This is a genomic window from Luteibacter sp. PvP120 (assembly GCF_054055715.1).
This window is the reverse complement of record NZ_JBSRXP010000006.1, coordinates 1-56,366: the sequence shown is the minus strand read 5'-3', so window position 1 is coordinate 56,366 and position 56,366 is coordinate 1. Positions and strand designations below refer to the sequence as shown.

The 56,366-nt window shown below is 67.1% G+C and carries 48 protein-coding genes and 4 tRNA genes; 35 read left to right on the top strand and 17 right to left on the bottom strand.

The window, feature by feature from the left end:
* Positions 1-12 precede the first annotated feature (12 nt).
* Positions 13-1,137 carry an inorganic phosphate transporter gene (locus ACVKN3_RS13120; RefSeq protein WP_036140050.1) on the top strand — a complete coding sequence of 375 codons (1,125 nt, stop codon included), beginning with the start codon at positions 13-15 and terminating at the stop codon, positions 1,135-1,137.
* A gap of 907 nt (positions 1,138-2,044) precedes the next feature.
* Here the strand turns inward: ACVKN3_RS13120 and ACVKN3_RS13115 are convergent.
* The gene (locus ACVKN3_RS13115) at positions 2,045-2,449 is read right to left on the bottom strand and encodes a hypothetical protein (RefSeq protein WP_354514575.1); all 405 of its coding nucleotides are present in this window, start codon (positions 2,447-2,449) and stop codon (positions 2,045-2,047) included.
* 75 nt (positions 2,450-2,524) lie between these two features.
* Here ACVKN3_RS13115 and ACVKN3_RS13110 point away from each other — a divergent pair, with 75 nt between their 5' ends.
* The gene (locus ACVKN3_RS13110) at positions 2,525-2,887 is read left to right on the top strand and encodes an MGMT family protein (protein WP_354514573.1); all 363 of its coding nucleotides are present in this window, start codon (positions 2,525-2,527) and stop codon (positions 2,885-2,887) included.
* Positions 2,888-2,893: 6 nt separating this feature from the next.
* On the opposite strand, the gene ACVKN3_RS13105 is transcribed toward ACVKN3_RS13110, so the two are convergent.
* On the bottom strand, positions 2,894-3,193 hold the full coding sequence (locus ACVKN3_RS13105; RefSeq protein WP_354514571.1) for a hypothetical protein: 300 nt from the start codon (positions 3,191-3,193) through the stop codon (positions 2,894-2,896).
* A gap of 178 nt (positions 3,194-3,371) precedes the next feature.
* Between ACVKN3_RS13105 and recQ the strand changes: the two genes are divergently transcribed.
* The 4 genes from recQ to zwf all read left to right on the top strand — a co-directional run bounded on the left by recQ (position 3,372) and on the right by zwf (position 10,854).
* Positions 3,372-5,189: a DNA helicase RecQ gene (gene recQ / locus ACVKN3_RS13100; protein WP_285406268.1), complete on the top strand. Its 1,818-nt coding sequence runs from the start codon at positions 3,372-3,374 to the stop codon at positions 5,187-5,189.
* 224 nt (positions 5,190-5,413) lie between these two features.
* Complete coding sequence (ybaL, locus tag ACVKN3_RS13095; RefSeq protein ID WP_285406266.1) at positions 5,414-7,075, top strand: YbaL family putative K(+) efflux transporter; 1,662 nt, start codon at positions 5,414-5,416, stop codon at positions 7,073-7,075.
* A gap of 87 nt (positions 7,076-7,162) precedes the next feature.
* Positions 7,163-8,989, top strand: coding sequence for a glycoside hydrolase family 15 protein (locus tag ACVKN3_RS13090; RefSeq protein WP_285406264.1), 1,827 nt, complete (start codon positions 7,163-7,165; stop codon positions 8,987-8,989).
* Positions 8,986-10,854 carry a glucose-6-phosphate dehydrogenase gene (zwf, locus tag ACVKN3_RS13085; protein ID WP_354514568.1) on the top strand — a complete coding sequence of 623 codons (1,869 nt, stop codon included), beginning with the start codon at positions 8,986-8,988 and terminating at the stop codon, positions 10,852-10,854. The genes ACVKN3_RS13090 and zwf overlap by 4 nt, the downstream gene beginning before the upstream one ends.
* 96 nt (positions 10,855-10,950) lie before the next feature.
* Here the strand turns inward: zwf and ACVKN3_RS13080 are convergent, their stop codons facing one another.
* Positions 10,951-12,798 carry a DUF3300 domain-containing protein gene (locus tag ACVKN3_RS13080; protein ID WP_354514566.1) on the bottom strand — a complete coding sequence of 616 codons (1,848 nt, stop codon included), beginning with the start codon at positions 12,796-12,798 and terminating at the stop codon, positions 10,951-10,953.
* 768 nt (positions 12,799-13,566) lie between these two features.
* On the opposite strand from ACVKN3_RS13080, the gene ACVKN3_RS13075 reads away from it, so the two are divergent.
* The 5 genes from ACVKN3_RS13075 to ACVKN3_RS13055 all read left to right on the top strand — a co-directional run bounded on the left by ACVKN3_RS13075 (position 13,567) and on the right by ACVKN3_RS13055 (position 23,298).
* Entirely contained in the window at positions 13,567-16,182 is a 2,616-nt protein-coding gene (locus tag ACVKN3_RS13075) for a TonB-dependent receptor (RefSeq protein ID WP_456991982.1), read from the top strand.
* Positions 16,182-18,878: a beta-mannosidase gene (locus ACVKN3_RS13070; protein ID WP_354514562.1), complete on the top strand. Its 2,697-nt coding sequence runs from the start codon at positions 16,182-16,184 to the stop codon at positions 18,876-18,878. The genes ACVKN3_RS13075 and ACVKN3_RS13070 overlap by 1 nt, the downstream gene beginning before the upstream one ends.
* A 20-nt stretch (positions 18,879-18,898) precedes the next feature.
* Positions 18,899-20,311 (top strand): glycoside hydrolase family 125 protein, encoded by a 1,413-nt coding sequence (locus tag ACVKN3_RS13065; RefSeq protein WP_354514923.1) that lies wholly within the window; start codon positions 18,899-18,901, stop codon positions 20,309-20,311.
* A gap of 24 nt (positions 20,312-20,335) precedes the next feature.
* The gene (locus tag ACVKN3_RS13060; RefSeq protein WP_354514560.1) at positions 20,336-22,771 is read left to right on the top strand and encodes a GH92 family glycosyl hydrolase; all 2,436 of its coding nucleotides are present in this window, start codon (positions 20,336-20,338) and stop codon (positions 22,769-22,771) included.
* A 92-nt stretch (positions 22,772-22,863) separates the two neighbouring features.
* Positions 22,864-23,298 carry a hypothetical protein gene (locus tag ACVKN3_RS13055; protein ID WP_354514558.1) on the top strand — a complete coding sequence of 145 codons (435 nt, stop codon included), beginning with the start codon at positions 22,864-22,866 and terminating at the stop codon, positions 23,296-23,298.
* On the opposite strand, the gene ACVKN3_RS13050 is transcribed toward ACVKN3_RS13055, so the two are convergent.
* Positions 23,273-23,482 (bottom strand): hypothetical protein, encoded by a 210-nt coding sequence (locus ACVKN3_RS13050; RefSeq protein WP_285406248.1) that lies wholly within the window; start codon positions 23,480-23,482, stop codon positions 23,273-23,275. The two genes, ACVKN3_RS13055 and ACVKN3_RS13050, sit on opposite strands and share 26 nt — an antisense overlap.
* Positions 23,483-23,642: 160 nt before the next feature.
* On the opposite strand from ACVKN3_RS13050, the gene ACVKN3_RS13045 reads away from it, so the two are divergent.
* On the top strand, positions 23,643-23,933 hold the full coding sequence (locus ACVKN3_RS13045; protein ID WP_285406246.1) for a hypothetical protein: 291 nt from the start codon (positions 23,643-23,645) through the stop codon (positions 23,931-23,933).
* Between the two features lie 115 nt (positions 23,934-24,048).
* Complete coding sequence (locus ACVKN3_RS13040) at positions 24,049-25,290, top strand: carboxylate--amine ligase (protein ID WP_354514555.1); 1,242 nt, start codon at positions 24,049-24,051, stop codon at positions 25,288-25,290.
* Here ACVKN3_RS13040 and ACVKN3_RS13035 read toward each other — a convergent pair.
* Together ACVKN3_RS13035 and crcB are read right to left on the bottom strand one after the other, a co-directional pair.
* Positions 25,222-26,664, bottom strand: coding sequence for an MFS transporter (locus tag ACVKN3_RS13035; RefSeq protein ID WP_354514553.1), 1,443 nt, complete (start codon positions 26,662-26,664; stop codon positions 25,222-25,224). The genes ACVKN3_RS13040 and ACVKN3_RS13035 overlap by 69 nt on opposite strands.
* Before the next feature lies 1 nt (position 26,665).
* The gene (gene crcB, locus ACVKN3_RS13030) at positions 26,666-27,055 is read right to left on the bottom strand and encodes a fluoride efflux transporter CrcB (protein WP_354514551.1); all 390 of its coding nucleotides are present in this window, start codon (positions 27,053-27,055) and stop codon (positions 26,666-26,668) included.
* Positions 27,056-27,169: 114 nt separating this feature from the next.
* Between crcB and ACVKN3_RS13025 the strand changes: the two genes are divergently transcribed.
* Positions 27,170-28,438, top strand: coding sequence for a multidrug effflux MFS transporter (locus ACVKN3_RS13025; RefSeq protein ID WP_354514549.1), 1,269 nt, complete (start codon positions 27,170-27,172; stop codon positions 28,436-28,438).
* Between the two features lie 28 nt (positions 28,439-28,466).
* On the opposite strand, the gene ACVKN3_RS13020 is transcribed toward ACVKN3_RS13025, so the two are convergent.
* Genes ACVKN3_RS13020 through ACVKN3_RS13000 form a run of 5 tightly spaced genes read right to left on the bottom strand, consistent with a single transcriptional unit; the run spans position 28,467 to position 31,422 of the window.
* Positions 28,467-28,946 (bottom strand): hypothetical protein, encoded by a 480-nt coding sequence (locus ACVKN3_RS13020; protein ID WP_285406234.1) that lies wholly within the window; start codon positions 28,944-28,946, stop codon positions 28,467-28,469.
* Positions 28,943-29,206 carry a cell division topological specificity factor MinE gene (gene minE / locus ACVKN3_RS13015; RefSeq protein WP_285406232.1) on the bottom strand — a complete coding sequence of 88 codons (264 nt, stop codon included), beginning with the start codon at positions 29,204-29,206 and terminating at the stop codon, positions 28,943-28,945. Before minE ends, ACVKN3_RS13020 begins: the two co-directional genes overlap by 4 nt.
* A 2-nt stretch (positions 29,207-29,208) precedes the next feature.
* The gene (gene minD / locus ACVKN3_RS13010; RefSeq protein ID WP_036140080.1) at positions 29,209-30,021 is read right to left on the bottom strand and encodes a septum site-determining protein MinD; all 813 of its coding nucleotides are present in this window, start codon (positions 30,019-30,021) and stop codon (positions 29,209-29,211) included.
* Between the two features lie 34 nt (positions 30,022-30,055).
* On the bottom strand, positions 30,056-30,832 hold the full coding sequence (minC, locus tag ACVKN3_RS13005) for a septum site-determining protein MinC (protein ID WP_285406228.1): 777 nt from the start codon (positions 30,830-30,832) through the stop codon (positions 30,056-30,058).
* Positions 30,829-31,422, bottom strand: coding sequence for a GNAT family N-acetyltransferase (locus ACVKN3_RS13000; RefSeq protein ID WP_285406226.1), 594 nt, complete (start codon positions 31,420-31,422; stop codon positions 30,829-30,831). The genes minC and ACVKN3_RS13000 overlap by 4 nt, the downstream gene beginning before the upstream one ends.
* 222 nt (positions 31,423-31,644) lie before the next feature.
* On the opposite strand from ACVKN3_RS13000, the gene ACVKN3_RS12995 reads away from it, so the two are divergent.
* From ACVKN3_RS12995 to ACVKN3_RS12965, 7 genes are all read left to right on the top strand, one after another.
* Positions 31,645-32,904 carry a sensor histidine kinase gene (locus ACVKN3_RS12995; protein WP_051938641.1) on the top strand — a complete coding sequence of 420 codons (1,260 nt, stop codon included), beginning with the start codon at positions 31,645-31,647 and terminating at the stop codon, positions 32,902-32,904.
* Positions 32,901-33,542 (top strand): response regulator, encoded by a 642-nt coding sequence (locus ACVKN3_RS12990; RefSeq protein WP_036140086.1) that lies wholly within the window; start codon positions 32,901-32,903, stop codon positions 33,540-33,542. The genes ACVKN3_RS12995 and ACVKN3_RS12990 overlap by 4 nt, the downstream gene beginning before the upstream one ends.
* 228 nt (positions 33,543-33,770) lie before the next feature.
* A complete protein-coding gene (locus ACVKN3_RS12985) occupies positions 33,771-35,150 on the top strand; it encodes an SRPBCC family protein (RefSeq protein ID WP_285406220.1) in 1,380 nt (459 codons plus the stop codon).
* Between the two features lie 963 nt (positions 35,151-36,113).
* Positions 36,114-37,049: an ABC transporter ATP-binding protein gene (locus ACVKN3_RS12980; RefSeq protein ID WP_285403152.1), complete on the top strand. Its 936-nt coding sequence runs from the start codon at positions 36,114-36,116 to the stop codon at positions 37,047-37,049.
* Positions 37,046-37,780, top strand: coding sequence for an ABC transporter permease subunit (locus tag ACVKN3_RS12975; protein ID WP_354514544.1), 735 nt, complete (start codon positions 37,046-37,048; stop codon positions 37,778-37,780). The genes ACVKN3_RS12980 and ACVKN3_RS12975 overlap by 4 nt, the downstream gene beginning before the upstream one ends.
* 1 nt (position 37,781) lies before the next feature.
* Entirely contained in the window at positions 37,782-39,635 is a 1,854-nt protein-coding gene (locus ACVKN3_RS12970; RefSeq protein WP_285403153.1) for a GldG family protein, read from the top strand.
* A 2-nt stretch (positions 39,636-39,637) separates the two neighbouring features.
* Entirely contained in the window at positions 39,638-40,489 is an 852-nt protein-coding gene (locus tag ACVKN3_RS12965) for a cytochrome c oxidase assembly protein (protein ID WP_354514542.1), read from the top strand.
* On the opposite strand, the gene ppk2 is transcribed toward ACVKN3_RS12965, so the two are convergent.
* The 3 genes from ppk2 to hemA all read right to left on the bottom strand — a co-directional run bounded on the left by ppk2 (position 40,483) and on the right by hemA (position 43,720).
* Positions 40,483-41,256 carry a polyphosphate kinase 2 gene (gene ppk2, locus ACVKN3_RS12960; RefSeq protein WP_354514540.1) on the bottom strand — a complete coding sequence of 258 codons (774 nt, stop codon included), beginning with the start codon at positions 41,254-41,256 and terminating at the stop codon, positions 40,483-40,485. The genes ACVKN3_RS12965 and ppk2 overlap by 7 nt on opposite strands.
* Positions 41,257-41,334: 78 nt before the next feature.
* Positions 41,335-42,414: a peptide chain release factor 1 gene (gene prfA / locus ACVKN3_RS12955; protein WP_354514538.1), complete on the bottom strand. Its 1,080-nt coding sequence runs from the start codon at positions 42,412-42,414 to the stop codon at positions 41,335-41,337.
* Positions 42,415-42,448: 34 nt separating this feature from the next.
* The gene (gene hemA / locus ACVKN3_RS12950) at positions 42,449-43,720 is read right to left on the bottom strand and encodes a glutamyl-tRNA reductase (protein WP_285403157.1); all 1,272 of its coding nucleotides are present in this window, start codon (positions 43,718-43,720) and stop codon (positions 42,449-42,451) included.
* 150 nt (positions 43,721-43,870) lie between these two features.
* Here hemA and ACVKN3_RS12945 point away from each other — a divergent pair, with 150 nt between their 5' ends.
* The 9 genes from ACVKN3_RS12945 (at position 43,871) to ACVKN3_RS12905 (ending at position 52,338) form a co-directional block, all read left to right on the top strand.
* The gene (locus ACVKN3_RS12945; RefSeq protein WP_354514536.1) at positions 43,871-45,580 is read left to right on the top strand and encodes a tetratricopeptide repeat protein; all 1,710 of its coding nucleotides are present in this window, start codon (positions 43,871-43,873) and stop codon (positions 45,578-45,580) included.
* Between the two features lie 65 nt (positions 45,581-45,645).
* The gene (gene lolB, locus ACVKN3_RS12940; RefSeq protein WP_354514534.1) at positions 45,646-46,260 is read left to right on the top strand and encodes a lipoprotein insertase outer membrane protein LolB; all 615 of its coding nucleotides are present in this window, start codon (positions 45,646-45,648) and stop codon (positions 46,258-46,260) included.
* 41 nt (positions 46,261-46,301) lie between these two features.
* Positions 46,302-47,690, top strand: coding sequence for a 4-(cytidine 5'-diphospho)-2-C-methyl-D-erythritol kinase (ispE, locus tag ACVKN3_RS12935; protein WP_354514532.1), 1,389 nt, complete (start codon positions 46,302-46,304; stop codon positions 47,688-47,690).
* Positions 47,691-47,755: 65 nt separating this feature from the next.
* A tRNA-Gln gene (locus ACVKN3_RS12930) sits at positions 47,756-47,832 on the top strand.
* 68 nt (positions 47,833-47,900) lie between these two features.
* Positions 47,901-48,839 (top strand): ribose-phosphate diphosphokinase, encoded by a 939-nt coding sequence (locus ACVKN3_RS12925; RefSeq protein WP_285403167.1) that lies wholly within the window; start codon positions 47,901-47,903, stop codon positions 48,837-48,839.
* 77 nt (positions 48,840-48,916) lie between these two features.
* Positions 48,917-49,558, top strand: coding sequence for a 50S ribosomal protein L25/general stress protein Ctc (locus ACVKN3_RS12920; protein ID WP_285403160.1), 642 nt, complete (start codon positions 48,917-48,919; stop codon positions 49,556-49,558).
* A gap of 54 nt (positions 49,559-49,612) precedes the next feature.
* Positions 49,613-50,191 (top strand): aminoacyl-tRNA hydrolase, encoded by a 579-nt coding sequence (gene pth / locus ACVKN3_RS12915; protein WP_285403161.1) that lies wholly within the window; start codon positions 49,613-49,615, stop codon positions 50,189-50,191.
* A 33-nt stretch (positions 50,192-50,224) separates the two neighbouring features.
* A complete protein-coding gene (gene ychF / locus ACVKN3_RS12910) occupies positions 50,225-51,316 on the top strand; it encodes a redox-regulated ATPase YchF (RefSeq protein ID WP_354514530.1) in 1,092 nt (363 codons plus the stop codon).
* 554 nt (positions 51,317-51,870) lie between these two features.
* Positions 51,871-52,338, top strand: a complete 468-nt coding sequence (locus ACVKN3_RS12905; protein WP_285405879.1) for a MarR family winged helix-turn-helix transcriptional regulator — start codon at positions 51,871-51,873, stop codon at positions 52,336-52,338.
* Positions 52,339-52,383: 45 nt separating this feature from the next.
* Here the strand turns inward: ACVKN3_RS12905 and ACVKN3_RS12900 are convergent, their stop codons facing one another.
* Genes ACVKN3_RS12900 through ACVKN3_RS12890 form a run of 3 tightly spaced genes read right to left on the bottom strand, consistent with a single transcriptional unit; the run spans position 52,384 to position 55,077 of the window.
* The gene (locus ACVKN3_RS12900) at positions 52,384-52,758 is read right to left on the bottom strand and encodes an STAS domain-containing protein (RefSeq protein WP_285405880.1); all 375 of its coding nucleotides are present in this window, start codon (positions 52,756-52,758) and stop codon (positions 52,384-52,386) included.
* A complete protein-coding gene (locus ACVKN3_RS12895; RefSeq protein WP_354514527.1) occupies positions 52,755-53,180 on the bottom strand; it encodes an ATP-binding protein in 426 nt (141 codons plus the stop codon). Before ACVKN3_RS12895 ends, ACVKN3_RS12900 begins: the two co-directional genes overlap by 4 nt.
* Positions 53,161-55,077: a SpoIIE family protein phosphatase gene (locus ACVKN3_RS12890; RefSeq protein WP_354514525.1), complete on the bottom strand. Its 1,917-nt coding sequence runs from the start codon at positions 55,075-55,077 to the stop codon at positions 53,161-53,163. The genes ACVKN3_RS12895 and ACVKN3_RS12890 overlap by 20 nt, the downstream gene beginning before the upstream one ends.
* A gap of 102 nt (positions 55,078-55,179) precedes the next feature.
* On the opposite strand from ACVKN3_RS12890, the gene ACVKN3_RS12885 reads away from it, so the two are divergent.
* The 5 genes from ACVKN3_RS12885 to ACVKN3_RS12865 form a co-directional block, all read left to right on the top strand.
* On the top strand, positions 55,180-55,665 hold the full coding sequence (locus ACVKN3_RS12885; protein ID WP_285405886.1) for an acyl-CoA thioesterase: 486 nt from the start codon (positions 55,180-55,182) through the stop codon (positions 55,663-55,665).
* A 172-nt stretch (positions 55,666-55,837) separates the two neighbouring features.
* Positions 55,838-55,923: transfer RNA gene (locus tag ACVKN3_RS12880), tRNA-Tyr, on the top strand.
* Between the two features lie 17 nt (positions 55,924-55,940).
* A tRNA-Gly gene (locus ACVKN3_RS12875) sits at positions 55,941-56,014 on the top strand.
* A gap of 25 nt (positions 56,015-56,039) precedes the next feature.
* A tRNA-Thr gene (locus ACVKN3_RS12870) sits at positions 56,040-56,115 on the top strand.
* A gap of 63 nt (positions 56,116-56,178) precedes the next feature.
* On the top strand, positions 56,179-56,366 hold a 188-nt coding region (locus tag ACVKN3_RS12865; protein WP_231873829.1), incomplete at its 3' end, for a GTP-binding protein.

The window sequence follows — 56,366 nt, the reverse complement described above, 5'->3', positions numbered from 1 at the left end:
GGCGGCCGCCCCATGAGCATGGTTATCGCGGTCGTCCTGATCGCCCTGGCGTTCACGTATATCAACGGTTTCCACGATACGGCGAACTCCATCGCCACCGTGGTGGCCACCAAGGTGCTGACCCCGGGCCAGGCGGTGCTGCTGGCCGCCGTCACCAACCTCGCGGGCGCGCTGTGGGGCACCGCCGTGGCTGCGACCATCGCGTCCGGACTGGTCGACACGGGGGTGGTCGACGTCGGCTCGCACCTGCTGATCAGCGCGCTGCTGGGCGCCACCATCTGGAACCTCATCACCTGGTGGCTGGGCCTGCCGTCCAGCTCCAGCCATGCGCTGGTGGGTGGCCTGTGCGGCGCTGCGCTGGCCGCGTCCGACGGCAACCTTCACGCGATCATCTGGTGGCAGGGTGGCGCGCACTGGTGGCTGGGCAAGGGCGTGGTGCCCAAGGTGATCGTGCCGATGATCGTCTCGCCGTTCCTGGGTTTCGTCATCGGCTTCCTGCTGATGGGCGCGCTGTACGCCTTGCTGGGCTTCTTCTCCCGGCAAAAGGGTCGCCTGCACCGCTTCGGTCGCACGCCGTTCGTCAACAGCTTCTTCGGCAAGGCGCAGATCCTCTCCGCCAGCGCCATGGGTCTGTCGCACGGCATGAACGACGCGCAGAAGAGCATGGGCATCATCGCCCTGGCGCTGGCGGGTGCCACCGCCGCCGGCCAGTTCGACCACCTGCCTACCGTGTTGCATTTCCTGCGCATCCCGCATGACCCCGCGGCAGCGGGTGGCTTTCCGATCCCGGTCTGGGTGAAGGTGGTCTGCGCGCTGACCATGGCCGGCGGTACCGCGGGCGGCGGCTGGCGGATCATCAAGACGCTGGGCCACAAGATGGTGAAGCTGCACCCGATCAACGGGTTTGCGGCGGAAGGCAGCTCGGCGGCCGTGATCCTCACCGCTTCGATGCTAGGCGTGCCGGTGTCCACGACCCACAACGTTTCCGCGTCGATCATGGGCGTCGGTGCCGCCAAGCGGTTCAACGCCATCCGCTGGTCGGTGGTGGAGCGCATGGTCTGGGCATGGATTCTGACCCTGCCGATTACTGCGGTGCTGGGGTATGTGCTGGTGAAGTTGGGGCGGCTGTTTTACTGATTTTTCCGAATAGGCTTTTTCGCTGTTAGGGCTCGCCTTCGGCATCGCGATTAGCCTTGGAGCCTTGGGCGTTGGAGCAAGAGCCGGCGGGTAGCCCCCTCGGTGCCACGCCTGCGGCGACCCGCTAGGGAAGGGCCGCTCCGCGGCCGTTTGTCTATTCCCCTACGGGGCGGGTCGGGCTTCGCCCGGGGATTTTTGATTCGCCATCCATGGCTCAGCAAAAATGGCCGGCCGTCCTGGCCGGCCCCGCTACGCGGCCTTGTCCGTTCGAAGCCCTCGCCTGCGGCTACCGGCACCGAGGGGGCTACCCGCCGGCTCTTCCCGAAACTGAGGTGGCGTGTTGGGCGAGCAGCGAGTGGCGGTGATCGATGTAGTGGTCAGGGTATGGCGTCACCGCGTTGTTGGCGTTTCGCCCACATCGTGGGCTCCTACGCTAGGGGTAGGGCAGGTTGTGGAACGCGTGATCCGCGGGCTGGGTAGGAGCGCACGCGTGTGCGCGAACCCTCAACACCACCCAAGGCGGCTGATGCCGTGCGCATCAGGCAAGCGAGCGTTCCCAACAACGAAGCGAAACCTGGCTCTTAGCTTTTCCCACACGCAACCTCAGTCCGTGAAAGAGCCGGCGGGTGCCACCCTCGTGGCCGGTAGCCGCAGGCGAGGGCTTCGAACGGACAAGGCCGCGCAGCGGGGCCGGCCAGGACGGCCGGCCATTTTTGCTGAGCCATGGATGGCGAATCAAAAATCCCCGTTCGAAGCCCGACCCGCCCCGTAGGGGAATAGACATACGGCCGCGGAGCGGCCTTTCCTTGACGGGTCGCCGCAGGCGTGGCCGCGAGGGTGGCACCCGCCGGCTCTTGCTCCACGGCCTAAAGCTCCCGCTCCACCGCCTTAGGCTCTCGCTCCACGCTTAAAGCGCGTCAGCTTCCCCATTGACCAACTGCTCCAACTGGTCCCCCGTCGTGCCCAGTTCTTCAACGATGCGCGCCAGTTCCCGTTCGTCCAGGTAGTCGTAGGGCCGGTTCTCGCACAGGTGCAGGTAGGGCGAACCGTCGAGGTCGGCCTCGGCGAGGTAGCCGGTGCGCTGCTCCCAGTTGAAGCGCAGGCAGCGGCGCGCATCCACACCGGACAGCGGGCCGACGGGGGTGGACAGGCGCAGGAAGCGCTGGCCGTCGGCGTCTTCCAGTTCGGCCAGGTAGATGCCCTGGTGCCGGCCGTCCGGCAGTTCCAGGTCGAAGCTGATGAGGTAAGGCTCGTTGTGGCGCAGCTTGTGGATGCCGCCGACGTGAGAGCGAAGTGCTTCGAAGTGCCGCATGGTGGCCTTGTCGATCTGTCCTTGGGGATACCGATGGTACGCTCAACCTCCCCGGGGAACATGCACGAAACGACCATGACCGATGAACGGGACGACCACGCGGCACGCACCCTTCGGGCGGCACGGATCATCGCGGCGGTCGCGGCCATTCCACGCGGGCGGGTGGCCAGTTACGGCGCGATCGCGGCCCGTGCCGGCTACCCGGGCAGGGCGCGGATGATCGGCCGCGTGCTGGGCGAGGCGCCCGACCGGGCCACGCTGCCCTGGCACCGGGTGCTGCGCGCCGACGGCCGCATCGGCATTCCGTCGGGCACGCGCGGCTTCCGTGAGCAATGTCGCCTGCTGAAGGCCGAGGGCGTCACCGTGAAGGACGGGCGGGTGCCGATGAGTGCCTTCGGCCTGGACCATGACCTGGACCGGGCCCTCTGGGGTGGCTGAATCGTTTCAGCGGTAGGTGGTGTCGACCACCTTCCAGTGCGCGGCGGGATCGCGCCGCAGGGCGTGGTCGAGCAAGGCGGCGTGGATATCGGCAAGCGCCTGCGGGTCGTCGAGTACATGGACCGTCGCCGCCAGCGAGTGACCCGGCGGACAATCGGAACGGTGGTCCCGCATCAGGCAGGTGGCCTCGGTGACCGCACCGGTGAAGGCGATGCGCCCGCCGTCGGCACGGGCGCCAGGCGTGAAGGCCAGCAGGCAAACGGCCAGGGCGGCCGGCAAGGCACGGGCGGCAATCGGATGGTTCATGGGGCGCTCCTCGTGGAGACACAGGGCCGGGGTGTGTCGCGGGGCGACCGGCCTGGTGTCATTAGCTGCCCGTCCGCGTGCCGGGACTATCACCTTCCTCCTGTAACGGCGTGGGCCTACCTCAGCTTTAGCTGCCACCAACGGCCGATCGGGCGCGTCCGTTTGTTAGCATGTGCGGATGCAGTCCCAGGCCCTCGATCTCCTCAGTACCGTTTTCGGTTATCCCGGATTCCGCGGCCAGCAACAGGCCATCGTCGAGGAGGTCGCCGGCGGCGGCGACGCCCTCGTGCTCATGCCCACGGGTGGCGGCAAGTCGCTGTGCTTCCAGATTCCCGCCCTCATGCGCCCGGGCACGGGCATCGTGGTGTCCCCCCTGATCGCGCTGATGCAGGATCAGGTCGACGCGCTCACCGAGGCGGGTGTCCGCGCCCGCTACCTCAATTCCAGCCTCGACGCTGCCACCCAGCGCGAGGTGGAAGACCTGCTGCTCGCCGGCGAGCTGGACATGCTCTACGTCGCGCCGGAGCGCCTGATCACGGGGCGCTTCCTCGGCCTGCTCGATCGCATCCCCATTGCCCTGTTCGCCATCGACGAGGCGCACTGTGTATCGCAGTGGGGGCACGACTTCCGTCCCGAATACCGCGAACTGGCCATCCTGCACGAGCGTTTCCCCGAGGTGCCGCGCATCGCGCTCACCGCAACGGCGGATGAGCGCACCCGCGAGGAAATCGTCGACCGCCTGGGCCTGCACGAAGCCCGCCGCTTCGTGTCCAGCTTCGACCGCCCCAACATCCGCTACCGCGTGGCACCGCGCCAGAACGCGCGCCGCCAGCTGCTCGACTTCCTCGACGCGCATCGGGGCGAGGCCGGTGTCATCTATTGCCTCAGCCGACGCAAGGTGGACGAGACCGCGGCGTGGCTGGCCGAAGCCGGCGTGGACGCGCTGCCCTACCACGCGGGCCTGGATGGCGATGTCCGCATGCGCCACCAGCAACGCTTCCTGCGGGAGGACGGCATCGTCATGGTCGCCACGGTGGCTTTCGGCATGGGCATCGACAAGCCCGACGTGCGCTTCGTCGCCCATCTCGACCTGCCGCGCAGCATGGAGGGCTACTACCAGGAAACCGGGCGCGCGGGCCGCGACGGCCTGCCGGCGGAAGCCTGGATGATCTACGGCCTGGGCGACGTCGTCACCATGAGCCAGATGATCTCCCAGTCCGACTCCGGCGACGACCGCAAGCGCATCGAGCGACTCAAGCTCGATTCGCTGCTGGGCTACGCCGAAGCCACGCGCTGTCGTCGCCAGTTGTTGCTCGAGGCCTTCGCCGAGGTCTACCCGGAGCCCTGCGGCAACTGCGACAACTGCCTGGTGCCGCCGAAGACCTGGGACGCCACCACGGCGGCGCAGAAGGCGATGTCCTGCATCTATCGCAGTGGCCAGCGTTACGGGGCGGGGCACCTCATCGAGATCCTGCGCGGTGAGGCCGGCGAGCGCGTGCGCGACCTGGGCCATGACAAGCTCAGCGTCTTCGGCATCGGCGCCGACATGGACGCCACGCAATGGCGGTCGGTTTTCCGCCAGTTGCTGGCGGCCGGCCTGGTCGAGGCCGACCCGGAAGGCTTCGGTACCCTGCGCCTGTCCAAGGAGAGCGGCCCGGTGCTGCGCAGCGAGCGCCGGGTATGGCTTCGCGAGGATGCCCGGCCGGCGAAGGGCCGGCGCTCCGGTTCGCGGCCGTCGCCTGCCGTGGCCGGGGGCTCGCTGGGTATCGAGGAGATCGAGATGCCCTTGTGGAACGAGCTGCGCCGCGTCCGCGCGGAACTGGCCAAGGCGCACGGCGTGCCGGCCTACGTCATCTTCCACGACGCCACGCTGCTGGCCATGCTGCGCGCGCTTCCGGAAAACGAAGACGAACTGGGCTCGATCAGTGGCGTGGGCGAGAACAAGCTCAAGCGTTACGGCAAGGATTTCCTGGCCGTGCTGAACGCACCCGCCTGACCTTCCCGCCCGGTACATCCGACATCGTCATGCACTTGAGGTTATGCTCAAGTGTGCGCCACGCCTGAAAAAAATCCTGTGCGATCGCTTGCGTGCCACCCTCGGCATCCCCAACTCTAGGGGGATTGCCCGACATCGCTACGTTCGCCAGTTCGACGTGACCAGACGAGGGTGCATGCCGTGATCCACGAGATCACGGCCAACGACGACTCAGGGAGCCGCCCATGCACGACGCCACGCCACTCATCGCCACCATCGTCGGTGGCCTTGTCCTCGCCTTCCTCTTCGGCGCCGTTGCGCACCGGTTGCGCCTGCCCGTGCTGGCGGGCTACCTGCTGGCCGGCGTCGTCGCCGGGCCATTCACGCCGGGGTATGTCGCCGATGCGGGTATTGCGCAGGAGCTGGCCGACCTGGGCGTGATCCTGCTGATGTTCGGCGTGGGCCTGCACTTTTCCCTGAAGGACCTGCTGGCGGTCAAGGCGATCTCCATTCCCGGCGCCGCGGTGCAGATGGGCGTGGCCACCGGCCTGGGCATGTTGCTGGGCTGGGGTCTGGGCTGGCCGGTGGCGCAAGGCTTCGTCTTCGGCCTCGCGTTGTCCGTGGCCAGCACGGTGGTGCTGTTGCGGGCCATGGAGGAGCGCCGCCTGCTGGATACCGACCGGGGCCGCATCGCCGTGGGCTGGCTGATCGTCGAAGACCTGGCCATGGTGCTGGCCCTGGTGCTGCTGCCGGCCATCGGCGGCTTCCTGGGCTCGGAGCAGGGCGACAACCCGCCCAGCATGGCCGCCCTGGCCGAGACGGTGGCCTGGACCATCGGCAAGGTGGTGGTGTTCGTGGCGATCATGCTGATCGTCGGCAAGCGTGTGATCCCCTGGACGCTGCAGGCCGTGTCCAGCACGGGCTCGCGCGAACTGTTCCGCCTGGCGGTGCTGGCCATCGCGCTGGGTGTGGCGTTCGGCGCGGCGCACCTGTTCGACGTGTCGTTCGAACTGGGGGCTTTCTTCGCCGGCATGATGATGGGCGAATCCAAGCTGTCGCAGCAGGCCGCAGAAGAAACCCTGCCCTTGCGCGACGCCTTCGCGGTGCTGTTCTTCGTCTCCATCGGCATGCTGTTCAATCCGCACATCCTGGTCGAGCATCCGTGGATCGTGCTGGCGGCCTGCCTGATCATCATCGTCGGCAAGTCCGTGGCGGCGTTCGGTATCGTGCTGGCGTTCGGCCGTCCGCCGAAAACCGCCCTGACCATCGCCACCAGCCTGGCCCAGATCGGCGAGTTCTCGTTCATCCTCGCCGGCCTGGGCGTGTCGCTCAAGCTGCTCAGCGAAGAGGCTCGCGATATCCTGCTGGCCGCGGCCATCGTGTCGATCCTGATCAACCCGTTGCTGTTCGGCGCGCTGGATCGCTGGATCGCCCGCCAGGACAACGATGCCCCGGACGAGCACGCCGATCCCGCCCTTGCCGGGCACACCGTCCTGGTCGGCTTCGGTCGGGTGGGGCGTCGTGTGTTCTCCGAATTGCAGGCCACCGGGGCACGCACGCTGGTCATCGAGACCGACGAAGACGCGGTGCGCGAGTTGCGCGAGCAGCACGGTGCGGAAATCCTCATCGGCAACGCGGCCGCGGCGCCCGTGCTGGCCGAGGCTAACCTCGCCGGCGCGCGCGCCCTCATCGTCGCCGTGTCCGATCCGTTCGAAGGCGGCCAGATCGTGCGCGCCGCACGTGCGCTGCGCGCCGATCTGCCGATCGTGGCCCGCGCGCATTCGCAAGAATGTGTGGCCCACCTCGACGGACTGGGCGCGACGCAGGTGATCTACGGCGAACAGGAAGTCGCGCGCAGCATGTTTACCGCGGCGGCACCGCCGCCGCCGGCCTCGTCGGGGCACTGATACGGCGCAGCGTCGTCGCTCGGATACGTCGTTCTAACGCGTCGCTGGCTAACGTTGAAGGGACTACTTGCCTGCAACGAGGACACGATGGCATCCCGGATCGAAGATTACGCGATGCTCGGCAACTGCCGAAGCGCCGCGCTGGTGGCCATGGATGGATCGATCGACTGGCTATGCCTGCCACGGTTCGATTCCGCCGCCTGTTTCGCCGCCCTGCTGGGCAACGAGGGCAACGGCCGCTGGCGTATCGCGCCGGCCGACCCCGACGCCACGGCGAGGCGGGGTTACGTCGACGGCTCACTCGTCCTCGAAACCGAATGGCGTACCGCCACGGGCGTGGCGCGCGTCATCGACTTCATGCCCTTCGCGGGCGAGCAGGTCGGGGTCACGCGCATCGTGGAAGGCGTGGAAGGCCGGGTCGATTTCGAGGCAGCGCTGACCATCCGCTTCGACTATGGCAGCGCCGTGCCCTGGGTCACGCGCGTGGACGGCCAGACGCTGACCGCCGTAGCCGGCCCCGACATGCTGGTCGTGCGCAGCCCCGTCGCCGTGGAGGGCGAGGGCATGCACAGCGTGGCGCGTTTCGCCGTGACCAAGGGCGATTCCGTGCCGTTCGTGATGGCATGGGGTCCGTCCCATCTCGCACCGCCGGAAGCGATCGACCCCTACGATGCCCTGGTCAAGTCGCTGGCGTTCTGGGAAGACTGGTCCGGCCGTTGCAACGAGAGCGGCGAATGGACCGATATCGTCCGGCGCTCGCTGGTGGTCCTCAAGGGCCTCAGCTACCTGCCCACCGGCGGCATCATCGCCGCGCCGACCACCTCGTTGCCCGAGCAACTGGGGGGCGAGCGCAACTGGGATTACCGCTACTGCTGGGCACGCGACGCCACGTTCGTCCTGTCCGCTTTCGTCAATGCGGGTTACCACGACGAGGCGACCGCCTGGCGTGACTGGGTACGCCGCGCCGTGGCCGGCTCGCCCGACCAGCTACAGGTGCTTTACGGCATCGCTGGCGAGCGCCGGCTCGAAGAATACGAACTGGACTGGCTGGATGGCTACGAAGGCGCCAAGCCCGTCCGCGTGGGCAACGCCGCTTCGCGTCAGTTCCAGCTCGACATCTACGGCGAGCTGGTGGGTGCGTTTTCCCACGCGGTGAAGAACGGCGTGGCCCTGGAGCCGGAAGCCGACGATGTGCAGAGCGTCTTCCTCGAGCACCTGGCCAGCATCTGGCGCAAGCCGGACGAGGGCATCTGGGAGATCCGCGGCGAGTCGCGGCACTTCGTGCATTCCAAGGTCATGGCGTGGCTGGCCTTCCAGCGTGCCTCCGAGCAGGGCGGCGAGAGGCGCGACCCGGCGTTCGCCGCGCGCTGGCGCACCATCGCCGATGAGGTCAAGACCGATATTCTCGCCAAGGGCGTGGACCCGGAGCGCGGCTGTTTCGTGCAGTCGTACGGCTCCAAGGAACTGGACGCCAGCCTCCTGATCGTCACCCTCACCGACTTCCTGCCGCCGGACGACCCGCGCATCGTCGCCACCGTCAAGGCGGTGGAGGAGGACCTGCTGGTCGACGGCTTCGTGCTGCGCTACGACACGCACAGTGGCGTGGACGGCCTGCCGCCGGGTGAGGGCCAGTTTCTTCCCTGCAGTTTCTGGTTGGTCGAGAACTATGTGCTGCAGGGGCGGCTGGACGAAGCGCGTGAACTGTTCGTTCGCCTGATCGGCCTGGCCAACGACCTCGGATTGCTTGCGGAGGAGTACGATCCACGGTCGAAACGGCTGCTGGGCAACTTCCCCCAGGCGTTTTCGCACGTCGCCCTGGTCAATGCCGCCTACAGCCTGGCGCATGGGTCCAGTGCGACGGCAGACATCCACGCCACCCCAGACGCCCACCATCCCCAAGGAGTCCGTGCATGAGCCCCGCCCCCACGAAGCGCGTCACCTCCCGCGCTCACCCGGCCGACCCGTGTACCGTCGTGATCTTCGGCGCCGCCGGCGATCTCACCAGCCGCCTCGTCGTACCCGCGCTCTACAACATGCGCCGTACCGGGTTGCTGTCCGATAACTTCTCGATCATCGGTTTCAACCACGGCAAGATGACCGACAACGCCTGGCGCAAGGGCCTGCGTACCTCCCTGGAGAAGTACGTCGCCAACGGCGGGGGCAAGCTGGATGAAGAGGCCTGGGACTGGCTCAGTTCGCAGATGACCTATCACGCCGGTGATTTCGACGACCTCACCGCGTTCCAGAGCCTGGCGGTAAAGCTTCGCGAAACCGAGCGTCGCCGCGGCACGCTGGGCAACGTCCTGTTCTACCTGGCCACGCCCGAGCGTTTCTTCGGCGACGTGATCGAGCAGCTGCATGAGGCCGGTCTGGTCGAGGAGGGCGGCACCGAGGGCGCCGCCTGGCGTCGCGTCATCATCGAAAAACCCTTCGGCCACGACCTTGCCTCGGCCCATGCGCTGAACGAGCGGATCCTCAAGGTGCTGCGCGAAGACCAGATCTACCGCATCGATCATTTCCTCGGCAAGGAAACCGTGCAGAACATCATGGCGTTCCGTTTCGCCAACGGCCTGTTCGAGCCGATCTGGAATCGCGATCGCATCGACCACGTGCAGATCACCGTGGCCGAGACCGTGGGCGTGGAGCGGCGCGGCTCGTTCTACGAGCAGACCGGCGCGCTGCGCGACATGGTGCCGAACCACCTGTTCCAGTTGCTGGCGATGGTCGCCATGGAGCCGCCCACCTCCTTCGACGCCGAGGCCGTGCGCACGCGCAAGGCCGAGACGATCGAAGCGATCCGGCCGATCCAGCCCGAGGACGCCGTGCGCGGCCAGTATGGGCCGGGCGCGGTAAACAACGAGCTGGCGACGTCCTACCGCGACGAGCCCGATGTGGCGCCGGACTCGGTCACCGAGACCTTCGTTGCGATGAAGCTGTCCATCGATACCTGGCGCTGGTCCGGCGTGCCGTTCTACCTGCGCACCGGCAAGCACATGGGCCGACGCACCACCGAGATCGCGATTCGCTTCAAGTCCGCGCCGTTCGCCCCGTTCCGTGGCACCGGCATGGACGCCTTCGGCCCCGACTGGCTGGTCTTGCAGATCCAGCCGGACGAAGGCATCTCGCTGCAGTTCGACGTGAAGCGTCCGGGCCCGCGGGTGGAGCTCGCCCCGGTGCGCATGGATTTCAAATACGCCGACTGGTTCCGTGCCGAGCCCAACGTGGGTTACGAAACGCTGCTCTACGACTGCATGACTGGCGACGCCACGCTGTTCCAGCGCGCGGACATGGTCGAAGCCTGCTGGCGCGCGGTGCAGCCCATCCTCGACGACTGGGCCCAGCGCACGCCGGCGGACTTCCCGAACTACGCTTCGGGCAGCGCGGGCCCGGCCTCGTCGGACACGTTGCTGGCGATGGGCGGCCGTTCCTGGCGACCGCTCAATTCCGCCGCGGAACTGAATGCGCGGCGCACGGCCAAGCCGCGCAGCGACGTGCTGCCGTCGTCGACGAAGTCGGCCGAGGGCCGTGCGACGAAGAAACGCGTCGCCGTGACCAAGGCGTTGCGCGCGACGTCAGCCAGGAAGGCGGCCGTGACGAAGACACCGGCGAAGAAGGCCGCTACGAAAAAGGTGGCCCCGAAGAAGGCGGTAGTGAAGAAGTCGGTAGCGAAGACGGCTATAGCGAAAACGGCTGTAGCGAAAACGGCTGTAGCGAAGAAGACCGCCACCCCGCGTAAGTCGGCGACGAAGAAGTCACCCTCCCGCCGCCCGCGTAAGTAGGAGCCCACGATGTGGGCGAACCCTCACCGCGACGATCGCGAGTGAGGGCGCCCCTCTTGGCGTGCCATATCGGCCTCAGGCTGTTACAGCGCCCCTTCACCCATCGTGTCTGTCGTGCTCGTCGCGGTGTGCCGGTGCGTGGCTCTCGTGCTGCGGCGGGCGTGACGCCGGGCGCTCATGCGCCTGCTCGTTACGAGGCTGCGGCTGCGACGGTGGGCGCTGTTCGGGCCGTTGCTCGGGACGCGGCTGCGAGCGGGCCATCGATGGCTGGATCATGCGCTGGTCCTCGCGCTGCACCTGCATGCGCTCGGGCTGCGCGTGCGCCGCCGGCTCGCGTTGCGGCTCGGGGCGCGCTTCCTGCGGCGGACGCGCTTGCGGCCGCGAGGCAGCCTGTTCCCGCGCGACCCGATCGGCATCGAAGGCGCGGGCGCGTGCACCCACGTCGTGCACGTTGGCTACCCGAGGGTCCTGCACCTGCGGCCGGATGCCTGGCGAGGACGCCTGCACGGCCCCTGGGTTCGCCCTGGCCACCGGGTTGTCCCGGGTCGTCGGATTGGCCTGCATCGCATGTGCCATGCCGCGGGCCTGCGCCGGGTCGCCGGCATGGGTCGTGGCGAAGGCCGCCGAAAGCGGCTGGCCCGGTCGCGCTCCGGCCGGAAGGGCGCCACGCGGATCCTGGGCTGCCGCGACCCGTGCCTGCGCGGGCAACTCGGGCCGGGCATTGGCCGCGGTCGGCCGGGCCATGGCCGCGGTGAAGTTGGGTCGCTGCATGTGCTCGAAATCCGGACGCTGGCGCGCCTGTGCGGCCTGCGCCTGTGCCTGCACCTGTGCCGCCTGTGGTGCACTGCGCATGGCCAGATTGCCATTGTCATGGCGGTTGTCGACGTTGCCGAAGTCGTGCCGGTTGTCGATGTTGACGGAGCGGTTGACGTAGTTGTTGTTCACCGTGCGATTGATCGTGGTGCGATTGACCACATACGGATGGTTGTCGTAGACGACCGCGGGGCGACCGCCGTAGCCGCCGTCGTAACCGCCATAACGCGGCCCGCCACCCCACGACGTGTTCCACTCGTTCCATCCGCCATGCGGGCGGTCGTAGTGCGCATGCGAGGCGAACAGCTGGCCGACCAGGATGCCCGCGCCGAACGACACCAGGCCTGTGGCGACCACATCGCCGGTGGTGGCCGGCGCCTGGTACCAGTGGGTTCTGTACACCGTGGAGTAAACGGGTGCGCCGTAGACCACGTCGGGGTCGTAATGCGGCACGTAGACCACATCCGACTGCGCCGGCTCGATCACGATCGTGCGGGTGGGCGCGGGGACGATCGAGGTTTCCGTGGTGGTGGTCGTGGTGTAGGTCCGCGGTGGGGGCGCCTGGTCGATCCTCACCACCTGCTGCTTGCTGCTCTTGAGCGAACCATGCGTGCATGCGCGTTCGCGCATCGCCTGGATCGCATTGAGCACATCCGTCGGTTCGTTCGCATAGGCGTCGCCGAGCGCTGCCGTCCAGTCGCGGTTGGTCGACAGCTGGTCGAGTACGGCGGGAAACGCCACGAGCGACTTCACACTCGGATCCCACGGCTGCGCATCGGCCGCATCGATCAGTGCGCCGCCGGTGAGGTTGCGGTTGTCGCCCAGGAAACTGCGCGCGGCGTCGACCTGGTCCGGATGCGTCGAGCCGGCCAGCGTCAAGGCGACCAGCTTGTCGGGGAACAGCGCGATCGGTGAGACCAGCGCGTAGAGCTGGTCGGCCGTGGGCGGTACGTAGCCGGGCGCGGGTGTTGGCGCCGCGCTGGCCGCGCTGGCGGGTCCGGCACCGGGGCCCGGGGCATTGGCTGCGTTGGCCGCGTCCGCCGGCGGCGTGCGGTTGCACGCGCCGAGCACCGCGGCGAGCGACGCGGAAAGAAGGGTGTTGCGGACAACATGCAGGCTCACGCGTTTCATGGTGGAGCTCCTTGCAGACAGCGGTGCGGAAGTGATTCGACCGCAGGTTCGTTCCTGACGGGTGACTGGTGGCTGTCTGCGAGCCACCTTGGCGCGTTATCGCGCCAGGCCGTTCATCCACGCGTCGGACTTCGCGAGAAGCTACGGAACGGCGCGATGTTCTTGCGCGATATCGGGCAGCTCGCCTACCGAAATGCATGACGTGGAACGGGTCGCGGACCGCGTGTTCATCGACTTCTGGTTGCAGCGCAGCAAGCACCCGCATGCATGGAGGGGGCCGCGCATGGCTCGCGCACCTCCTTCCAAAAACGCGGGCATGGGCGGCTTTTACGTCATTGAGCACCTGCCGATAGTGTGCATGGATCGATCTAACTAACCCTGAGTTTTTCCGCAGTGCAGTAAAAGTGCATTGACATAATTCCTGCTAATACATGCAGTTGTAGTCTCAGGGGTGTCTTTAGATCGAGTTAAAAATCGGTTGACAACGTTGTCAGGCACCCCTAAAAATCCGCTTCGTAACATCGCTGCAATCGCGACGTAAGCGCGATACGCATGGCCGGAGGCCACCGCGATGGCCGCAGGCTTCAGGGCAAAGAAGACATCAGCACATCGACGTCGAGCAACGCGGGCACCCGCCCGCGCGGTGCGTCACGGTGCGCGACGAACAGCACGCGACGTCAGGGGGCGAAGGCGCAAGGCGCAGGTTCCCGGGCGGCGTCACCATCCCCGCAGGAGATCGATGTGAACCCCCGCATCAGCGCACTTTCCATGGCCATCCTCACTGGCCTCCTCGCCGCAGGCAGCGTGTCCGCCCAGGACGCCACCAGCCCCGCTCCGTCGTCCAGCACGGCCAACCCCACCCCGGCCAAGCCGGGCGACGCCAATGCCAAGCCACAGGACGCCGCCAACCTCACCGGCGTCACCGTGACCGGCATCCGCGCCAGCCTGCAGAAGTCGCTGGACCTCAAGCGCAATGCCGACTCCATCGTCGACGCCATCTCGGCCGAAGACGTGGGCAAGTTCCCGGACACCAACGTGGCCGAATCGCTGTCGCACCTGCCGGGCATCAGCGTCGATCGCAACTTCGGCGAAGGCGACAAGGTCAGCATCCTGGGCACCGATCCCGCGTTGAACCGCCTGCTGCTCAACGGCCAGACCGTGGCTTCGACCAACTGGACGTCCGACCCGAACAACCCCGACAGCCGCTCGTTCAACTACAGCCTGCTCACCTCGGAGATCATCGGTAACGCCCAGGTCTACAAGACGCCGCAGGCGAACATCGACGAGGGCTCGATCGGCGGTACCGTGATCGTCAACACGCGCCGTCCGCTGGACCTGAAGGCCAACACCCTGACCGGCACCGTCAGCTACGGTTACAACGACCGCGCTGACAAGGGCAAGCCGAACGCATCGGTGCTGTATAGCTGGAAGAACCAGGACAACACGTTCGGCGTGCTGGGCTCGCTCATGCATTCGGACAAGATCATCGACCGCCAGGGCACCGAGGTGTTCGGTTACCAGCGGGTCAACGATCCGACCGATACCAACCCGGACCACCAGTTCAACCCGGCCGTGGTGCCGCCCAACCAGCAGGGCGTGTACCCGACGGCGGTCAATACCGCGTGGTTCCAGCAGCGTCGCAAGCGCGACGGCGTTTCCACCGGCTTGCAGTGGAAGCCGAACGATGCGTTTGAGCTGAACTTCACCGGCCTGTACGTCACCGAGAAGTTCAACAACTTCAACCAGAGCCACTACGGCGAATGGTCCGGCTCCGCCGCCGACGCCACCGCGCTGGGCTTCCAGAACGGCGTGGCCACCACCGGCAGCTACGGCCCGGGTACCTCGACCTACCTCGACGGCTACGAGCGCGACTCGACGGTGAACACCGGCGTCGCCAACCTGCGCGCCGACTGGTTCGGTGACGGTTGGACGGCTTCGAGCCAGGTCGGCTACACCGGTTCCACCGGCGGTTCCGATGGCATCTGGAACATGCAGTTCCAGAATTTCGGGGGCTTCAACTACAACCTCGATGGCCAGCATCCGCAGATCAACTACAACAGCCCGGACAACCCGTCGGCCGCGCTGGCGCATGGCGCCGGCTACAGCTACGCGCCCAGCTACGATCGCGAGCGTTATTTCCAGGCCGATTTCTCGCACGACGTGGCCTGGGGCCCGCTGAACCAGGTCTCGGTGGGCATCAAGGCCACCAACCACCTGGACGGCCAGGATGCGTACAACGCCAGCATCCCGAGCACGGCCTATGCCGGTACGTCGCTGGCCAACCTGGCCGACGGCGGCACGCCGAGCGGTTACCTCGATGGCCTGAACTCGGCCGGCAACATGGGTGACTGGACCACGATCAACCCGGGCCTGATGAAGGCCTATGTCTCCAGCCTGGTCACCAGCACCGCGCTCGATCCGAAGGCCACCTACAGCATCGCCGAACAGAACCGCGCCTTCTACATCCAGGGCGACTTTGCCGGCGACGGCTACCGCGGCAACATCGGCGCGCGTTATTTCCGCACGCGTGACACCGTCAACGGCTACAACAGCATCGGCAACAACAACTACACGCCGGTGAACAAGCGCAGCGCGTATCACGACTGGCTGCCGTCGTTCAACATCGCCTATGACGCCGCCGAGGACGTGACCCTGCGTTTCGCCGCCGCCAAGACGATCGCCCGCCCGCGCTACCAGCAGATGACGCCGTACGTGGCGCTGGATGACCGCAGTCTCACCGGTTCGGCGGGCAACACCGACCTGCAGCCGTACAAGTCGACCAACTACGACGCCTCTGCCGAGTGGTACTTCTCGGAGAACAGCGTGCTGTCGGCCGAGCTGTTCTTCCGCCGCATCTCCGGTTACATCCTCAACACCAATGTGGCGCAGACGCAGTACAACCTGACCGAACAGCGCGACGACGTGTACCAGATGCAGGTGCCGGTCAACGCCGGCGTGGCCAAGGTCAAGGGCCTGTCGCTCACCTACCAGCAGAACTTCGCCTATGGCTTCGGCATGCTGGCCAACTACACCTACTCCGACGCCGACACCAGCAACGACTTCCCGCTGCCTTACAACTCCAAGAACTCGTTCAACCTGTCGCCGTTCTTCGAGCAGGGCCCGTGGAGCGCGCGTCTGACCTACAGCTGGCGCTCGTCGTATTTCACCTCGATCGCACAGCTGCAGTCGCAGCAGATCACGGGTATCTTCCGTCAGCTGGACGCCACGGTGGGTTACCAGGTCAACGACCATATCCGCCTTTCGCTCGATGCCACCAACCTGCTGGACGAGACGTACATGGTCTACAACAACACGCCCGCGCAGCCGCTCAATGCCTACAAGAACGGCCGCACCTACATGATGACCATGGGCTTCAAGCTGTGATGCCCCGCGGTTGTCTGGTGCTGGTGGCCTGGCTCGTTGCCGGCGCCGCCAGTGCGACCACGCCGACGGAGAGGGACCTCTCCGCCGGCTGGCGCTTCCGCCTCGCTCCCGAGGCCAAACCAGCAACCGCCCCTGTAGGAGCGGACGATGTCCGCGATGCCGCAACGCGGCTAGCCCAACTGAAACAATGCAAGACCTCCTGCGAGCGCCTGCACGACTGGCAACCCGCCACCGTCCCCGGCGCCGTGCAGACCGACCTGCTGGCCACGAAGCAGATTCCCGATCCGTTCTGGCGTGACAACGAATCCCGCCTGCAATGGATCGGCCTCTCCGACTGGGATTACCGGCTGGACTTCGACGTCGACGTGGCCACGCTCCGGCGGGGTCACGTCGATCTGGTTTTCGACGGCCTCGACACCTATGCCGAGGTCAGCCTCAACGGCAAGAAGCTGCTGTCCGCAGACAATATGTTCCGTCGCTGGCGCGTGCCGGTGAAGGACACGCTGCATGCCGGCACCAACACGCTCACGGTGCACCTGCAATCGCCGATCGCACGCATGCAACCGTGGCTGCTGAAGCAGCCGTATGCGTTGCCGGGCGAATTCGATTCCTCCTTCGGTGACGAGCCGAAGGGCAAGCAGACCTCCAACTACGTACGCAAGGCCAACTACCAGTATGGCTGGGACTGGGGTCCGCGCTACGTCACCCTGGGCATCTGGCGCCCCGTGCACCTGCAATCCTGGGACACCCTGCGCGTCGCCGATTTCCACATCGCGCAGGCCCAGGTCGATGCCGCGGCGGCGAAGCTGGACAGCCAGTTCGACCTGCGTGTCGACAAGGCCATGGCAGCCACGCTGAAGGTGCAGTGGACCGCGCCCGACGGCAAGACCGGCACGGCCCAGCAGGACGTGACCCTGAAGGCTGGCGAGAACCACGTCGACGTGCCGCTCACCATCGATCGTCCGCAGCGCTGGTGGCCGGTCGGTTACGGCGATCCCAACCTCTATCGTTTCCACGCTACGGTGGAAGCCGCTGGCGCGACGCTGGCCGAGGCCGATCGCGAGACCGGATTGCGCACGGTGGAGCTGCGCCGCGACAAGGACCAGTGGGGCAGGGGTTTCGCCTTCGTGGTCAACGGGGTGCCCGTGTTCGCCAAGGGCGCCAACCTGATCCCCTACGATGCGTTCCCCTCGCGGGTATCCAGCGAGCGGCTGGAGGCGATCCTGCGCTCGGCGAAGGACGCCAACATGAACATGCTGCGCATGTGGGGCGGCGGTACCTACCAGGATGATGCGTTCTACGCCGCCGCCGATCGCATGGGCCTGATGATCTGGCAGGACTTCATGTTCGGCGGTGCCGTCACGCCGTACGACACCGCCTTCGGCGAAAGCAGCCGCATCGAGGCGGAAGAACAGGTCACACGCCTGCGCGACCACCCGTCCATCGTGCTGTGGGCGGGCAACAACGAAGTGCAGACCGGCTGGGAGGAATGGCCCGATCGCATCGACTTCCAGAAGTTCGTCAACGGCGACGAGGTGAAGAAGGTCGAGGCCGGCATGCGCACGCTGTTCGGCAGCATGCTGCGCAAGGTGGTGGCCGACCTGTCGCCCCAGGTGCCGTACTGGGCCAGCTCGCCCAGCACCGACTTCGAAGGCCCGGCCAACGTCCAGAACGATGGCGACATGCATTACTGGAAGGTATGGTCCGGCTCCGAGCCGATCTCGCACTACCTCGACATCACGCCGCGTTTCCAGTCCGAGTACGGCCTGCAGTCGTTCCCGGTCATGGCCACCATCAAGGCGTTCGCCGAGCCGGGCGACATGCAGCCCGAATCGACCGTGATGCGCGCCCACCAGAAGTTCGCCAACGGCGACGGCAACCAGCGTCTGCTGCTGTACATCCGCCAGGAGTACGGCGAACCGAAGGATTTTCCCTCGTTCGTCTATCTCAGTCAGGTGATGCAGGCCGAAGGCATCGAACTGGCCGCCGAGCACCTGCGCAGCGCGCGCCCGCAGAACATGGGCACCTTGTACTGGCAGTTGAACGATGTCTGGCCCGGTGCCTCGTGGGCCAGCGTGGACTACTTCAATCGCTGGAAGGCATTGCAGTTCCACGCCAAGCGCTTCTATGCGCCGGTCGATGTGGTGCCGCTGCGCCGCGACGGCACGACCCAGGTGTTTGCCGTATCCGATCGCACCACCGACTTCGAGGCCACGCTGCGCACGCGCGTCTACGACATGGCCGGCAAGATGCTGCGGGAAAGCAGCCAGCCCGTGCGTGCCGCCGCGCTGTCCAGCACCAAGGCGCTGTCTGCCGACGACGCCACCCTGCTCAAAGGCGCCGATCCGCGCAAGACGGTCGTCGCCTTCGACCTGCTGGAGCAGGGCAAGGTGGTCGCCCATCACCTGCTGTACTTCGGCGCGGCGCGCACGCTGGCCCTGCCGGCGCCGGCACTGACCACCACGGTGCATGACGACGGCCACGGGCTCGTGGTGACGGTTACCGCGAAGCGTCTCGCTCGCGCGGTCTGGGTGGACACCGGTAACCTCGACCTGCGCCTGTCCGATAACGCGTTCGACCTGCTACCCGGCGAAAGCATGGACATTGCGGTCGAAGGCGCCACCGATATCGATGCCCTTCGCCGCGCGATCACGGTACGCTCGCTCGTCGATGCCCTGAAGGAGACCACGCCGTGAATCCCTCCCGTCGCAACCTCATGAAGTGGCTGTCGCTCGCGCCGGGCGCCGCGATGATCGGCGGGGTCAGCCTGGGCGCCTCGGCGGCTTCGCGCTTCACCAGCCAGCGGCCGGCGGTGGGCAAGCGCAAGTTCACCAGCCCCGCCGTGGAGGCGCTGATCGCTTCCACGAAGAAGAAGATCGCGGACCCCGAGCTGGCCTGGCTGTTCGAGAACTGCTTCCCGAACACCCTGGACACCACGGTGGAGGTGGGCCGCCTGGACGGTTACGAGGATACCTTCGTGGTCACCGGCGACATCGATGCGATGTGGCTGCGCGATTCGTCCGCCCAGGTCTGGCCGTACCTGCCGCTGGCCGCGAAGGACGAAGCCCTGCGCAAGCTGTTCCGCGGGCTGATCCGCCGCCAGGCCCGTTGCATCGCGATCGATCCCTACGCTAACGCGTTCCTGCCCGACCCTAAAGGCAAGAGCCAGCTTGAATGGGCGCAGTCCGACATGACCGACATGCGCCCCGGCGTGGCCGAGCGCAAATGGGAAATCGATTCGCTGTGCTATCCCGTGCGCCTCGCTCACGGCTACTGGCAGACCACCGGTGACCGCGAGCCCTTCGACGACGCCTGGCGTGCCGCCACGCGCAGCATCGTCACCACCTTCCGCGAGCAGCAGCGCAAGGACGGCACCGGCCCTTATCACTTCCAGCGTCCGTCGCCCAACCCGACCGAGAGCCAGTTCCTGCACGGCTACGGGCAGCCCACGCGCCCGGTGGGCATGATCCACGCGATGTTCCGTCCGTCGGACGACGCCACGCTGTATCCGTTCAATATTCCCGGCAACCTGTTCGCGGTGGTTACCCTGCGGCGTCTCGCCCAGATGCACGGCACCTTGTTCGGTGACCAGGCATTCGCCAGCGACGCCAGTGCGCTGGCCGACGAGGTCGAGGCGGCGGTCGAGCGCCACGGCGTGATGCACGACGGCCAGGACGATTTCTGGGCCTACGAGGTGGACGGCTACGGCAACCAGCTGTTCATGGACGACGCCAACGTGCCCAGCCTGCTCGCGCTGCCTTACCTCGAAACCACCAGGTACGACGCGCGTTATGCGCGCACGCGACAGCGCGTGTGGAGCACTGCCAACCCGTATTTCTTCAAGGGCAAGGCTGGCGAAGGCATCGGTGGCCCGCACGAGGGCCTGCGCATGATCTGGCCCATGTCGATCATGATGAAGGCCTTCACCACGGACGACACGGCGGAGATTCGCCAGTGCCTGCACTGGCTGAAGACCACCCACGCCGGTAGCGGTTTCATGCACGAGGCCTTCGATCAGGACGATCCGAAACAGTTCACGCGCTCATGGTTCGCCTGGGCCAACACCCTGTTTGGCGAGTTGGTCGTCCATCTGGCCGACAAGCACCCCGACACCCTGCGTCGCGTCTGACGCGACACCCCGCTGGAGCGATTCATGGTTACCCGTCGACGTTTTCTGCAAGGGGTGGCCGCCGCCACCGCCCTCGGTCAGCTAGGCTCCCTCACCGCGCTGGCCGGTGGCGTGCAGCAAGGCCTGAAAGCCCCGTCATCCGGTGGCGCCGCCGCCAGTGACAGCATCCTGCGCTACGTCGATGTCTTCGTCGGCACGGGCGGCCACGGTCACACCTATCCCGGTGCGACCCGGCCCTTCGGCATGGTCCAGCTCAGCCCCGACACGAACAACGCCCAGTGGGACGGATCATCCGGCTACCACCAGGGTGACGGCTCGATCATGGGCTTCTCGCACACGCACCTGTCCGGTACGGGCGCGGCCGATATGCTCGACTTCCTGGTCATGCCCTCGATGGGCCCCGTGCTGCTGCAGCCGGGCGACCGCGACTTCGACGGCGTGAACTACGTCTCCCGCTTCGATGCCGTGAAGCAGGGCAACGGCAAGCCCGAGAAAGGCTACCGCAGCGGCGTGAAGGGTTACCGCTCGCATTACACGGGCGAGCAGGCGCATCCGGGCTACTACCGCGCGAAGCTCACCCGTTTCGACATCCTGGCGGAGCTGACCGCGACGCTGCGCGCGGGCATGCATCGCTACACCTTCGGCAAGGAGGGCGATGCCCACGTGCTGCTGGACATGGCCCATGGCTATACGGATGCGCTGGACCAGCCGGCCAGGGTCAGCGACGTGCAGCTGAGCGTGGTCGGCAACGATACGCTGGTCGGTGGTCGCCGGGTCTGGCAATGGGCTTCCGGTCGCGTGATCTACTTCGCCATGAAGCTGTCGCGTCCCGCCACGCATGTCACCCTGTATGACAACGACAAGGCGCTGCCCGCGGGCACTGCCACTGCCAAGGGCGACAACCTCAAGGCCGCGCTGCACTTCGACAAGGCGTCGTCGGCACCGCTGCTGGTGAAGGTGGGTATCTCGGGCGTGGACATCGATGGCGCCATGCGCAACCTCGACAGCGAGATGCCGGGCTGGGATTTCGACGGCATCCGCGCCGCGGCCGAAGCCGAGTGGATCCAGGAACTGTCGAAGATCACCATCGAATCCGGTTCCGACAAGATCAAGCGCACCTTCTACAGCTCGCTGTACCACACCATGCTGGCGCCCACGGTGTTCAGCGATGCGGACGGCCGCTACCGCGGCATGGACAAGGCGGTGCACACGCTGCCGGAAGGCCGCCACAACTACAGCACCTACTCGCTGTGGGACACCTACCGCGCCGAGCATCCGCTGTTCACGCTGTACCAGTCCGATCGCGTGCCCGACCTGGTCGACGGCCTGGTCCGTCTGGCAGCGGAAAGCCCCAGCGGTGCACCGGTGTGGCCGCTGCAGGGCATCGAGACGGTTTGCATGATCGGCTACCACTCCGCGGTGGTGGTGGCGGAAGCGCAGGCCAAGGGCTTCAAGGGTATCGACTACGAGAAAGCCTGGCCGGTGTTCCGCCGCCGCGCCATGCAGGACGATTACTTCGGCCTGCCTTATTACCGGAAGCTGGGTTTCGTACCCAGTGACAAGGAAGGCGAGGCCGCCAGCAAGACGCTGGAATACGCGTACGACGACTGGGCCGTCGCGCACATGGCCGAGGCCCTGGGGCACAGCGACGACGCGGCGCTGCTGCGCAAGCGCTCGCAGAACTACGCGCACGTGTTCGACAAGGACATGCAGTTCGTGCGCCCGCGCGCCGAGGATGGCACCTGGGTGCAGCCGTTCGATCCGATCGCGATCGGCCACTCCAAGCGGTGGCGCGATTTCACCGAGTCGAACGCCTGGCAGGCCACGTTCCTCAACCAGCACGATGTGTACAACTACATGGCGTTGTTCGGTGGCAGCCAGGCATTCGAGACGAAGCTGGATGCCCTGTTCAACGCCGATCCCACGCTGCCGGAAGACGCGCCGCCCGACATTGCCGGCATGGTGGGCCAGTATGCGTTCGGCAACGAGCCGGGCCACCACATGCCCTACCTGTACGCGTACACCGGCGCGCACCACAAGACGCAGGCGCGCGTGCGCATGCTGCTGGAGACGATGTACCTGCCCGAGCCCGACGGCCTTCCCGGTAACGAGGACTGCGGCCAGATGAGCGCGTGGTACATCATGAGCGCGATGGGCCTGTACGCGGTCGACCCGGTCAGCACCCACTACGTGTTCGGCAGCCCGCTGCTGGACCGTGCGGAAGTGCAGGTCGGCGGCGGCCGCACGCTGGTGATCGAGGCGAAGGACAACGGACCGGGTCGTCCTTATATCCAGTCGGTCACGTGGAACGGCCAGCCCTGGACGAAGAGCTGGATCGCGCACAAGGACCTGGAAGCCGGCGGCACGCTCGCGTTCGTGATGGGCGACCAGCCCAACATGGCGTTCGGCAAGGCCCTGGCCGACCGTCCGCCGTCGTTCGGGAGCGCTCCCACCGCCTGAGGGCGGCAACGCTCCCGTTTCACGGCGGCTAGACCCCGTTAGCGACACTCTCCACCCGCCGGCGGACGCCGGTGGGCAGGGGGTGACGCAACATGTCTTACGTCGGGCGCATGTACTTCCGGTTGTTCGTGCCGAGCCTGCTGGCCCTCGGCGCGGGCGCGCTGGCGGCCGGTGTGACCAAGGCGGCCCAGCAGATGCCCGGACCCTTCGGCCTGGCCTCCCTGTATTCCAACCTCCCGGGCTGGCTGCTCGGTCTCGGCACCGTCGTGGCTGCGACCCTGGCCGCCTTCCAGCTGGTACGCCTTCGTCTGTGGGAGCGCGGCGTGCTGGGTGCGTGTTATGTATGCGGCTGTCTGCTGGGTTCGCCGCGCGCGGCACGGCGCGGGTTGGGTACGACGCGGAAGTGCATGGGCTGCGGCAAGGTGCACGGCACCAATCACCGGCTGATATCGACCGTGGTGCCGCTGGCGGTGGCCGTGAAGGACGGCGCCGGTGCGCCGGTCAGGAGCGTACGTTCGTCACCGTGATGCGGTGACCGATGCACTCCAGAAGCTCGCGCAACGCCTCGGCACTCTCGACCGTGGTGTCCGCCTCGAGCGACAGCCACAACGTGTCGCCCGAAAGACCGTGGATCTTCTCGTTGAACTGGATCTCGATGGCGACCTTGCCACCGGGCTGGACCACCGATACCTCGAAATTGCGTGACTGCACGTGCTGGCTTCCCCTGGTGGACTGGCTGTCTGTCGTTAAGCCGGCATTTTACCGGGCTGGCCGGGGAAATGCTGTCCGTATCGGGTGATGCGTGAACCACGGCACGTTCACCCATTCGCCACGGCCCGACCGGTTAAAAGGTCTGCACGAGGAGACGCCCATGCTGCAACTGAATCCGCCGCTGCCCATGAACACGCCCAAAGGCGAGGGTTTTGCCCATTTCCTGATCGATTACGGCCCCGAATCCGACCTCTACTGGACGGTATTCATTACGGCCACGGGCGAGATCTGGACCTTCGCCAACCGCGAGGTGCGGGCGTCCAAGAACATCACCATCGGCCGTACCGCGCCCACCGCGCCGACACCCCGCCAGGCCCCGCCGGCGCGCCGCCCGGCCGAGGCACGCGAGCCCGGCGTGCTGCCGTTTGCCGTGGCCGACGCCCCGGTCTGACCGACCTCGTCCGCTCGGTATAGGTCGTCTGGCGATCTGTGCCTGATAGGGGTGGGGTGGCACATTGGCCCTCCAAGGGGTGCCATGTCGGCGCCACCCTCATATGGGAGGCCAGATGCAGACGGAGCCGCGGTTGCCGGTCATCGTGATGGGGCGCGGGCCGACGGCGCTGGGTATCCTCCGTAGCCTGGAGCTTGCCGGCATTGCCGCGTACGTGGCCTGCCCGCGTAACGACCTGGTCACCCGATCGCGTTATTTCCGACCCGTACCGGGGTGCCCGGCATGGGACGGCTCGCCGGGACAGCACGCGCTGGAAGCCCTGGCGGGATGCTTCCTGCCGCGCGCGGTGATCATTGCCGGCGCGGACGACGCGGCGCTCTGGCTGGCCGAGCTGCCGCACACCGCGCTGGGCTGGCGCTTCCCGGTCAGCACCGCCAGCCGCGAGGCGCAACGGTTGCTCCAGGACAAGTCGGCGTTCGCCGGCTACCTCAAGGCGATCCACGTACCGCACCCGCGCACTTTCCGGGTGACGCACGCCGGCGACGTCGATGTCATTCCGTTCGACACCCTGGGGCGGGTCTTCCTCAAACCGGTCAACTCGCAGAAGTTCAGCGATGTCACGGGCGTGAAGGGACTATGGGTCGAGGGCGCCGACGCGCTGCGCGAGGCGTGGGCACGTTTCCATGCGCAGGGGTTCCGGGTCATGGCGCAGGAATACGTGCCCGGACCGCCCAGCGAACACGTCTTCGTCGACGGCTTCCGCGATGGGCGGGGCGGGTATGCGGGCCTGTTCGCGCGGCAGCGCCGGCGGATGTCACCACCGGACTTCGGCAACAGTTCCTGCTCGCACGCCGTGCCGCTGTCCGCCGTGCCGGAGGCCGTGGACAGCATCCGCCGCGTACTCGACGGGCTGGACTACCGGGGCATCTTCAGCGCCGAGTTCAAGCGCGACCCGCGCGATGGCGCATGGCGCCTGATCGAGGTGAACACGCGCGCCTGGACCTACGTGGAGTTCGCGGCGCGTCGCGGGGTCAACGTCTGCGCCATGGCCTGGGAAGATGCCCAGGGCCTGCCCGTGACACGCGCACCATCCGACTACGGCACCGGCAGCTGCATCGACCTGTACCACGACATCGCCAGCGTGCGTTGCTCGCCCGCGGCGCGGCATCCCGGCTGGATACGCATGGTTATCGAATGGCTGCGCGCCGACCTGCACGTGTTCCGCCTGGATGATCCCGCACCCGCCTGGCACTTCATCCGGGGCCTGCTGCGCAAGCGCTTCGTTGGCTCAGTCCGCGCGACCCAGCGGCGCGGCGATGTCTTCGAGGGAGCGTCGCTCGGCGGCGATACCAAGTAGTCCGGCTGCCAGTGCGCCGACCAGCATCAGCGAGGCGCCCAGCACGTAGCCCCAGCCGATCGCGGCGCGCTCGCCGCTGCCGATGAGCTGGCCGAACAGCCAGGGGCCGGCCACGCCGCCCAGCGCCGTGCCGAACGCATAGAAGAGGGCGATGGCCAGCGCGCGCAGCTCCAGCGGAAAACTCTCGCTCACGGTGAGGTAGGCCGAGCTGGCCGCGGCCGACGCGAAGAAGAACACCACGCTCCACGCCATCGTCTGCGTGCGCGCATCCAGGTAGCCGTGGACGAAGAGCCACGCCGTGACGAACAGCAGCAGGCCCGACAAGGTGTACGTCGCGACGATCATCGGCCGCCGGCCCAGGGTGTCGAACAGCCGCCCGAGCAGCAGCGGGCCGAGGAAATTGCCCGCCGCAAAGGGCAACAGGTAAAGGCCCACATCGGCATCGCTGACGCCGTAGAAGCGCCCCAGCACCAGCGCGTAGGTGAAGAAGATAGCGTTGTAGAAAAACGCCTGCGTAGCCATCAGCACCAGTCCGAGCACCGTCCGCTTGGGATAGACGCGGAACAGGGTGGTAGCCACGTCGCCCATCGACAGCCCGCGTGGACGGAGGCGCAGACGGGGTAGCGGCTTGTCCGGCGGCGGCGCGTCCAGCCAGCGCTCGATGTCGGCCACCACGGCCTCGGCCTCGGCGACCCGGCCGTGTAGCATCAGCCAGCGCGGGCTTTCCGGAATCCACCGTCGCAGGAAGAGGATGCCCAGGCCCAGCACGGCGCCCAGCCCGAAGGTCAGTCGCCAGCCAAGCTCTGCGGAAACCCAGCCCGTGTCGAGCAGCCCCACGGCGGCCAGCGCGCCCATGGCTGCGCCGATCCAGAAACTGCCGTTGATGACCAGATCGGTGTGGCCGCGGTAGCGGGCGGGGATCAGCTCCTGGATCGCCGAGTTGATCGCCGCGTACTCGCCACCGATGCCCGCACCGGTGAGCGCGCGGAAGATCACGAACGTGAGGAAGTTGGGCGAGAAGGCGGTGGCCGCGGTCGCCACGAGGTAGAGCCCCAGGGTGATCGTGAACAGCTTCTTCCGTCCCAGGCGGTCGGTCAGCCAGCCGAAGAACAGTGCGCCGACGACGGCGCCGACGAGGTAAAGGCTGCCGGCCAGCCCGACCTGGCCGTCGGTCAGGTGCAGCACCGGGCTGGACTTGAGCGCGCCGGCGATCGAGCCGGTGATGGTGACCTCCATCCCGTCGAGCACCCAGGTGATGCCCAGCGCGACCGCCACGAGCGTGTGGAAGCGACCCCAGCGCAGGCGGTCCAGCCGTGCGGGGACGTCGGTATCGACCAGGCCGTCGTCGGTGGCCCCGTGCGTTGCGCTTGTCATGTCAGGCGTGCCTCAGCAGGGCGCGGGCGATCATCAGCCCGGTGATGGTCAGGCCGATGGAGCCGGCCACGTTCATGGCCACGTTCGCGGCAAACCACCCGTACTGCTGGCGCAGCAGCAATGTCGTGGATTCGGCGGAAAACGTCGAGAAGGTGGTCAGGCCGCCGAGGAAACCCGTGGCGATGAGCAGGCGTGCTTCGGCCGGCAAGGTCTGGACATGGTCGAACACCCCCAGCGTGACGCCCATCAGCAGGGCACCGGCCAGGTTGGCGCACAGCGTGCCCAGCGGCACATTGGGAAACAGCGGGCCAAGCGCCAGCGCCAGCCACCAGCGCAACAGGCTGCCGACGGCGCCGCCGATACCTACGGCCAGGAAACCGGTGTAAGCCACATGACCCCCGTTACGTTAGGACGCCCCGATTATGGGTGCCTTTGCCGCGGAATGGGCGAGGACCGCAGAACCTTGCCGGTATACTCGCAAGTCCCTGCATGCATTGGCTGCCGCATGAACCCCGCGACGCGCGATCCGAGGCGTTACCTGCCGTTCCTGCTTGCGGCCCTCTCGATGATCGGGCCGTTCTCGATCGACGCCATCTTCCCCGGCTTCCCCGATATCGGCCGCGATTTCCATGTCGGCGACGTGGCGCTGCAGCAGCTGCTCAGCGTCTACCTGTTGGCCTACGCGGTGATGAGCCTCTTCCATGGCGCGTTGTCCGATGCGTACGGGCGCAAGCCAGTCATCGTGATCTCGATGGCCATCTACACCCTGGCCTCGGTCGGCGCGGCCATGGCCCCCAGCTTCGCTTTCCTGCTGGCCTGCCGCGTCTTGCAGGGCCTGTGCGGCGGCGCGGGCATCGTGGTCGGGCGTGCCGTCGTGCGTGACAGCATGCACGGAGAGGAAGCCCAGCGGATGATGTCGAAGGTGATGATGATCTTCGGCGTGGCTCCCGCCATTGCACCCATCGTCGGCGCATGGCTGCTGGGCATCGACGGCTGGCGCGGCATCTTCTGGGCCCTGACCGGCTTCACCATGCTGCTGACGCTGGGCGTGGCGTATTTCCTCGTCGAATCGCATCCCGTCGAGCGCCGCACCGTGTTCCGGCCGCGACCGCTGCTGCACGGCTACGCCGCCATCCTCGGCGACCTGCCGTTCTGGCCGCTGGCCATCGCCGCCTCGGTGAACTTCGCGGGCCTGTTCCTGTACATCGCCTCCGCACCCCACCTCATCCGCGATTTGCTCGGCCTGGGCGCGAGTGGTTTCCCATGGCTGTTCGTGCCGGTGGTCAGCGGCATGGTCTTCGGTGCGTTCATTTCCGGCCGCGTGGCCGGCCGGGTGAGTGCGGCGCGCACGGTGTCGTGGGGCTACGTGTCGATGCTCTCGTCCTGCGCGATCAACCTCATCCTGGCGCTGACGCTGGATCATCCGCGTGTGCCATGGTCGACGTTGCCACTGGCGCTCTACGGCTGCGGCGTGCAGCTGGCCTTCCCGACACTGACGCTCCTGCTGCTGGACCGTTTCCCGGATCAGCGCGGCGGCGTGTCCTCGGTGCAGGCGTTCGGCAGCCTGATCCTCACGGCGCTGGTCGCCGGCGTGCTCTCACCGGCACTGTCGGCCAGCATGCTGACGCTGGCCATGGGGGCGACGTCGATCTGCCTGATCGGGTTGGCGGCGTGGCTCTGGTATGCGTCGCTGGAGCGGAGGCGGCTGGCGCTTGCGAAAGCGTGCGCGGCGTCGTCGGTGGTGTCGCAGATCGAGCGGAATGAGCCGGGGTGAGTGGGCGCTTCGCTGCTGGCAGGCGATATCAGCCCACTGGCAACCCACGCTCCACAAGAAACGTCCTCGCTTCCGTCGCATCCTGCTCGAACCACGCCCGCGTCGAGCCCAGGCGATAGGTATATCCCCACCGATCCATGTCTTCCATGATCCTCGCACTGCCCACCGAGGGCAGCTGCCCGCCGAGCACGATCTGCAGGTAGCAGGTCGCATCCTCTTCCTCGATCGAGTCCGTGGCGTCGGTATGCACGAGCGCACGCTTCTCCGCCGGCAGCACGATCAGGTGGCAGGCTTCGTGGAGGAGGGAGTGGACGGGGGTGTCGGCGCGGGCGTAGACCGTCGTGCCGATGATGCCGGCTTCGGTGTCGCCCCAATAACTGCCGGGAATGGCTTCGCCGTCGGCGACCTCGATGAGGGTGAGGCCGAAATCGAGCAGCCGTTGCCGTGGTTCGTCGAAGCCGATGTCGCCGACGCGGAGGACCGCGTCGGCGGGATCGGACGAACTCATATCGCGGACTTGCCGTCCGGCAGGGCCACGGAGAGTTCGAGCACTTCGTGGCCGCTGTCACGCTCGAGCGTGACGTTGACCGCCTCGACATCGACGTTGACGTACTTGCGGATGACTTCGAGCAGCTCGTTGCGCAGCAGCGGCAGGTAGTCGGGACCGCCGCGCGTCGAGCGCTCCTGGGCGACGATGATGCGCAGGCGTTCTTTCGCTACGCCGGCCGTCGCTTCGGGTTTACGCTTCAGGAAATCGAGGATACCCATGCTCAACCTCCGAACACGCGCTTGAGGAAGCCCTTCTTGACCGGCTCGAGGAAGCGAAGCGGACGCTCTTCGCCGAGGATACGCGCTACGGTGTCCTTGTAGGCGGCACCGGCGTTCGAGTTGTCGTCGAGGATCACCGGTACGCCGGCATTGGACGCGGCCAGCACGTTTTCCGATTCCGGGATGACGCCCACGACGTTGATACCGAGGATGTCCTCGACGTCCTTCACGCTGAGCATCTCGCCGGCTTCGACGCGATTGGGGTTGTAGCGGGTGAGCAGCAGGTGCTGCTTGATCGGGGCCTCGCCCTTTTCCGCACGGCGCGTCTTGCTCGACAGCAGGCCGAGGATGCGATCGGAGTCGCGCACCGAGGACACTTCGGGGTTGACCACGACCACGGCATGGTCGGCGAAGTACATCGCCAGGTGGGCGCCTTTCTCGATGCCCGCCGGGGAGTCGCAGACGACGAAGTCGAAGTTTTCCTTCGCCAGTTCGTCGAGCACCTTTTCCACGCCTTCCTGGGTCAGCGCATCCTTGTCGCGGGTCTGCGAGGCCGCCAGCACGAACAGGTTTTCGTGGCGCTTGTCCTTGATCAGCGACTGCTTGAGCGTGGCCTCGCCGTGTACGACGTTGACGAAGTCGTACACCACGCGGCGCTCGCAGCCCATGATGAGGTCGAGGTTGCGCAGGCCGACGTCGAAGTCGATGACCGCGACCTTCTTGCCCTGCATGGCGAGACCGGTGGCGAGGGAGGCACTGGTGGTGGTCTTGCCGACTCCGCCCTTGCCGGAGGTGACGACGATGATTTCTGTCAAGAGATGTCTCCGAATGTTACTGCGACGGACGGCATCAGAGCCGCGCGACCATGAGTTTTCCACTGTCGAGCCAGCATTGCACGGGCTGGCCCTCGAATTCTTTGGGCATGTCTTCGAACACGCGGTAGTGCCCGGCGATGGCGACCAGCTCGGCGCGGAAATCGGAGCAGAAGATGCGTGCCGATTCGTCGCCCTGGGCGCCGGCCATGGCCCGTCCGCGCAGGCTGCCGTAGACATGGATGGAGCCGTCGGCGATCACTTCCGCGCCGTTGGCCACGGCGGCGGTGACCACGAGGTCGCGATCGCGCGCATAGACCTGCTGGCCGGAGCGGACCGCGCTGCCCGTGTGGTGCTGCGCGGTGATCGCACCGGTGATATCGGTGTCGTTGTCGTCGAGCGGCGCGCGGGCGGCTTCCACGCGGCCGGGCGCGGGCGGCGCGACCTGCACGGCGGCATCGCCTGAGGCAGGCTCGTACTGTGCGCGGAACTTGGCGATCAGCGGCAGGTTCATGCGCTCGGCGAGGGCCTCGGTCTCGGCGGTGCCGTAGGCGATGCCCACCGGCAGCATGCCCGCACTGCGGATGGCCTCGAGCAGGGCATCCACCATGCCGTCGTCGGGCAGCTTGGGCAGGTGCGAGAGGTCGAGCACCACCGCGGCGCGGTTGAACATCTGCGGCGCGGCGCGCACGCGGCGTTCCAGTTCCTCGACCAGGGCCGCGGCATCGACGCGGCGCAGGCGCACGCAGGCGATGCCGACCTGGCCAAAGCGCAGGTCGCAGGCGCTGTCGAGGGTTTCGGCGCGGGCGTTCATGCGTTCACCTGCGCGGCGGCCGGCGGCTCGCGCTCGCTCAGCCAGGGCACGGCGGGCAGGCCGTCCTGTTCGAGGTAGCGTTCGCGTACGAAGGGAAAACTGGGCAGCTCGCGGGCGAGCAGGCTGACCTTCGGGCCGTCGTGGCCCATCTTTTGCTGGCCCACTTCTTGGAAGCCCATCGTGCCGTGGAACAGCACGGTCTGGTCGTTGCGGGGTTCCAGGAAAACTTCACAGGTCAGGAGCGGCACACGTACCTCGGCGTAACTCTGCACATCGCAGTAGAAGATGCGGCCCAGGCCATGGCCGCGCAATTCGGAAGCGATCACGATGCGATCGATATACACGAAGCTTTCGTAATGGGCCTGAAACCAGCGGAAATTGGGACTGGCGTAATCGGCATCCTGGCGCATGGCGATGAGGAAGCCGAGGATGCGGCTGTCCTGTTCGGCCACGCGGAAATAGTGCGCGACGTCGTAGAGGTGCCGCAGGCGGGACATGTCCGTGGCGAGGATGCCGGTGCCTGCCTCGTTATTGAGCGCCAGCACGGCATCCAGGTCGTGCTCGCGCACGTCGCGGATGGCAAGGGCCATTCGTTGCTCCGCTTGAGTGTTCTTGGAAAGCGACCCCCGGGTCGCGGATGACCTGCATTATGGCATGGGGAGCGTCGGTAGGCGCTGTATGCATGCCAGTCGCAACGGCTCGGCGCCCGCTGTTAACCGCTAGTTAAAAAGCTCGCCCGGCGGCCGGCCGGTCTGGTCCCCGTGCCATCCGTCAGGTTACGGCCTTGTCCCGTGCCGCCCTATGATGCGGTCATGTCCAAGCTCCAGTTCAACCACGTGCGGCTGCTGCGCTACGCCACTTACCTGGCGTACCTGTGCGCCGGGCTGCCGTTGTCGATCCAGCGCGCCGGCAACCAGCCGGGCCAGATCGGCGACATGGCCCTGCTGGCCTGGATCGCCTGCTACCTGGTGTTCGGTGTGGTCTATGGCCTGCTGACCCGCCAGCTGGGCTCCCGGGTGGACGGTTTCACCCGCGTGGCGGTGCTGTTGATCCTCACGGGCACCGCGCTGGCGGTGGGCGGGCTCAGCAAGAGCGGTGTCAGCGCCCTGCTGCTGGTCATCGTGGCCGCGGTGGTGCCGTGGATCATCAGCCTGCCGCTGGCCATGGCCTGGATGGTGCTGGCGCACGTGGCGCTGATCCCGCTGTTCTATGCGGCCGTCGGCTGGCCCCTGGTGGCCTCGGTGATGCAGGCGGTGCTTTATTTCGGGTTCTCGGCGCTGATGTTCATCGCTTCCCTGATCGCCAGCCAGCAGGCCGACGAGCGCGAGGAACTGCGCCAGCTCAACGCGGAACTGCGTGCCACCCGTGCCCTGCTGGCCGAATCCACCCGCATCGCCGAGCGCATGCGCATCGCGCGCGACCTGCACGACCTGGTCGGCCACCACCTGACCGCGCTCAGCCTGAACCTGGAGGTGGCCAGCCACCTCACCAACGACACGGCCCGCGAGCACGTGCTGAAGGCGCAGAAGACCGCGAAGCAGCTGCTGGCCGACGTACGCGAGGTGGTCAGCGAACTGCGCCAGGACGATGCCATCGACCTCACCCAGGCGCTGCGCAGCCTGACCGAGGGCGTGCCCGGGCTGACGGTGCACCTGAGCGTGCCGCCGCGCTTCGGCGTCGAGGACCCCCGACGGGCCCAGATGCTGCTGCGCTGCGCGCAGGAAATCCTCACCAATACGGTGCGCCATGCCCATGCGCGCAACCTCTGGCTGGTGTTCCGCCATACCGGACCCGACGAGTTGTGCCTGGACGCGCGCGACGACGGGCGCGGCAATCATCCGTTCCATCCGGGCAACGGCCTGAACGGCATGCGCGAGCGGCTCGCCGAGTTCGGTGGCACGCTCCGTTTCGGTGCCGATCCTGCGGGCGGGTTCGCCCTCACGGCGCGCCTGCCCCTGGGCGAGGAGCCCGCGCTGGCCCATGCGCCGACGCGTCACACGCTGGAGGTCCCGGATGACGCCGAGGCCGTCCCGCGTGCCACACTTTCCGTTCCTTCCGAGGGCCATCCATGATTTCCGTCTGCCTCGTCGACGATCAGAACCTGGTGCGCCAGGGCATCCGCTCCTTGCTGGACCTGGCCGGGGACATCCGTGTCGTCGCCGAATGCGCCGATGGCGCCCAGGCGGTGCAGATGATTCCCCAGGTTCGCCCCGACGTGGTGCTGCTCGACCTGCGGATGCCCAACATGAGCGGGCTGGACGTGCTGCAGACCCTCGGCGCGCGTAACGAGCTGCCGCCAACCATCATCCTGACCACCTTCGATGACGACCAGCTGGTGCTCTCGGGCCTCAAGGCCGGCGCGCGGGGTTACCTGCTGAAGGACGTCTCGCTCGACCAACTGGTGGAGGCCGTGCGGACGGTGTCGGCCGGCGGCTCGCTGGTGGCGCCGATGGTCACCCAGCGCCTGCTGGCGGGGGTGGGCCGGATACAGAACCAGTTCTCCAGCCTGGAACAGCCCGACCCGCTCACCGAACGCGAAACCGAGATCCTGCGCCTCCTTTCGGGGGGCTACAGCAACAAGGAGATTGCCAATTCGCTGCGGGTGGCGGAGGGCACGGTGAAGAATCACGTCTCCAACATCCTGTCCAAACTGGGTGTTCGCGACCGCACCCGTGCGGTGCTGAAGGCCCTGGAAATGGGCATCGTCTGACTCTGTCCGGGCGCAGGGGCGATGGCTGGCCGGTTTCCGGCCGAAAATCCGCTTGTGCAGGCTTGCGAAAAAGGGCAGGGGACCCAATGGCGTTCCCCGCCGGGAGCAGCTACCATCGGCTCTTTCGGCACTGGCTAACCCCAAGCCACGGGCCGATTCTTCAGGGGTGACCATGCGGCAACCGTCCGTGTGCGGAGCCTGTTCGTAAGACGTTCGGAGAACCGTGGAATGACGCGTCTGTTAGAATTTATCGTTGCCCTCGTCATCGTCGCCATTTTGGGCGTCGTTGCCGGTGTGGCTATGCCCTCGACGGGACACGTCGAGCGCGAAATGCTGATCAGCAAGGACTTGCGCCAGGTTTACGACGTCTTCAGCAACTTCCGTCGATTCCCGGACTACACAGCCCTTCGCTCCCTCGATCCCAAGGTCCAGTTCGAACTTTCCGGCAAGGCCTATGGCCCGGGCGCAAAGATCTCCTGGAAGGCCGGCGATCCCAAGATGGGTGACGGCTCGCTCGAAGTCGCCTCCATCGATCCGGATTTCTCCAAGATCTCCGATGCCGGCAAGGGCACCATTGTCTGGACGGTCAACAACGGCTGGCGCGGTAACGACAAGAAGTTCACCATCAACCTCGAGCGCACTGGCCGCAGCCAGAAGCTCGTGAAGGTGAAGTGGGCCTACGATGTCGATTACGGCTTCAACCTGGTCAACCGCTTCTCCAACCTCTACATCCATGGCGATCCGGACGCGCTGATCCAGTTCAGCCTGTCCAACCTGCAGAACCTGATGGCGGCGATCCCGAACATCGACTACAGCAAGATGATCCCGGCTATCGCCGAGCAGCCTGCCAAGCCGATCCTGTTCGTCTCCACCACCGCTCCGCGCACCCTCGACGACGTCGATGCGGCGTCGGACAAGGCGATGGGCGAACTGCAGGCCGCGGCGAAGAAGCTGGGCGTGAACATCGTCGGCCCGCGCATCACCTTCACCACGAACTGGGGCGACCAGAACTACAACTTCGACGTGGCCGCCGAGATCGACGCCACCACGCTGAAGATCAACGGTCAGGACGTGCAGCTCACCGCCGCGCAGCGTCCGGCACTCGACACCACGGCTCCCGCCGAGGCATCGACGGCTGCCGCCCCCGCCGCGGGCGACACCGCCGCCGCACCGGGCAGCAAGGACAAGCTGGGTCGCGTGATCGTGGACGGCAACGTCAAGGCCGTGCTCGCCTTCGGTGGCAAGGCCCTGAAGGCCGAGTGGAACGGCACCGGCGCGGGCCTGCCGCAGACCCGTCAGATGCTGGAAGCCTACTCGCAGACCCACGGCTACAAGTTCGACGACGTGTCGTTCCGCGCCTATGACATCCAGGTCAAGGCGCCGGTCAACAACAAGGGCACGGTCGAGGGTTACGATGAGCAGAAGTTCGAGGTCTACCTGCCGCTGCAGGGCGACAACCTGCCGGACCAGACCCCCGAGCAGGAAGCCGGCCTGAAGCAGCCGGGCCTGGAAGAATCGGCTCCCGCCGGCTCGTCCTCGGCTCCCGCCCCGGCCAGCACCGCCGCGGCTCCGGCCGAAGCCGGCACCGCGCCGACGATGGCCAAGTAAGCCTCTGGCTTGCAGGTCACACGAAAAACCCCGCTGGAGACAGCGGGGTTTTTTTATGGGCCTTGGGCCGTGGAGCAAGAGCCGGCGGGTGCCACCCTCGGGGCCACGCCTGCGGCGACCCGTCAAGGAAAGCCGCTCCGCGGCCATGTATTGATGGCCCTTCGGGCCCGGGTCGGGCTTCGAACGGGGATTTTCGATTCGCCATCCATGGCTCAGCGAAAATGGCCGGCCGTCCTGGCCGGCCCCCTTCGGGCCTTATCCGTTCGAAGCCCTCGCCTGCGGCTACCGGCCCCGAGGGTGGCACCCGCCGGCTCTTTCGACGACTGAGGTTGCGTGTGGGAAAAGCTAAGAGCTGAGTTTCGCTTCGTTGCTGGGAACGCTCGCTTGCCTGCTTTGCATCGCATCGGTCGCCTTACGTGTGTCGAGGGTTCGCGCACGTGCGTGCGCTCCTACCCCCAGACGGCAGATCACGCGTTGGATATGCCACAACCGGCCCTACCCCTGGGGTAGGAGCCCACGATGTGGGCGAAAAGCCAACGAAGCGCTGACGCCATATCCTGCACGTCAGCGGTTGCTCGGTCACAACCCACCTCAGTGATGGAAAGAGCCGGCGGGTAGCCCCCTCGGGGCCGGTAGCCGCAGGCGAGGGCTTCGAACGGATAAGGCCCGAAGGGGGCCGGCCAGGACGGCCGGCCGTTTCCGCTGAGACAGGAGGTCGAATCGGAAACCTCCGGTCGAAGCCCGACCCGGCCCGAAGGGCAATCAATACATGGCCGCGGAGCGGCTTTCATTGACGGGTCGCCGCAGGCGTGGCCCCGAGGGGGCTACCCGCCGGCTCTTTCTCGAACGTCCCAAGGCTCCAAAGCCAAACGCGATGCCGGAGGCGAGCCCACCCAGCATCGCGCGATGCTCAACGCGCAGCAGGGGTGGTTGCGACCGCCCCGCCGTGCGTTAATTGTGGGAATGATCGAGACCGACCGACTGACCCGTTGTTATGGACCGCTGATCGCGGTGGATGCGCTGTCGTTGCGGGCGGAGCCGGGGCAGGTGCTGGGCCTGCTGGGGCCCAACGGCGCGGGCAAGTCCACCGCCATGCGCATGATTGCCGGCTTCCTCGCGCCCACTTCCGGTACCGCGCGTGTCTGCGGCTTCGACGTGCGGCGGGAGCCGCTGTCGGCCAAGCGGGCGCTCGGTTATCTGCCGGAAGGTGCGCCCAGCTACGGCGAGATGACCGTCCGTGAGTTCCTCACCTTCATGGTGCGCGTCCGCGGGCTGGATCGGGAGCTGGCCTATCGCCGGTTCGACGAGGTGGTGGCGCGCCTGGAGCTGGAAGACGTGCTCGAACAGACCATCGGCACGCTGTCCAAGGGGCTGCGTCGCCGCGTGGGTCTGGCGCAGGCGATCCTGCACGATCCGCCCGTGCTGATGCTCGACGAACCCACGGATGGCCTGGATCCCAACCAGAAACATTCGGTGCGCATGCTGATCGACGCCATGGCGCGCGAGCGCACCATCCTCATATCCACCCACCTGCTGGAAGAAGTGCACGCCCTGTGCAACCGGGTGGCGATCATCGCCAACGGCAAGCTGCTGGCCGATGCCACACCCGCCGAGCTGGAGGCGCGCTCGCGGTACCACGGCGCGGTGTCGTTCAGCGCGCAGGGCAGCGCGGTATCGCGCGAGATGCTGGCACGCATTCCCGGCGTGGCGACGGTGGAGGTCGATCCGCTGGATGGCCGGGTCACCGTGTTCCCGCGGGAAGGCCGGCCGATCCTCGACGAGGTGCAGGCCCTGCTGCGCACCCAGAACCTGCAGGTGTCCGAGATCCAGCTGGAGCAGGGTCGCCTGGACGAAGTGTTCCGGCAGATCACCACGCAGCCGCGCGGAGGCCACGCATGAACGGTGTGACGGCGATCGCCCGCCGCGAATTGTGGAGCTATTTCGTGACGCCCGTGGCCTATGTGTTCATGGTCATCTTCCTGGTGCTGGCGGGTACGCTTACCTTCTACACCGGCGATTTCTACGACCGTGGCCTGGCCGACCTGCAACCGTTCTTCGACATGCATCCCTGGCTTTACCTGGTGCTGGTGCCCGCGGTGACGATGGCCATGTGGGCGGAAGAACGGGCCTCGGGCACGCTGGAACTGCTGTTCTCGCTGCCGGTGTCCATCTCGCAGGCCGTGCTGGGCAAGTTCCTGGCGGCCTGGGGCTTCATCGGGATCTGCCTGGTGCTCACGTTCCCCATCTGGATCACCGTGAACTACCTGGGCGATCCGGATAACGGCGTGATCCTGGCCGGCTACGTGGGCAGCTGGCTGATGGCCGGTGCGTTCATCGCCATCGGCACCTGCATGTCCACCATCACGCGCAGTCAGATCATCGCCTTCATCCTCACCGCGTCGGTCTGCTTCCTGCTGTTGCTGGTGGGCCAGCCGCAGGTGCTGGATTTCTTCCAGGATGCCGTGCCGCCCAAGCTGGTCGGCGCGATGGGCCAGCTGAGCATGGCGCGGCACGCCAATGCCATCGCGCGTGGCGTGCTGGACCTGCGCGACCTGGTGTATTTCTTCGCCACCATCGTGGCCTGGCTGGGCGCCAGCGTGGTGATGCTCGACCTGAAGAGGACGCGCTGAGATGGCCCGTCGCTTCCGTATCACCCGTTCGCTGCGCCTGCGCGCCGCCCTGGTCGCCATCGCGGCGCTGTTCCTCGTCGCCATCGCGATCAGTGCGTTGTCGCTGCGCACCGCGCGCGTCGACCTCACGTCCGATCGCATCTACACGCTGACCCCAGGCACGTTGCAGATCGTCGATGCACTGACCAAGCCGTTGACCGTCACCCTGTATTTTTCCGACCACGCCACGCGCGACCTGCCGCAGCTGCGCAGCTACGAGCAGCGGGTACAGGAGATGCTGCGCGAGATCGCCGTGCGTGCGCACGGTCGCGTGCGCTTCCGGGTGATCGATCCGGTGCCGTATTCCGACGACGAGGATGCCGCCGAAGGCTACGGCCTCACGCCGGCCAGCGGCGGCAGCAACGGAGAGCGGGTGTTCTTCGGCCTGGTGGGCATGGATGGTTCCGGCGAAGTGGCACCGCAGGCCATTCCGTTCTTCGACCCCGCTCGCGAGGCGTTCGTCGAATACGACATCGCCAAGCTGCTCTACGAACTGGGCATGCCGCGCAAACCGCGGCTGGCCGTGGTCAGCTCCCTGCCGGTGGAAGGCAACCCGGTGATCGGTGAAGCCGCGTGGACGGTGTTCCGGCAGCTCGACCAGATCGCCGAGGTGACCACGCTGGACCCTGACGGCCTGACCCACATCGATCCGTCGATCGAGGTGCTGCTGCTGGTGCATCCCAAGCGATTGTCGGACGACGCGCAATACGCGATCGACCAGTACGTATTGCGTGGCGGCCACCTGGTGGTGTTCGTCGATCCGGACTCGGAAATGGACAGCGCGCCGCTGATCGACTCGCACGGCATCGTGGACGATCACGACTCCGACCTGCATCGCCTGTTCGCCGCGTGGGGAGTGGTGTACGACCCGAGCCAGGTGGTGCTGGACCGCTCGCAGGCGTTGACCATCGACCTCAACGGCAACAGCATCGGGCATCCGGCGATGCTCGGCCTGGGTGCGCAGGACCTCAACCACGACGACGTGGTGACGGCCAGCCTGCAGCGGGTGAATTTCTCGACCGCCGGCCACTTCGAACTGGCCCAGGAGACGAAGGCGCGGCTGGTGCCGCTGGTGCAGTCCTCCGACGAAGCCACGGTGGTGCCCGCCCAGCGGGTGCGCGACGCGGCCAACGATCCGTCCAGCCTGATGGAGAACTACGAGCCGACCCACGATCGTTACGTGCTGGCGGCGCGCCTGCGCGACACGTTCCACTCCGCATTCCCCGAGCGCGCGGGCAAGGGCCACCTCGCCAAGGCAGGAGGCCCGGGCGAGATCGTGCTGGTGGCCGACACCGACCTGCTCTCCGATCGTCTGTGGATCGATGTGCAGCCCCTGCTGGGCCAGCAGCAGCTCACGCCGTTCGCCAACAACGGCGACTTCGTCTCCAACATCGTCGACAACCTCAGCGGATCCACGGCGCTGTTGTCGATCCGCGGCCGGGTCAATGCGCAGCGTCCGTTCACGCGTGTGCGCGCCCTGCAGGCCGCCGCCGATCGCAAGTTCCTGACCAAGAAACGCGAACTGGAAAACGAGCTCTATGAAACCCAGCGCCGCCTGGCCGAACTGCAACCGGCCAAGGGCGCCACGGGTGGCACGGCCACGGCCGAGCAGCGCCGCGAGGTCGAGCAGTACCTGCAGCGCAAGCTGGCCATCGGCAAGGAATTGCGTGACGTGCAGCACCAGCTCAACGCCGAGATCGACGCGCTGGGGCTGCGCCTGAAGTTCATCAACATCGTGCTGGTACCCGGCCTGGTCGCGCTTATCGGGCTGATCTACGGCTGGCGGCGCACGCGCCGTGCCCGCCGCGCGACCTGACGGTGGCCGGCACGATCCTGAAATGGGTGGTGCCCTGGGAGTTTTCCTGGGTGTTCCTGATCGTCTTCGTCGGCACGGCGCTCGCCTATGCGCGCGGCTGCCGGCGCCTGCGGGTGCCGCTGGCGCGCCGGGCCGCGTTCTGGGCCGGCATGGCGATGATCTACCTGTCGCTGCACACCTATTTCGATTATTTCGCGGAGCACGAGTTTTTCATGCACCGCATCCAGCAGGTGCTGCTGCACCATCTGGCGCCATTGCTGGTCATCGCGTCCTATCCCGGCACGATCCTTCGCGCCGGCCTGCCACTGGCGTGGCGTGTGCGGCTGCGTCGCGCGCAAGGCGGCGCGGTCTGGCGCGTGCTGAGCACGGTACTGCTGCACCCCGCGGTCGTGACCGTGGGCTTCGTCGCGTTGATCTTGGTCTGGCTGGTGCCGGACCTGCAGACGCTGGCCATGCTGGACTGGCGGATCTACCGCGCCATGAACTGGTCGATGGTGGTGTCGGGGCTGGCGTACTGGTGGCTGGTGCTGGACCACCGCCCGAAGCCGCCGGGGCGCATGTCGCCGGGCTGGCGGGTGCTGTCGCCGGGCATCACCATGACCCCGCAGATCGTCGCCGGCGCCATCGTCACCTTCTCGAAAACCGACCTCTATCCCATCTTCGAGATATGCGGGCGCGCGTTCACGCTCAACGTGCTGACCGGGCAGCTGATCGGTGGCGTCATCATGTGGGTGCCCGCGGCCATGATCGAATCCGCGGGCGGCCTGCTGGCCCTGCGCCAGTGGTTGCGGCTGTCACGCAACGGGCGCCTGCCGCGCAGGACACCCGTGCGCCGTGCCAGGGTGGCTCAGTAGACCTTCGGCACCCTCTCCGCCTTGTCGGTGACCTTGTCCTTCTTCGGCTTGCTCTTCAACGGAGGCAGGTGCACCTCGTCGCTGGGAACCTCCTTGTCGGGCACCTGATCGAGCAGGTGTCGGATGAGGTCGAGCCGGCCGGTCTTCTGGTCGTTGTAGTCGGCCACGAACCACGGCGCATCGGCGGTGTGCGTGCGCTTGATCATGGTGTCGCGCAGTTCGCCCATCTGGGCGTACTTGTCACGGCCTTCGAGGTCCACCGGCGACAGTTTCCAGCGCTTCAACGGATCCTGCGCGCGCTCGGCGAAGCGTTCCTCCTGTTCGTCCTGGTCGACCGCCAGCCAGTACTTGATCAGGATGATGCCGTCGTCGGTCAGCAGTTTCTCGAACGTCGGGCAGGCCTTCATGAAGGCGTCGTACTGGTCTTCGGTGCAAAAACCCATGGCGGGTTCGACCACGGCGCGGTTGTACCAGCTGCGGTCGAACAGCACCAGTTCGCCGGCCGCGGGCAGGTGTTCCACGTAGCGCTGGAAGTACCACTGGGTCTGCTCGTCCTGCGACGGCTTGCCGAGCGCCACGACGCGGGCGGCGCGGGTGTCGAGCTTGTCGGTGATGGCCTTGATGGTGCCGCCCTTGCCGGCGGCGTCGCGCCCTTCGAAGAGCACGACCATGCGCTTGCCGCTGCGGCGCAGCCAGCGGGTCAGGCCGACCAGTTCGACCTGCAGTGCTTCGAGGTCGCGTTCGTAGGCTTTCTTCTTCTTGCCCATCGGTATCTTCCATCGGGGGTCGGGACGCCGATTGTGCGGCACGTCATGTCGCCGCGGCGTGCCGGCAGGGCAGGGCGGTTACGCCGCCGTCAGGCTTTGCAGCTCGTCCGCCTGGGCCTCGCGGGTCAGCGTGTCGATCAGTTCGTCCATGTCGCCCTGCATCACCTCGGTGAGGCGGTAGAGCGTCAGGTTGACGCGATGGTCGGTGATGCGGCCCTGCGGGAAGTTGTAGGTGCGGATGCGCTGGCTGCGGTCGCCGGAGCCGACCTGGAGGCGGCGTGATTCCGCCTGGGCGGCGCTTTGCTTGCTGCGCTCGGCATCCAGCAGGCGTGCCTTGAGCAGGCTCATCGCGCGGGCACGGTTCTTGTGCTGGCTGCGCTCGTCCTGGCACTCCACCACCGTGCCGGTAGGCAGGTGGGTGATGCGGATGGCCGAGTCGGTCTTGTTGACGTGCTGGCCGCCGGCGCCGGACGCGCGGAAGGTATCCACCTTGAGGTCGCCGTCGCGAATGTCGATCTCGGCGATGTCGTCCTGTTCGGGGAGGATGGCCACGGTGGCGGCGGAGGTATGGATGCGGCCCTGCGACTCGGTTTCCGGCACGCGCTGCACGCGGTGGGTGCCGGATTCGAACTTCAGCTTGGAGTAGGCCCCGCGTCCTTCGATGCGCGCCACCACTTCCTTGTAGCCGCCGTGCTCGCCCTCGTTCGCGTTGAGTATCTCGACATGCCAGCGCTGCCGCTCGGCGTAGCGTGCGTACATGCGGAAGAGGTCGCCCGCGAAGATCGCCGCCTCGTCGCCGCCGGTGCCGGCGCGCACTTCGAGGAACAGGTTGCCTTCGTCGCGTGGGTCCTTCGGCAGCAGCAGGATCTGCAGCTCGCCGTCCAGGTCCTCCAGGCGCGCCTGGATGCGTGCCACGTCGTCCACCGCCATGTCGCGCAGTTCGGGGTCGTCGAGCATGGCGCGTGTCTCGGCCAGCTCGCGTTCCGCGTCGTCGTGCTCGCGCAGGGAGGCGGCCACGGGCTCCAGCTGGGCGTATTCGCGCGACAGGTCGCGGAAGCGCTGGTTGTCGGCGAGCGCGTCCGGCTGGGCGAGCAGGCGGCCGACTTCCTCGTGGCGTTCGGCGAGGGCTTCGAGTTTACGGCGGATGGAAGGGGTCATCGACGGTACGACGTGGGGCGAGAGTAATCCCACATCATGCGGAAACGTCGTCGTCCGGGTCCAGTCCGTAGAGACGGCCGGCGGCGTGCAGCAGGTCCATGTCGCCGGAAAGGGCGGCGTCGCGCAGCCGCGCGCTGGGCGCATGCAGCAGCTTGTTGGTCAGCGTGTTGGCCAGGAAGGCCAGGGCTTCGTCCGCGGAACGGCCCCTGGCCAGCATGGCCTGGGCCTTGGCCAGCACTTCGTCGCGCTGGGCCTCGGCGGCCACGCGCATGTCCACCGCCGGATTGCGCAGGGTGAGCGCGCGACGCCAGGACATGTAGCGCTCCACCTGGAGGTCGATGATGGCGTCGGCCTCGCGCGCGGCCATTTCCCGGGAGCGGCGGTTCTCGTCGATGACCTGCTTGAGGTCGTCGATGCCGTAAAGGTAGACGTCGTCCAACTGGGCGACCTCCGCCTCGATATCCCGCGGCACGGCGATATCCACCATGAACATCGGCCGCCGGCGGCGCGCGACGATCGCGTCGGCCACCATCGACCGGGTGACCACCGGTTGCCGCGAGGCCGTGGAGCTGATGACGATATCCGCCTCGGCCAAGTGGCGCGGCAGGTCGGCGAGGGAAATGGCATAGCCGCCGTAGCGGCTGGCCAGCTCCTGGGCGTTTTCCGGCGTGCGGTTGGCCACGATCAGCCGGCGCACCTTCTTGTCGGTGAGGTGGCGGGCGGCCAGCTCGATCGTCTCGCCGGCGCCGATCAGCAGCACGCAGGCCTGGCGCAGGTCGGTGAACACCTGCTCGGCCAGACGCACCGCCGTGTACGCGACCGAGACCGTGTGCGCGCCGATGCGTGTATCGGTACGGACGCGCTTGGCCACGGCGAAGGTGTGCTGCAGCAGGCGCTCCATGGGCGCGCGCAGCGACTGCGCGGAGCGGGCCTGCTGGTAGGCGTCCTTCACCTGGCCGAGGATCTGCGGCTCGCCCAGCACCATGGAGTCGAGTCCCGTCGCCACGCGGAACATGTGACGGACGGCTTCGTGTTCGTCGTGGCGATAGAGGAACTCGTCCAGCCGCTGCGGGGTCAGACGGTGTTGCCGGGACAGCCACAGGCCGGGTGCGCTCTCGAAGCCGTCGGCCACGCTGCAATAAAGCTCGGTGCGGTTGCAGGTGGAGAGAATCATCGCCTCCTCCACGCCGGGCTGCCGGACGAGTTCGTCCAGCGCCTCCGGGGCCGCCGCGGCGTCGAATGCCACCTGCTCGCGCAGGCTGACCGGCGCGGTGAGGTGATTGAGCCCGAGGGCGATGAGTGGCATGACGGGCTGCGGTCGGCTTCGGTGGCGTCGGCTAAGCTAAGGGCGCATTGTGCGCTCACAAGGGCCGGGCTTCATGCATCGGCGTGTAGGACGAATTCGGAGAGTAGTGTGCTGAGCGGTCGGTCCAAGTTCAAGCGAGTGCGGCATTTTGTGGCCCTGGGCACCCTCGCGGTGCTCGCCGGCTGTGCCACGACGCCCCCCGGCCCGGCCACCGCGCCCAGGGCCGTGCGTACGGGCGCGCAGCCGCTGGACCGGATGCAGGTGGCCATCGTGCCGCCGGAGCGCGACCTCCAGGCCCAGCTGATGGCGGGCGACTTCGCCCTGGCCGCCAACGATCTGAAGGCCGCCTCCGATGCCTATGGCCGCGCGGCCCCGCTCACCGACGACCCCCGCGTGGCCGCGCGCGCCACGGAACTGGCCCTGGCCGTGCACGACCAGGACGCCGCGGCACGGGGCCTGGCGCGCTGGGCCCGCCTGGGTGCCGGGCCGCTGGAGCTGGCCGAGACCCGCGCACGCATGGCGCTGGACCGCGGCGACACGGCCGAGGCCCAGCGCCAGTTGGAGATCATGGCGGGCACGGGCAGTCCCGAGGCCTGGCGCGAGATCGGTCGCACCCTGGCCTCCGGCCGCGATGCCGCGCAGGCCGGGCAGTTGCTCGAGCGCGTGGCCACGCCGCAGCGCCTGCCCAACGATTCCGCCGTCTGGCTGGCCATGGCCGAACTGGGCGAGACCCTCGGTCGGCACGACTACGCCAAGGCCATCGGCGACGGCGCGCAGGCGCGTTTCCACGACGGGGTGACCTACGGCTGGGCGGCGCAGCAGCACTTCCGCGCCGGCGACAAGGCGGGGGCGAAGGCCCTGTTCGCGAAGGCCGTGGCAAAGGATCCGGCCAACACGCGGCTTCGCCTGGCCTATGCCACGGTGCTGGCGCAGGGCGGCGACGAAAAAGGCGCCGCACGGGTGCTGGCCGGCGGCACGCAGGATGTCGATACCTACATGATGCGGATGACCCTGGCCGCGCGTGCCCAGGACAAGAAGGCCGTGGCCGGGCTTTACGCGGAGATCCGCCGGCAGTCCGACGACGTGCAGGCGGCGAATGCGTTCACGCTGGGCCAGTTGGCCGAGTTGCTGGGACAGCAGGAAGACGCCCTCGACTGGTACGCCGCGGTCGGCGACGACGATCCGCGCATCTTCGACGCCTCCGTGCGCAGCGCGGTCATCCTCCATCTGCAAGGCAAGGACGACGATGCCCACGAGATCGTCGGCAGCCTGCAGACCCAGTACGCCGACCGCCCCGACGCCCTGCGCAAGGCCTTCGCGCTGGACGGCGAGCTGTACATGGATGCCCGGCGCTACGCCGCCGCCGTGGATGCTTACGACAAGGCGTTGCGGGTGAAGCCGGACGATCCGGACATGCTCTACGCCCGCGGACTGGCCAATGCCGAAGCCGGGAAGGTGGACCAGGCGGTGGCTGATTTCCGCCAGGTGCTCACCCTGAAGCCGGGCGACGTGGAGGCGAGCAACGCATTGGGATACACGTTGGCCGACAACGATCGCGACCTTCCCGAGGCCCAGGCCCTGCTGCAGGTGGCGCGAGCCGCGCGCCCGGACGATCCCTCCGTGGCCGATTCCTGGGGCTGGCTGCAGTTCCGGCAAGGTCGCCTGGACCAGGCCGAAACCACGCTGCGCGCAGCCTGGGCCCGGCATAAGGACGGCGACGTCGGCCTGCACCTGGCCGAAGTGCTGTGGGCACGGGGTGCGCACGACGAAGCGCGCAAGCTGCTGGACGAGGTGCGTCGCATCGACCCGAAAAACGCCGCGCTGCCACGGGCCGAGCAGAAGCTGCGCCCGCAGGGGTAGGGCGCCTGCCGGCGGTCTTCGCCGGGCGCCATCGCCTCGTCTTCCCTCCCTCGCCGGATCGATCCATGCACCGTGTCGTCAGAACCTCCCTCGTTTCCCTCGCGCTGTTGCTTTCCGCCTGCGCGACCACCCGTGCGCCGGTCCGCCAACCGGGCGATGCCGCCACGCTGGGCCGGCAGGCGCAGCGTGAGCGCGACCTGGCCGATACCGATCACTGGACGTTGCAGGGCAAGCTGTCCGTCTCGGACGGTAAGGACAGCAACTCGGGCACCCTTACCTGGCGACAGGACGGCGACCGCTACGAGTTCACCGTGCGCGGGCCGATCACGGGTCGCACCTTTCGCCTCACCGGCGCCCCCGACGGTGCCGACCTGGAAGGCCTGGATGGTGGCACCCGGCACGGCACCGATGCCGAATCGCTCATGGCCGCGACCGTCGGCTGGCAGATTCCCCTGCGTGAGCTGAAACGGTGGGCACTGGGCCTGCGTGCCGACACCGGCGCCGCGGACATCGCGTTCGGCGGGGATGGCCTGCCGTCCCGCCTGGTCCAGGACGGCTGGACGGTCGACTACAAAACCTGGGACACGACGCGCCAGCCGGCCATGCCGTTGCGCGTGTTCGCCGAGAAAGCGCCCTACAAGGTGCGCCTGGCGATCGAGGACTGGTCGTTCGCGAAGTAGGCGCCCGCTATACTCCGCGCCTTTCGCACCACGGCCCCGCGATGAACTTCGAGATATGTCCCGCCGTCGCGGACCATGCCGACCGGCTTTGCGAGATCGAACGCGCCGCGGTGCAGCTGTTCCGCGGGCATCCGGCATGGCCGTCGTACTCGTCGATGATGCTGCCGCGCGAGATCGTCCACGAGCTGATCGCACGCGGTCGGGCGTGGGTGGCGACGGTGGACGAGGATGTGGTCGGATTCGTCTGCCTCGACACCGACGGCACCCCGGACGCGATCGGCATCGCCGAGATCGATGTGCTGCCGGCGTTCGGCGGCCGGGGCATCGGCGCAGCACTGCTCGAGCACGCCTGCGCCTGGGCGCGCGAAGCAGGGTTCCGTCGGGTAGACCTGGGGACGCTGTCGGATGTGCCCTGGAACGCGCCGTTCTATGCGAAGCACGGCTTCACCGTGGTCGACAAGCATGCTCCCGGCTTTGCCCGGGCGCTGGCGCGGGACCGCGAAAACGGCTTTCCCGACCACCTGCGGGTCTTCATGAGCCGTGAACTGGCGCCGCTGGGGCCGACCGACTGGACCCGCTGGCCGGCGCCGGCCAAGCTCAACCTGTTCCTGCGCATCGTGGGCCGCCTGGACAATGGTTACCACGCCTTGCAGACGGTGTTCCGCCTGCTCGACTGGGGCGACGAGGTGCGCCTGCGCGTGCGGGCCGACGGCCTCGTCACCCGTCCCGCCGCGGTGCCCGGTGTTCCCGAGGACAACGACCTGACCGTGCGCGCCGCCCGCTTGCTGGCCGCGGAAACCGGCTGTCCGCTCGGTGCGGAGATCGCCATCGCCAAGCGGATTCCCATGGGCGGCGGCCTGGGCGGCGGCAGCTCGGATGCGGCCAGCGTGCTGGTCGGCCTGAACGCCTTGTGGGGCACGGGACTGGACGAGGACGCCCTGGCGGTGCTGGGCTTGCGCCTGGGCGCCGATGTGCCCGTCTTCGTCCGCGGGCGGTCGGCCTGGGCCGAGGGCGTGGGCGAGCGGCTGACGCCCCTGCGCTTGCCGCGGCGTTGGTACGTGGTCGTCGATCCGGGCGAACACGTGCCCACGGCCGCGCTGTTCGCCGCGCCCGAATTGACACGCCATGCCCCGCAAGCGACAATTTCGGCCTTTGTTTCCGGGGGAGTTGCGGAGAACGCCTTCGAACCCGTGGTTCGCGCGCGGCATCCGCGCGTGGCGGCGGCACTGGAATGGCTGGGCGGCTTCGGCAACGCGCGGCTTTCCGGCAGCGGTGGCTGCGTATTCCTGGAAACGAGAACGCACGAGGCGGCGCTTGCCGTCGCTTCACGCTGTCCCGCGGGCTTTACGGTCCACGTGGCGGCAGGCATCGATCCCTCGCCGCTGCAACTCATGCGGCAACGGATCGACGCCGCTGGACACAGGTCGTAAGGACGGGAAGGGCCGCGGGCTGCGGCAGAGCCAGGCGGGCCACATGGCTCGCCGGAACGAATTGTTGGGGCGTCGCCAAGCTGGTTAAGGCACGGGATTTTGATTCCCGCATGCGCAGGTTCGAATCCTGCCGCCCCAGCCACCTCACGGTGGCATACACCCGGACCCACCCATCTCACGCCAGGAGTTTCCGTGGATACGTCCACCCCGATGTTGTTTACCGGCAATGCGCACCGCGCACTGGCCGAAGATGTCGCCGCCCGCCTGGGCATTCCGCTCGGCAAGGCGCTCATCGGCCGGTTCAGCGATGGCGAGGCACAGATCGAGATCGAGGAAAACGTCCGCAAGCAGGAGGTATTCGTCATCCAGCCGACGGGTGCCCCCAGCGCCGAGAACCTGTTCGACCTGCTGGTGCTGATCGACGCGCTCAAGCGCGCGTCCGCCGGTAGCGTCACCGCGGTCATGCCGTATTTCGGCTATGCCCGCCAGGATCGTCGCCCCCGCTCGGCGCGCGTGCCGATCACGGCCAAGCTGGCGGCCAAGATGATCGCCACCGCCGGCGCCGACCGCGTGCTCACGATCGACCTGCACGCCGACCAGATCCAGGGTTTCTTCGATATCCCGGTGGACAACGTGTACGCCTCGCCGGTGCTGCTGGCCGACATCTGGCGCCACCACAGCATGGACGACCTGATCGTGGTCAGCCCCGACGTCGGTGGCGTGGTCCGCGCTCGCGCGCTGGCCAAGCGCCTCGACGATGCCGACCTGGCGATCATCGACAAGCGCCGCCCGAAGGCCAACGTGGCCACGGTCATGAACATCATCGGCGACGTGGACGGCAAGACCTGCGTCCTGGTCGACGACATCGTCGATACGGCCGGCACCCTGTGCGCCGCCGCGGCGGCCCTGAAGGAAAAAGGCGCCCGCAAGGTCGTCGCCTATTGCGTCCACCCGGTGCTGTCGGGTGCCGCGATCACCAACATCGAGGGCTCCCAGCTCGACCAGCTGGTGGTCACCAATACCCTGCCGCTGCGCGACAACGCGCGCGACTGTGCGAAAATCCGTCAGTTGTCGGTCGCGGAACTGCTCGCCGAGACGATCCGCCGCATCGCCTTCGGCGAATCGGTGAGCTCCCTCTACATCGACTGACCTACCGTTTTCGGGCTTCCCTGGTCGCGGGGAAGCCCTTTACCACCGCCGTAAGGCGGTTTACCTGAGGCAACACCATGGCTACCAATCATCAGCTCACCGCCACGAGCCGCAAGATCGAAGGGAAGGGTGCGAGCCGCCGCCTTCGTACCGCGGGTTTCGTGCCGGGTATCGTCTACGGCGCCGGCGAGGCTCCGCAGGCTATCCAGGTCCTGCACAACGACGTGCTGCTCGGCTCGCGTTTCGAGTCGTTCTACTCGTCCGTCATCGACCTCACCGTCGACGGCAAGAAGCAGAAGGTCCTGATCAAGGACTGGCAGAAGCACCCGTACAAGCAGCTCATGCTGCACATGGACTTCCTGCGCGTGAACGAGAACGAGGCCGTCAAGGTCGCCGTGCCCATCCACTTCCTCAACCAGGAAAAGTCGCCGGCTGGCAAGACCTCGGGTCTGGTCATCTCGCACAACCTGACGGAAGTCGTGGTCTCGTGCCTGCCCAAGCACCTGCCCGAGTTCATCGAGCTGGACCTGGCTTCGCTCGACGCCGACTCCATCATCCACCTGTCCGACCTCACGCTGCCGGCCAACGTGGAAATTCCTGAGCTGGCCCTGGGCAAGGAGCACGACGTCGCCGTCGTCACCGTCGCCGCCATCCAGGAAGAAGTCGATCCGGAAGCGCCGGCCGCCGAAGGCGACGCTCCGACCGAAGAGAAGAAGTAATCGGTTTGCGACCCGCGTGCGCCCTGGCGCCGCGGGTCGTGTCCGCTTCGGCACATGGCGACACTTCGTCTCATCGTCGGCCTCGGTAACCCCGGGGCCGAATACGTCAGGACCCGGCACAACGCCGGGTTCTGGTGTGTCGATGCCCTGGCCATGGATCAGGGAGAGCGTTGGGCCTTCGACGGCAAGCTGCACGGGGAAACCTGCAAGCTGCGCCTCGGCGGCGAAACCCTCTGGCTGCTCAAGCCCGCGACGTTCATGAACAAGAGTGGCATCGCGGTGGCCTCGGCGCTGCGCTACTACAAGATCGCGCCGGAGGAGTGTCTCGTCGCCCACGACGAACTGGACCTCCCGCCCGGCACCGTCCGCATGAAATTCGACGGCGGCCACGGCGGCCAGAACGGATTGCGCGACATCATGGCCCACCTGGGTCATGGCAAGTTCCATCGCCTGCGGGTCGGTATCGGCCACCCGGGGCACAAGGACAAGGTCACCCCGTGGGTGCTCGGCCGACCCAACGCGGCCGACGAGGACGCCATCATGCACGGCATCGGGCGCGCGTTCGACGTGCTGCCGCTGGCGCTGGATGGCAAGTTCGACGAGGCGATGAAGCGCCTGCACACGGTCGCCTGACCGCACCACTCACCTATACCGGACAACATCGCCATGGGCATCAAATGCGGCATCGTCGGCCTGCCTAACGTCGGCAAGTCCACCCTTTTCAACGCGCTCACCAAGGCCGGCATCGCCGCCGCCAACTTCCCGTTCTGCACGATCGAGCCCAACACCGGCATCGTTCCCGTGCCCGACCTGCGCCTGAGCGCGCTGTCGGATATCGTGAAGCCGCAGCGCGTGATTCCCACCACCATGGAATTCGTCGACATCGCCGGCCTGGTCGCCGGCGCGTCCAAGGGCGAAGGCCTGGGTAACAAGTTCCTCGCCCACATCCGCGAGACCGACGCCATCGCGCACGTCGTGCGCTGCTTCGAAGACGGTAACGTCATCCATGTGGCCAACAAGGTCGACCCGATTGCCGACATCGAGACGATCGACACCGAACTGGCGCTGGCCGACCTGGAAGCCGTGCTGAAGGCGCTCGACCGCGCCACGCGTTCGGCCAAGGCCAACGACAAGGACGCCATCGCGAAGAAGCCGGTGCTGGAAAAACTGCGCGTGGCCCTCGACCAGGGTAAGTCGGCCCGCTCGGCCGGGCTGGATGCGGAAGAAAAGGCGCTCGTGCGCGACATGTTCCTCATCACGATGAAGCCGCTGATGTACATCGCCAACGTGGCGGAAGACGGCTTCGAGAACAATCCGCACCTGGATGCCGTCCGCGCGCGCGCCGTGGAAGAGGGTGCCGAGGTGGTGGCCATCTCGGCCGCCATCGAGGAAGAACTCTCGCAGATGGAAGAGGCTGACCGCGACGAGTTCCTCAAGGATCTCGGGCTCGACGAGCCGGGCCTGAACCGCGTGATTCGCGCGGGCTACAAGTTGCTTGGCCTGCAGACGTATTTCACCGCCGGCGAGAAGGAAGTTCGCGCCTGGCAGGTCCGCGCCGGTTCCACCGCGCCGCAGGCCGCCGGTGTCATCCATACGGACTTCGAGCGCGGTTTCATCCGTGCCGAGACCGTCGCCTACGATGACTTCATCAAGTTCAAGGGCGAGCAGGGTGCGAAGGAAGCCGGCCGGCTTCGCCTGGAAGGCAAGGACTACCTGGTCAAGGAAGGCGACGTGCTGCACTTCCGATTCAACGTCTGAGCGCATGCGTTAAAGGGTGAAACGAAAAGCCTCGCTCGTGCGAGGCTTTTTTTGGTTCTTCACGCATGACCGTGGCCGTCCCGAAGCCGAAGCCGAAGCCAGAGCCACTGTCGCTCGTATGGCGCGGCGAGGAGGCGCTGGGTGGTCACACTCTGCGCTCGGGCAGCGGCCGCAAGCGGCCGAACTCGCTCAGAGCGTAACCACCCAGCACCTCTGCGACGACAGAGGCAGCGGGAGTGGAAAAGCAAAGCGCTGGCGATCTCGGACGGGGCCACCCTGGAGATGCCGCTTCGGGCGATGCCGCGAGCGTCGCTTTCCCTACCCGGCACCTCAGTCGTCGGGGAGGTGTCGGGGGGTCATCCTCTGAGCGAGTTCGGCCGCTTGCGGCCGCTGCTCGAGCGCAGAGGGTGACCGCCCGACGCCTCCTCCCCGGTAACGCGCGAAGAACCTTTTTTGCAGCTGAGTGAATTCAACTGCCATCCTGGCTGCGACGGTTTCTTCGTCTGGCGATTAAATCGCTTGCAATTGAATAGTCGCATCCCTACCTTTCTTTTATGATCAAGCCCGCCCTCCCCGAAGGCGTCGAAGCCCCGCGCACGCTCGACGGCCAGCTCTGCTTCGCCCTCTATTCGGCCAACCTGGCCATGGGCAAGCTCTACCGGCAGTTGCTGGCCAGGCTGGACCTCACCTACCCGCAGTACATGGTCATGCTGGTGCTGTGGGAGCGCGACGGTGTCACGGTGTCAGGGCTGGGCGAGCGGCTGTTCCTCGATTCGGCCACGCTGACGCCGCTTCTCAAGCGCCTGCAATCCGCCGGGCTGGTGCAGCGCACACGCGGCACGCAAGACGAGCGGCAGGTGATCGTCACCCTGACCGAGCAAGGCAGGGCCCTGCAGGAGAAGACCGGCGATGTGCCCGTCCACGTGTTCTGCGCCACGGGATGCGAACTGGATGAACTGGCCGGCCTGAAGCGGCAGCTGGAAGCGCTGCGCACCAGCGTGCTCGAGACCACGAAAGGGTAGGTCGGCGCCCCGTCGTGCCTGGCACCCGCTAAACGAGGTTCCGAGTCAGCCCGTGATCTTCCGCTGCATATGGTCCAGGTACTGGTCCAGTTCCGCCACGCTGGCGAACACCTCGGCCACCGGTACCGCCTTGACGATCTCGAACACCTTCTTTACCTGCGGCTGCGGGTTGAGCAGCAGCACGCGTCCGGTCCGGTCGTGCATCTGCTTGCGCAACTGCGCCAGGCTGCGCAGTCCGGCGCTGCTGATGTAGTCCAGCGCGGAAAGGTCGACGATCAGGGTGCCGCCGTTGTCCACCATGGGCGTGATATCTCGCAACGCCTCGTCGAACTCGCCGAAGGATGCGGCGTCCAGCCGGCCTTCCAGCCAGACGGTGCTGCGTTCGGGGGTGGGGGACTCGCTGCGGACGATCAGGGTCATGGGATGGGCTCGCCGTACAGGGAGGGATCGAAGCGGATCACGACACGGTTGCCGTATTCGTCGTGTGCATAGTCGAAGGCGCTGGCGATGCTGCGCGCGAGGTGCAGGCCGAGGCCGCCGATATCGCGCTGGGCGATGTCGCCTGGAAGCTCCGGCGCAGGGGGTTCGAGCGGGTCGAACGGGGCACCGTCGTCGCGCAGTTCCAGGCACACGCTGGCGCGTTCGATCGCCATGTGGATATCGATGCGGCCTTCGCGGCCATCGGGGTAGCCGTGCCGCACGGTGTTGACCAGGAGTTCCTCCAGCACCAGCCGCACGTCGGCACGACAGGCGATGTCGATGTCGCTGCGCTCGAGGATGTCCGTGGCGCGGTCCAGCGCCAGGAAGACGTCCTCCAGACGGTTAGAGATGCGCAGCCGCATCGAGGTGCGCCCCCTGGGTCTCGGTGTCATGCCAGGTAAGCGCGAGCAGGGCGATGTCGTCGTAGGCCGGCGCGCCCTCGACGTAGGCGTCCACGTCGCCGAGGACGCCTTGTACGTAGGCTTCGGGCGTCGCGCCTTCGGCGACGCGCGCCACGCTGTCCAGCAGCGAATGGGCGCCGTAGAGGCGCTGGTCGCCGGCATGCGCTTCGCTGACACCATCGGTGTACATGAGCACGGTGTCCCCTCCCAGCAGCGTGAGTACCCGGACAGGGTAGCGCGCCTCGCGGTCCAGGCCGAGCGCCGGGCCGGTTTCCACGTCGATCAGGATGGCGGAGCCCCCCGCCCGCAGCACGGGCTGTTCATGGCCCGCGCTGGCCATCGAGAGCATCCCGGTTTCCGTCTCCACCACGCCGCACAGCAGGGTCACGAACATGCAGGTGTCGTTACCTTTGCATAGCTCGCGATTCAGGGCGCCCAGGATGTCGCTGGGCGAGCGCGCATGGGTAGCAAGGGTGCGGGCCAGCGTGATGGTGCGGGCCATGAACAGCGCGGCCGGCACGCCCTTGTCGGACACGTCGCCGACCATGACGCAGACATGCCGGGCGCCCAGCGCGAAGTAAGTGTAGAGATCGCCACCCACGGCCTGGGCCGGCCGCAGGGCGGCATAGAGCTCGAGCCGTCCGTCCTCGGCCAGCCAGTGCGGTTCGGGGATCAGGGCGAGCTGGATCTGCCGGGCGATCTCCAGTTCGCTGGCGATGCGCTCCTGATCGCGTGCCGTGCGCTTGGCCAGGTCGATGTGGCCGGCCAGTTCGTGGCGCATCTGGTCGAAGGCGCGCGTCAGGCGGCCTACCTCGTCGTCCCTCCGCACGCGGGGCAGTGCGAAGTCCAGGTCGCCTCGTGCAACGTTCTCGGCCCGCTCGGCAAGCACGCCCAGGGGTGCCATCAGCCGGCGCGTGATGAACAGCGCGATCAGCGAGACCCCGGTCAGTGCCAGCACGCCGAGCAGGATATCGACCAGGTAGGTGCGCCGCAGGTCGGCCAGCACGGCCCGCTCGGGCATGCTCAGGCCGAACGTCCAGCGGGTGCCGCGGATGGGTACGAGGTAGACCCACGCCGGCTCGCTGACCCGCGCGCCCATCTCCGGCGTGAGCCGGGTGGCCGGGTTGCCGGATGCGATGGCCTCGCGCAGCGGATGGCTGGCGCGGCTGCCGATGTATGAGGCCCAGTCGTGCGCCAGGAACACTCCATCGCCGTCCACGACGAAGCCGGAGGCATGACCCGGCTTGTTCAGCTGCGACACGACGCGCTGCAGCCAGTCGAGGCTGATCGTGGCATCGGCGACGCCGATCACCGGCACCCGGTCGCCGCCGGGGATGGCGACCGAGTAGCCGATCAGCGTGCGACTCTCGCCGGCGGCATGGAACGGCGGCTGCCAGCAACCGCCGTCGCAGTTCAGGCCGCGGATGAACCACGGCGAGCGCCAGTAGGGCTCCGGGTCCGTTCGCCGGCTGCCCATGACCAGGTGGCCATCGGCGCCGCGGCGCGCCACCGGGGCATCGTCGTTCCGGGGCATGGCCGTGTTGCGCGGCACGAACGCGGCGGTGATGTCGACGAGGTCGGGGTGGGCGGCCAGCGTGTCGCGAATCAGCGGCGCGGCCTGGTCGCGGCGGTCGCGCAGGAGGAACGCCAGCGTGCGTGCCACCGTGCCTACCCCGTCGATGCGGCCCTGGATGCGCAGTGCCGCGGATTCGGCGATGGCGTCCGCCTCCCTCTGGGTCTGGGCGAGGGTCTGCTCGCGCGTGTGCGACAGCAGCAGGCCACCGGTGACGACCATGACGATCGCCGATCCCAGGAGCACGGCCAGGGCAAGCCGTGAGGCGACACTGCGAAGGACCATCGATGGCTCCAGGGGGTGATGGTTCCGAATCTATGCCGGGCAGGGCGGTACGACAAGCGGTCCAGCGGCCATAATGCGGCTTTCCCCAGCAAGGCTTGCGGCATGTCCGGCACCCAGCGAGAAGTCGAGTTCCGTTTCCTGGCGCAGCCGACCGACGTGAACTTCGGTGGCAAGGTCCATGGCGGCATGGCCATGAAGTGGCTGGACCAGGCGGGGTACGCCTGCGCGGTCGGCTGGAGCGGCGCCTATTGCGTCACCGTGTCGGTCAGTGGCATCCAGTTCCTCGCGCCCATCCTCATCGGCGACCTGGTCACCGTGCGCGCCCGGCTGATCCATACGGGCACCTCCAGCATGCACCTGGCCGTGGACGTGCTGGCGCGCGACCTGCGGAGCGGTCAGGAGCGCCTGGCGACCAGCTGCGTGATGGTCTTCGTCGCCATGGACAAGGCCGACGGCGGCAAGCCCACCCCGGTGCCGCCCTGGAAGCCGGTGGACGCGCGGGACCTCCGCCTGCAGGAATACGCCCTGAAACTCATGGAGATGTCGCGCGCGATGGAGCCGCTGGTACAGGCCACCCGCGAAGCCTGAGTCTCCGGCTCTTCCCATTCCCGATCGGCATCGCTACACTGCGCGGCTCGCTCACCGACTACCCGTATCGGTGGGCTGTCCGGGCCGTCGGAAGTCGTCATCGCATGTGAACTCAACGTGCGGAAGTTATTGACAGTTTCCGGGGCGCTCGCGACAATAGGCGTTCTATGTTGGAGGAATACCCAAGCGGCCAACGGGGGCAGACTGTAAATCTGCTGGCTTACGCCTTCGGTGGTTCGAATCCACCTTCCTCCACCAGACGAGTTCCGCGCAGTGCGGGAGTAGTTCAATGGTAGAACTTCAGCCTTCCAAGCTGATTGTGCGGGTTCGATTCCCGTCTCCCGCTCCATTGTCCTAACGCGCGCTGCGTTCGTGCTCATGTAGCTCAGTCGGTAGAGCACTTCCTTGGTAAGGAAGAGGTCGCTGGTTCGATTCCAGTCATGAGCACCATCTTCGTCGCCTGCGGCGGTTCCTTTTTTACTATCTCATTGGCTCCAGCGGAGTTTAGCGCTCATGGCAAAGGGTAAGTTCGAACGTAAGAAGCCGCACGTCAACGTCGGCACCATCGGTCACGTCGATCACGGCAAGACCACGCTCACGGCTGCCCTGACCAAGATCGGCGCCGAGCGCTTCGGTGGCGAATTCAAGGACTACGGTTCGATCGATGCGGCGCCGGAAGAGAAGGCGCGCGGCATCACGAT

What these genes read in the sequence shown, in the direction of transcription:
- ACVKN3_RS13120 (WP_036140050.1), top strand. Translation starts at nt 13, where the DNA reads ATGAGCATGGTTATCGCGGTCGTCCTGATCGCCCTGGCGTTCACGTAT.
- ACVKN3_RS13115 (WP_354514575.1), bottom strand. Translation starts at nt 2,449, where the DNA reads ATGCGGCACTTCGAAGCACTTCGCTCTCACGTCGGCGGCATCCACAAG.
- ACVKN3_RS13110 (WP_354514573.1), top strand. Translation starts at nt 2,525, where the DNA reads ATGACCGATGAACGGGACGACCACGCGGCACGCACCCTTCGGGCGGCA.
- ACVKN3_RS13105 (WP_354514571.1), bottom strand. Translation starts at nt 3,193, where the DNA reads ATGAACCATCCGATTGCCGCCCGTGCCTTGCCGGCCGCCCTGGCCGTT.
- recQ (WP_285406268.1), top strand. Translation starts at nt 3,372, where the DNA reads ATGCAGTCCCAGGCCCTCGATCTCCTCAGTACCGTTTTCGGTTATCCC.
- ybaL (WP_285406266.1), top strand. Translation starts at nt 5,414, where the DNA reads ATGCACGACGCCACGCCACTCATCGCCACCATCGTCGGTGGCCTTGTC.
- ACVKN3_RS13090 (WP_285406264.1), top strand. Translation starts at nt 7,163, where the DNA reads ATGGCATCCCGGATCGAAGATTACGCGATGCTCGGCAACTGCCGAAGC.
- zwf (WP_354514568.1), top strand. Translation starts at nt 8,986, where the DNA reads ATGAGCCCCGCCCCCACGAAGCGCGTCACCTCCCGCGCTCACCCGGCC.
- ACVKN3_RS13080 (WP_354514566.1), bottom strand. Translation starts at nt 12,798, where the DNA reads ATGAAACGCGTGAGCCTGCATGTTGTCCGCAACACCCTTCTTTCCGCG.
- ACVKN3_RS13075 (WP_456991982.1), top strand. Translation starts at nt 13,567, where the DNA reads ATGGCCATCCTCACTGGCCTCCTCGCCGCAGGCAGCGTGTCCGCCCAG.
- ACVKN3_RS13070 (WP_354514562.1), top strand. Translation starts at nt 16,182, where the DNA reads ATGCCCCGCGGTTGTCTGGTGCTGGTGGCCTGGCTCGTTGCCGGCGCC.
- ACVKN3_RS13065 (WP_354514923.1), top strand. Translation starts at nt 18,899, where the DNA reads ATGAAGTGGCTGTCGCTCGCGCCGGGCGCCGCGATGATCGGCGGGGTC.
- ACVKN3_RS13060 (WP_354514560.1), top strand. Translation starts at nt 20,336, where the DNA reads ATGGTTACCCGTCGACGTTTTCTGCAAGGGGTGGCCGCCGCCACCGCC.
- ACVKN3_RS13055 (WP_354514558.1), top strand. Translation starts at nt 22,864, where the DNA reads ATGTCTTACGTCGGGCGCATGTACTTCCGGTTGTTCGTGCCGAGCCTG.
- ACVKN3_RS13045 (WP_285406246.1), top strand. Translation starts at nt 23,643, where the DNA reads ATGCTGCAACTGAATCCGCCGCTGCCCATGAACACGCCCAAAGGCGAG.
- ACVKN3_RS13040 (WP_354514555.1), top strand. Translation starts at nt 24,049, where the DNA reads ATGCAGACGGAGCCGCGGTTGCCGGTCATCGTGATGGGGCGCGGGCCG.
- ACVKN3_RS13035 (WP_354514553.1), bottom strand. Translation starts at nt 26,664, where the DNA reads ATGACAAGCGCAACGCACGGGGCCACCGACGACGGCCTGGTCGATACC.
- ACVKN3_RS13025 (WP_354514549.1), top strand. Translation starts at nt 27,170, where the DNA reads ATGAACCCCGCGACGCGCGATCCGAGGCGTTACCTGCCGTTCCTGCTT.
- ACVKN3_RS13020 (WP_285406234.1), bottom strand. Translation starts at nt 28,946, where the DNA reads ATGAGTTCGTCCGATCCCGCCGACGCGGTCCTCCGCGTCGGCGACATC.
- minE (WP_285406232.1), bottom strand. Translation starts at nt 29,206, where the DNA reads ATGGGTATCCTCGATTTCCTGAAGCGTAAACCCGAAGCGACGGCCGGC.
- minC (WP_285406228.1), bottom strand. Translation starts at nt 30,832, where the DNA reads ATGAACGCCCGCGCCGAAACCCTCGACAGCGCCTGCGACCTGCGCTTT.
- ACVKN3_RS13000 (WP_285406226.1), bottom strand. Translation starts at nt 31,422, where the DNA reads ATGGCCCTTGCCATCCGCGACGTGCGCGAGCACGACCTGGATGCCGTG.
- ACVKN3_RS12995 (WP_051938641.1), top strand. Translation starts at nt 31,645, where the DNA reads ATGTCCAAGCTCCAGTTCAACCACGTGCGGCTGCTGCGCTACGCCACT.
- ACVKN3_RS12990 (WP_036140086.1), top strand. Translation starts at nt 32,901, where the DNA reads ATGATTTCCGTCTGCCTCGTCGACGATCAGAACCTGGTGCGCCAGGGC.
- ACVKN3_RS12985 (WP_285406220.1), top strand. Translation starts at nt 33,771, where the DNA reads ATGACGCGTCTGTTAGAATTTATCGTTGCCCTCGTCATCGTCGCCATT.
- ACVKN3_RS12980 (WP_285403152.1), top strand. Translation starts at nt 36,114, where the DNA reads ATGATCGAGACCGACCGACTGACCCGTTGTTATGGACCGCTGATCGCG.
- ACVKN3_RS12975 (WP_354514544.1), top strand. Translation starts at nt 37,046, where the DNA reads ATGAACGGTGTGACGGCGATCGCCCGCCGCGAATTGTGGAGCTATTTC.
- ACVKN3_RS12970 (WP_285403153.1), top strand. Translation starts at nt 37,782, where the DNA reads ATGGCCCGTCGCTTCCGTATCACCCGTTCGCTGCGCCTGCGCGCCGCC.
- ppk2 (WP_354514540.1), bottom strand. Translation starts at nt 41,256, where the DNA reads ATGGGCAAGAAGAAGAAAGCCTACGAACGCGACCTCGAAGCACTGCAG.
- prfA (WP_354514538.1), bottom strand. Translation starts at nt 42,414, where the DNA reads ATGACCCCTTCCATCCGCCGTAAACTCGAAGCCCTCGCCGAACGCCAC.
- hemA (WP_285403157.1), bottom strand. Translation starts at nt 43,720, where the DNA reads ATGCCACTCATCGCCCTCGGGCTCAATCACCTCACCGCGCCGGTCAGC.
- lolB (WP_354514534.1), top strand. Translation starts at nt 45,646, where the DNA reads ATGCACCGTGTCGTCAGAACCTCCCTCGTTTCCCTCGCGCTGTTGCTT.
- ispE (WP_354514532.1), top strand. Translation starts at nt 46,302, where the DNA reads ATGAACTTCGAGATATGTCCCGCCGTCGCGGACCATGCCGACCGGCTT.
- ACVKN3_RS12925 (WP_285403167.1), top strand. Translation starts at nt 47,901, where the DNA reads ATGTTGTTTACCGGCAATGCGCACCGCGCACTGGCCGAAGATGTCGCC.
- ACVKN3_RS12920 (WP_285403160.1), top strand. Translation starts at nt 48,917, where the DNA reads ATGGCTACCAATCATCAGCTCACCGCCACGAGCCGCAAGATCGAAGGG.
- pth (WP_285403161.1), top strand. Translation starts at nt 49,613, where the DNA reads ATGGCGACACTTCGTCTCATCGTCGGCCTCGGTAACCCCGGGGCCGAA.
- ychF (WP_354514530.1), top strand. Translation starts at nt 50,225, where the DNA reads ATGGGCATCAAATGCGGCATCGTCGGCCTGCCTAACGTCGGCAAGTCC.
- ACVKN3_RS12905 (WP_285405879.1), top strand. Translation starts at nt 51,871, where the DNA reads ATGATCAAGCCCGCCCTCCCCGAAGGCGTCGAAGCCCCGCGCACGCTC.
- ACVKN3_RS12900 (WP_285405880.1), bottom strand. Translation starts at nt 52,758, where the DNA reads ATGACCCTGATCGTCCGCAGCGAGTCCCCCACCCCCGAACGCAGCACC.
- ACVKN3_RS12895 (WP_354514527.1), bottom strand. Translation starts at nt 53,180, where the DNA reads ATGCGGCTGCGCATCTCTAACCGTCTGGAGGACGTCTTCCTGGCGCTG.
- ACVKN3_RS12890 (WP_354514525.1), bottom strand. Translation starts at nt 55,077, where the DNA reads ATGGTCCTTCGCAGTGTCGCCTCACGGCTTGCCCTGGCCGTGCTCCTG.
- ACVKN3_RS12885 (WP_285405886.1), top strand. Translation starts at nt 55,180, where the DNA reads ATGTCCGGCACCCAGCGAGAAGTCGAGTTCCGTTTCCTGGCGCAGCCG.